General features: G+C 61.6%; 50 protein-coding genes and 1 pseudogene. 24 read left to right on the forward strand and 27 right to left on the reverse strand.

Annotation, left to right across the window (positions count from 1 at the left end):
• Positions 1-82: 82 nt before the first annotated feature.
• The 4 genes from NP534_RS04250 (at position 83) to glmS (ending at position 4,867) form a co-directional block, all read left to right on the forward strand.
• Entirely contained in the window at positions 83-502 is a 420-nt protein-coding gene (locus NP534_RS04250; RefSeq protein WP_033702433.1) for a F0F1 ATP synthase subunit epsilon, read from the forward strand.
• A 121-nt stretch (positions 503-623) separates the two neighbouring features.
• Entirely contained in the window at positions 624-1,991 is a 1,368-nt protein-coding gene (glmU, locus tag NP534_RS04255; protein WP_274097878.1) for a bifunctional UDP-N-acetylglucosamine diphosphorylase/glucosamine-1-phosphate N-acetyltransferase GlmU, read from the forward strand.
• Between the two features lie 261 nt (positions 1,992-2,252).
• A complete protein-coding gene (locus NP534_RS04260) occupies positions 2,253-3,029 on the forward strand; it encodes a DeoR/GlpR family DNA-binding transcription regulator (RefSeq protein ID WP_033702431.1) in 777 nt (258 codons plus the stop codon).
• A gap of 2 nt (positions 3,030-3,031) precedes the next feature.
• The gene (gene glmS / locus NP534_RS04265) at positions 3,032-4,867 is read left to right on the forward strand and encodes a glutamine--fructose-6-phosphate transaminase (isomerizing) (protein WP_033702430.1); all 1,836 of its coding nucleotides are present in this window, start codon (positions 3,032-3,034) and stop codon (positions 4,865-4,867) included.
• Positions 4,868-4,977: 110 nt separating this feature from the next.
• Here the strand turns inward: glmS and NP534_RS04270 are convergent, their stop codons facing one another.
• From NP534_RS04270 to lpdA, 6 genes are all read right to left on the reverse strand, one after another.
• Positions 4,978-6,771, reverse strand: coding sequence for an FAD-dependent oxidoreductase (locus tag NP534_RS04270; RefSeq protein ID WP_274097879.1), 1,794 nt, complete (start codon positions 6,769-6,771; stop codon positions 4,978-4,980).
• An 88-nt stretch (positions 6,772-6,859) separates the two neighbouring features.
• Positions 6,860-8,578, reverse strand: coding sequence for an FAD-dependent oxidoreductase (locus tag NP534_RS04275; RefSeq protein WP_274097880.1), 1,719 nt, complete (start codon positions 8,576-8,578; stop codon positions 6,860-6,862).
• A 43-nt stretch (positions 8,579-8,621) separates the two neighbouring features.
• Entirely contained in the window at positions 8,622-9,431 is an 810-nt protein-coding gene (locus tag NP534_RS04280) for a sugar phosphate isomerase/epimerase family protein (protein ID WP_274097881.1), read from the reverse strand.
• A gap of 37 nt (positions 9,432-9,468) precedes the next feature.
• Positions 9,469-10,812 carry an MFS transporter gene (locus NP534_RS04285; RefSeq protein ID WP_274097882.1) on the reverse strand — a complete coding sequence of 448 codons (1,344 nt, stop codon included), beginning with the start codon at positions 10,810-10,812 and terminating at the stop codon, positions 9,469-9,471.
• A gap of 252 nt (positions 10,813-11,064) precedes the next feature.
• On the reverse strand, positions 11,065-11,874 hold the full coding sequence (locus tag NP534_RS04290) for an IclR family transcriptional regulator (RefSeq protein ID WP_274097883.1): 810 nt from the start codon (positions 11,872-11,874) through the stop codon (positions 11,065-11,067).
• A 192-nt stretch (positions 11,875-12,066) separates the two neighbouring features.
• Positions 12,067-13,467 carry a dihydrolipoyl dehydrogenase gene (gene lpdA, locus NP534_RS04295; protein ID WP_274097884.1) on the reverse strand — a complete coding sequence of 467 codons (1,401 nt, stop codon included), beginning with the start codon at positions 13,465-13,467 and terminating at the stop codon, positions 12,067-12,069.
• Between the two features lie 208 nt (positions 13,468-13,675).
• On the opposite strand from lpdA, the gene cfaB reads away from it, so the two are divergent.
• Positions 13,676-14,860, forward strand: a complete 1,185-nt coding sequence (gene cfaB, locus NP534_RS04300) for a C17 cyclopropane fatty acid synthase CfaB (protein WP_274097885.1) — start codon at positions 13,676-13,678, stop codon at positions 14,858-14,860.
• Positions 14,861-14,927: 67 nt separating this feature from the next.
• On the opposite strand, the gene cls is transcribed toward cfaB, so the two are convergent.
• Positions 14,928-16,367: a cardiolipin synthase gene (gene cls / locus NP534_RS04305; protein WP_033702419.1), complete on the reverse strand. Its 1,440-nt coding sequence runs from the start codon at positions 16,365-16,367 to the stop codon at positions 14,928-14,930.
• A gap of 131 nt (positions 16,368-16,498) precedes the next feature.
• Here cls and NP534_RS04310 point away from each other — a divergent pair, with 131 nt between their 5' ends.
• Complete coding sequence (locus tag NP534_RS04310; RefSeq protein WP_274097886.1) at positions 16,499-17,026, forward strand: DUF3617 domain-containing protein; 528 nt, start codon at positions 16,499-16,501, stop codon at positions 17,024-17,026.
• On the opposite strand, the gene folE2 is transcribed toward NP534_RS04310, so the two are convergent.
• Entirely contained in the window at positions 17,010-17,915 is a 906-nt protein-coding gene (gene folE2, locus NP534_RS04315) for a GTP cyclohydrolase FolE2 (protein WP_274097887.1), read from the reverse strand. The genes NP534_RS04310 and folE2 overlap by 17 nt on opposite strands.
• A gap of 183 nt (positions 17,916-18,098) precedes the next feature.
• Between folE2 and zigA the strand changes: the two genes are divergently transcribed.
• From zigA to NP534_RS04330, 3 genes are read left to right on the forward strand one after another with little or no spacing between them, the layout of a single operon-like run.
• Positions 18,099-19,307: a zinc metallochaperone GTPase ZigA gene (zigA, locus tag NP534_RS04320; protein ID WP_274097888.1), complete on the forward strand. Its 1,209-nt coding sequence runs from the start codon at positions 18,099-18,101 to the stop codon at positions 19,305-19,307.
• Positions 19,304-19,930, forward strand: coding sequence for a DUF1826 domain-containing protein (locus tag NP534_RS04325; RefSeq protein WP_274097889.1), 627 nt, complete (start codon positions 19,304-19,306; stop codon positions 19,928-19,930). The genes zigA and NP534_RS04325 overlap by 4 nt, the downstream gene beginning before the upstream one ends.
• 40 nt (positions 19,931-19,970) lie before the next feature.
• Positions 19,971-20,942, forward strand: a complete 972-nt coding sequence (locus NP534_RS04330) for a CobW family GTP-binding protein (protein ID WP_274097890.1) — start codon at positions 19,971-19,973, stop codon at positions 20,940-20,942.
• Here the strand turns inward: NP534_RS04330 and NP534_RS04335 are convergent, their stop codons facing one another.
• Positions 20,943-21,335, reverse strand: coding sequence for a DUF3301 domain-containing protein (locus NP534_RS04335; RefSeq protein WP_274097891.1), 393 nt, complete (start codon positions 21,333-21,335; stop codon positions 20,943-20,945).
• Positions 21,336-21,455: 120 nt separating this feature from the next.
• Here NP534_RS04335 and pdxY point away from each other — a divergent pair, with 120 nt between their 5' ends.
• Positions 21,456-22,328, forward strand: coding sequence for a pyridoxal kinase PdxY (pdxY, locus tag NP534_RS04340; protein WP_274097892.1), 873 nt, complete (start codon positions 21,456-21,458; stop codon positions 22,326-22,328).
• Here pdxY and NP534_RS04345 read toward each other — a convergent pair.
• The gene (locus NP534_RS04345; protein ID WP_033702410.1) at positions 22,325-22,810 is read right to left on the reverse strand and encodes an acyl-CoA thioesterase; all 486 of its coding nucleotides are present in this window, start codon (positions 22,808-22,810) and stop codon (positions 22,325-22,327) included. The genes pdxY and NP534_RS04345 overlap by 4 nt on opposite strands.
• Before the next feature lie 321 nt (positions 22,811-23,131).
• Here NP534_RS04345 and NP534_RS04350 point away from each other — a divergent pair, with 321 nt between their 5' ends.
• Entirely contained in the window at positions 23,132-24,892 is a 1,761-nt protein-coding gene (locus tag NP534_RS04350) for a cation:proton antiporter (protein ID WP_274097893.1), read from the forward strand.
• A 100-nt stretch (positions 24,893-24,992) separates the two neighbouring features.
• On the opposite strand, the gene NP534_RS04355 is transcribed toward NP534_RS04350, so the two are convergent.
• From NP534_RS04355 to zwf, 5 genes are all read right to left on the reverse strand, one after another.
• Positions 24,993-25,400, reverse strand: coding sequence for an SMI1/KNR4 family protein (locus NP534_RS04355; RefSeq protein ID WP_033702408.1), 408 nt, complete (start codon positions 25,398-25,400; stop codon positions 24,993-24,995).
• Positions 25,401-25,514: 114 nt separating this feature from the next.
• Positions 25,515-26,369, reverse strand: a complete 855-nt coding sequence (locus NP534_RS04360; protein WP_033702407.1) for a Tim44 domain-containing protein — start codon at positions 26,367-26,369, stop codon at positions 25,515-25,517.
• 149 nt (positions 26,370-26,518) lie between these two features.
• Positions 26,519-28,702 carry a DNA helicase II gene (gene uvrD / locus NP534_RS04365; RefSeq protein WP_186655556.1) on the reverse strand — a complete coding sequence of 728 codons (2,184 nt, stop codon included), beginning with the start codon at positions 28,700-28,702 and terminating at the stop codon, positions 26,519-26,521.
• A 107-nt stretch (positions 28,703-28,809) separates the two neighbouring features.
• Complete coding sequence (locus NP534_RS04370) at positions 28,810-29,127, reverse strand: hypothetical protein (protein ID WP_274097894.1); 318 nt, start codon at positions 29,125-29,127, stop codon at positions 28,810-28,812.
• Between the two features lie 88 nt (positions 29,128-29,215).
• Positions 29,216-30,658 (reverse strand): glucose-6-phosphate dehydrogenase, encoded by a 1,443-nt coding sequence (gene zwf, locus NP534_RS04375; RefSeq protein WP_274097895.1) that lies wholly within the window; start codon positions 30,656-30,658, stop codon positions 29,216-29,218.
• A 103-nt stretch (positions 30,659-30,761) separates the two neighbouring features.
• Here zwf and hexR point away from each other — a divergent pair, with 103 nt between their 5' ends.
• A complete protein-coding gene (hexR, locus tag NP534_RS04380; protein WP_027592102.1) occupies positions 30,762-31,628 on the forward strand; it encodes a transcriptional regulator HexR in 867 nt (288 codons plus the stop codon).
• Between the two features lie 132 nt (positions 31,629-31,760).
• Positions 31,761-31,979 carry a PA3496 family putative envelope integrity protein gene (locus NP534_RS04385; protein ID WP_077068708.1) on the forward strand — a complete coding sequence of 73 codons (219 nt, stop codon included), beginning with the start codon at positions 31,761-31,763 and terminating at the stop codon, positions 31,977-31,979.
• Here the strand turns inward: NP534_RS04385 and NP534_RS04390 are convergent.
• Positions 31,921-32,883, reverse strand: a complete 963-nt coding sequence (locus NP534_RS04390) for a LysR family transcriptional regulator (protein WP_033702403.1) — start codon at positions 32,881-32,883, stop codon at positions 31,921-31,923. The genes NP534_RS04385 and NP534_RS04390 overlap by 59 nt on opposite strands.
• A 189-nt stretch (positions 32,884-33,072) precedes the next feature.
• Between NP534_RS04390 and NP534_RS04395 the strand changes: the two genes are divergently transcribed.
• The 3 genes from NP534_RS04395 (at position 33,073) to NP534_RS04405 (ending at position 36,676) form a co-directional block, all read left to right on the forward strand.
• Positions 33,073-34,488 carry an acetyl-CoA carboxylase biotin carboxylase subunit gene (locus NP534_RS04395; RefSeq protein WP_274097896.1) on the forward strand — a complete coding sequence of 472 codons (1,416 nt, stop codon included), beginning with the start codon at positions 33,073-33,075 and terminating at the stop codon, positions 34,486-34,488.
• Between the two features lie 97 nt (positions 34,489-34,585).
• Positions 34,586-36,394: a sodium-extruding oxaloacetate decarboxylase subunit alpha gene (gene oadA, locus NP534_RS04400; RefSeq protein WP_274097897.1), complete on the forward strand. Its 1,809-nt coding sequence runs from the start codon at positions 34,586-34,588 to the stop codon at positions 36,392-36,394.
• A 42-nt stretch (positions 36,395-36,436) separates the two neighbouring features.
• Complete coding sequence (locus NP534_RS04405; protein WP_274097898.1) at positions 36,437-36,676, forward strand: helix-turn-helix transcriptional regulator; 240 nt, start codon at positions 36,437-36,439, stop codon at positions 36,674-36,676.
• Positions 36,677-36,679: 3 nt separating this feature from the next.
• Here NP534_RS04405 and NP534_RS04410 read toward each other — a convergent pair whose 3' ends face one another.
• On the reverse strand, positions 36,680-37,501 hold the full coding sequence (locus NP534_RS04410) for an amino acid ABC transporter permease (RefSeq protein WP_274097899.1): 822 nt from the start codon (positions 37,499-37,501) through the stop codon (positions 36,680-36,682).
• Entirely contained in the window at positions 37,498-38,319 is an 822-nt protein-coding gene (locus tag NP534_RS04415) for an ABC transporter substrate-binding protein (RefSeq protein ID WP_274097900.1), read from the reverse strand. The genes NP534_RS04410 and NP534_RS04415 overlap by 4 nt, the downstream gene beginning before the upstream one ends.
• A gap of 105 nt (positions 38,320-38,424) precedes the next feature.
• On the opposite strand from NP534_RS04415, the gene NP534_RS04420 reads away from it, so the two are divergent.
• Positions 38,425-39,324 carry a homocysteine S-methyltransferase family protein gene (locus NP534_RS04420; RefSeq protein ID WP_274097901.1) on the forward strand — a complete coding sequence of 300 codons (900 nt, stop codon included), beginning with the start codon at positions 38,425-38,427 and terminating at the stop codon, positions 39,322-39,324.
• Here NP534_RS04420 and NP534_RS04425 read toward each other — a convergent pair whose 3' ends face one another.
• Genes NP534_RS04425 through NP534_RS04435 form a run of 3 tightly spaced genes read right to left on the reverse strand, consistent with a single transcriptional unit; the run spans position 39,325 to position 41,091 of the window.
• A complete protein-coding gene (locus NP534_RS04425; RefSeq protein ID WP_274097902.1) occupies positions 39,325-39,996 on the reverse strand; it encodes a GNAT family N-acetyltransferase in 672 nt (223 codons plus the stop codon). It abuts the gene before it with no gap.
• Positions 39,997-40,003: 7 nt separating this feature from the next.
• A complete protein-coding gene (locus tag NP534_RS04430; RefSeq protein WP_047582522.1) occupies positions 40,004-40,450 on the reverse strand; it encodes a GNAT family N-acetyltransferase in 447 nt (148 codons plus the stop codon).
• 11 nt (positions 40,451-40,461) lie between these two features.
• Positions 40,462-41,091, reverse strand: a complete 630-nt coding sequence (locus NP534_RS04435; RefSeq protein ID WP_274097903.1) for an FMN-binding negative transcriptional regulator — start codon at positions 41,089-41,091, stop codon at positions 40,462-40,464.
• An 89-nt stretch (positions 41,092-41,180) separates the two neighbouring features.
• Between NP534_RS04435 and pdxR the strand changes: the two genes are divergently transcribed.
• Complete coding sequence (pdxR, locus tag NP534_RS04440; protein ID WP_274097904.1) at positions 41,181-42,710, forward strand: MocR-like pyridoxine biosynthesis transcription factor PdxR; 1,530 nt, start codon at positions 41,181-41,183, stop codon at positions 42,708-42,710.
• Between the two features lie 29 nt (positions 42,711-42,739).
• Here pdxR and NP534_RS04445 read toward each other — a convergent pair whose 3' ends face one another.
• The 4 genes from NP534_RS04445 to aspA all read right to left on the reverse strand — a co-directional run bounded on the left by NP534_RS04445 (position 42,740) and on the right by aspA (position 47,599).
• Positions 42,740-43,843, reverse strand: a complete 1,104-nt coding sequence (locus tag NP534_RS04445; RefSeq protein ID WP_274097905.1) for a polyamine ABC transporter substrate-binding protein — start codon at positions 43,841-43,843, stop codon at positions 42,740-42,742.
• On the reverse strand, positions 43,843-44,886 hold the full coding sequence (locus tag NP534_RS04450) for a histone deacetylase family protein (protein ID WP_274097906.1): 1,044 nt from the start codon (positions 44,884-44,886) through the stop codon (positions 43,843-43,845). Before NP534_RS04450 ends, NP534_RS04445 begins: the two co-directional genes overlap by 1 nt.
• A 119-nt stretch (positions 44,887-45,005) precedes the next feature.
• Positions 45,006-45,998: an AraC family transcriptional regulator gene (locus NP534_RS04455; RefSeq protein WP_033702385.1), complete on the reverse strand. Its 993-nt coding sequence runs from the start codon at positions 45,996-45,998 to the stop codon at positions 45,006-45,008.
• 176 nt (positions 45,999-46,174) lie between these two features.
• On the reverse strand, positions 46,175-47,599 hold the full coding sequence (aspA, locus tag NP534_RS04460; RefSeq protein ID WP_033702596.1) for an aspartate ammonia-lyase: 1,425 nt from the start codon (positions 47,597-47,599) through the stop codon (positions 46,175-46,177).
• Between the two features lie 182 nt (positions 47,600-47,781).
• Here aspA and NP534_RS04465 point away from each other — a divergent pair, with 182 nt between their 5' ends.
• The 5 genes from NP534_RS04465 (at position 47,782) to NP534_RS04485 (ending at position 51,394) form a co-directional block, all read left to right on the forward strand.
• Positions 47,782-48,714 carry a LysR substrate-binding domain-containing protein gene (locus NP534_RS04465; RefSeq protein WP_274097907.1) on the forward strand — a complete coding sequence of 311 codons (933 nt, stop codon included), beginning with the start codon at positions 47,782-47,784 and terminating at the stop codon, positions 48,712-48,714.
• Between the two features lie 171 nt (positions 48,715-48,885).
• Complete coding sequence (purE, locus tag NP534_RS04470) at positions 48,886-49,377, forward strand: 5-(carboxyamino)imidazole ribonucleotide mutase (protein ID WP_016489856.1); 492 nt, start codon at positions 48,886-48,888, stop codon at positions 49,375-49,377.
• A gap of 10 nt (positions 49,378-49,387) precedes the next feature.
• Positions 49,388-50,470: a 5-(carboxyamino)imidazole ribonucleotide synthase gene (locus tag NP534_RS04475; protein WP_274097908.1), complete on the forward strand. Its 1,083-nt coding sequence runs from the start codon at positions 49,388-49,390 to the stop codon at positions 50,468-50,470.
• A gap of 96 nt (positions 50,471-50,566) precedes the next feature.
• Positions 50,567-50,812, forward strand: coding sequence for a GlsB/YeaQ/YmgE family stress response membrane protein (locus NP534_RS04480; protein ID WP_033702379.1), 246 nt, complete (start codon positions 50,567-50,569; stop codon positions 50,810-50,812).
• 48 nt (positions 50,813-50,860) lie between these two features.
• Positions 50,861-51,394 carry a DUF3299 domain-containing protein gene (locus tag NP534_RS04485; protein WP_162181159.1) on the forward strand — a complete coding sequence of 178 codons (534 nt, stop codon included), beginning with the start codon at positions 50,861-50,863 and terminating at the stop codon, positions 51,392-51,394.
• Positions 51,395-51,459: 65 nt separating this feature from the next.
• On the opposite strand, the gene NP534_RS04490 is transcribed toward NP534_RS04485, so the two are convergent.
• Both NP534_RS04490 and NP534_RS04495 read right to left on the reverse strand, forming a co-directional pair.
• Positions 51,460-52,356: a D-hexose-6-phosphate mutarotase gene (locus NP534_RS04490; protein ID WP_274097909.1), complete on the reverse strand. Its 897-nt coding sequence runs from the start codon at positions 52,354-52,356 to the stop codon at positions 51,460-51,462.
• Between the two features lie 71 nt (positions 52,357-52,427).
• Positions 52,428-52,830: pseudogene (locus NP534_RS04495) on the reverse strand (acyl-CoA thioesterase).
• 357 nt (positions 52,831-53,187) lie between these two features.
• Here NP534_RS04495 and NP534_RS04500 point away from each other — a divergent pair.
• Positions 53,188-54,477 carry an MFS transporter gene (locus NP534_RS04500; RefSeq protein WP_033702373.1) on the forward strand — a complete coding sequence of 430 codons (1,290 nt, stop codon included), beginning with the start codon at positions 53,188-53,190 and terminating at the stop codon, positions 54,475-54,477.
• Positions 54,478-54,566 lie beyond the last annotated feature (89 nt).

The raw sequence follows: 54,566 nt of genomic DNA on the forward strand, positions 1-54,566 counted from the left end.
AGCATCGACGAAGCGATCGAGAAAGCCAAGAAACTGTAATTCCTGCGCCCCGCAAGGGGCGCTATCAGGTTGAGGCAAGCAGATGGCTATGACAGTCCATTGCGATATCGTCAGCGCGGAAGGAGAAATTTTCTCCGGTCTGGTCGAGATGGTGGTTGCGCACGGTAACCTGGGTGATCTTGGTATCGCTCCAGGCCACGCGCCGCTGATCACCAATCTGAAGCCAGGTCCGATCACGCTGACCAAGCAGGGTGGCGCACAAGAGGTGTTCTACATCTCTGGTGGTTTCCTCGAGGTTCAGCCGAACATGGTCAAGGTGCTTGCCGATACCGTGCAACGTGCTGCAGACCTGGATGAAGCGCAGGCTCAGGAAGCCCTCAAGGCTGCCGAGAACGCCCTGAATACGAAAGGCGCGGACTTCGACTACGGCGCCGCCGCCGCACGTCTGGCCGAGGCCGCAGCTCAGCTGCGTACCGTCCAGCAAATGCGCAAAGGCAAGTAATCGGCCACGGCTGATGACTTCTGTTGCGATTGAGTAAAAGGGTAGCCTCGGCTACCCTTTTTCTTTTTTTGATTTCCCCCCCCCGGTCATTTCACTGACCGCCCAGGATTGGTAGCCAGTAATGTCACTCGATATCGTTATTCTCGCCGCCGGCCAAGGTACCCGCATGCGCTCGGCGCTGCCCAAGGTACTGCACCCGGTTGCCGGCAACTCCATGCTCGGCCATGTTATCCACAGCGCGCGCCAGCTTCAGCCGCAAGGTATCCACGTGGTCATTGGCCACGGTGCCGAGCAGGTACGTGAGCGCCTGGCAGCTGACGACCTGAACTTCGTCATGCAGGACAAGCAGCTGGGTACAGGCCATGCCGTGGCTCAGGCGCTGCCGGCGTTGACCGCAGACACCGTGCTGGTGCTGTACGGCGATGTGCCGTTGATCGAAGTGGAAACCTTGCAGCGTCTTTTGGCCAAGGCCAACGACCAGCAACTGGGGCTGCTCACGGTCACCCTCGAAGACCCGACCGGCTATGGCCGTATCGTGCGTGACGAGCAGGGCAAGGTAACGGCGATCGTTGAGCACAAGGATGCCAACGACGCGCAGAAAGCGATCAAGGAAGGCAACACCGGTATTCTGGCCCTGCCTGCCGCGCGCCTGGCGGACTGGATGAGCCGTTTGTCGAACAACAATGCCCAGGGCGAGTACTACCTGACCGATGTCATCGCCATGGCGGTGTCCGACGGCCTGGTGGTAGCGACCGAGCAGCCCCATGACCCGATGGAAGTGCAGGGCGCCAACGATCGTCGCCAGCTGTCCGAGCTGGAGCGCCACTATCAGTTGCGTGCAGGCCGCCGCCTGATGGCCCAGGGTGTCACCCTGCGCGACCCGGCGCGGTTCGATGTGCGCGGTGAAGTGACCGTAGGCCGTGATGTCCTGATCGACATCAACGTGATCCTCGAAGGCCAGGTAGTGATCGAGGACGATGTAGAAATCGGCCCCAACTGCGTGATCAAGAACAGCACCCTGCGCAAGGGTGCGGTGGTCAAGGCCAACAGCCACATCGAAGGTGCGGTGATGGGCGAGGGTAGCGATGCTGGCCCGTTCGCGCGCCTGCGCGCGGGCAGCGTGCTGGATGCCAAGGCCCATGTGGGTAACTTTGTCGAACTGAAAAATGCTCACCTGGGTGAGGGCGCCAAGGCCGGCCACCTGAGCTACCTGGGCGATGCCGAAATCGGTGCGCGCACCAACATCGGCGCTGGCACCATCACCTGCAACTACGATGGCGCCAACAAGTTCAAGACGGTGATGGGCGAAGACGTGTTCATCGGCTCGAACAACTCGTTGGTGGCGCCTGTGGATATCCAGGCTGGTGCTACTACTGCGGCAGGCTCGACCATCACCCAGACGGTCGAAGCAGGGCAGCTTGCTGTGGGCCGTGGGCGCCAGCGCAACATCGACGGCTGGAAGCGGCCGGAGAAGATCAAGAAGAGCTGAGTTATACACAGTTGTTTCGATCGAAAGCCGACCTGTGTGAATGGGTCGGTTTTTTTTTGGGCTGTTGGAAAGCTGGGAGGGCTTTGCCCTCCTTTCGCGACGCGAGGCCGCTCCTACAGGGATACGCGCCACCTGGTGGGTAGCGAAAGGGCCGCGTAAGCGGACGGCAACAGACTTATCCACAGTTCATGGCGCTTGACGAAACGAGCGTCTTAGGTTTTGATTGCAACCATTATCTTTCGAATCGAAACTTAAGCGCTCATGTCGAAACGTAACACCCCCCAACGCCGGCACAACATCCTGGCCATGCTCAGCGAGCAGGGCGAGGTGAGTGTGGACGCGTTGGCCAAGCGCTTCGAAACGTCAGAAGTCACCATTCGCAAGGACCTCGCAGCCCTGGAAACCAATGGCCTGCTATTGCGTCGCTACGGCGGTGCGGTGCCGGTGCCGCAAGAGTTGCTCGGCGAACCTACCCAGCCCGTGTCCGCCTACAAGAAGGCCATTGCCCGCGCTGCTGTAGGGCGTATCCGCGAACATGCGCGGATCATCATCGACAGCGGCAGCACCACTGCTGCGATGATCCCTGAACTGGGCCGCCAGCCGGGCCTGGTGGTGATGACCAACTCATTGAACGTGGCCCGCGCCATCAGCGACCTGGAACATGAACCGGTGCTGCTGATGACCGGGGGCACCTGGGACCCGCACTCCGAGTCGTTCCAGGGGCAGGTGGCCGAGCAGGTGTTGCGTTCCTACGATTTCGACCAGCTGTTCATCGGTGCCGATGGCATCGACCTCAACCGAGGTACCACCACCTTCAACGAGCTGCTTGGCCTGAGCCGAGTCATGGCCGAGGTGGCCCGGGAAGTGATCGTGATGGTCGAGTCCGACAAGGTAGGGCGCAAGATCCCTAACCTCGAGCTGCCCTGGGGCAGCGTGAATACCCTTATTACAGACGAACGCCTGCCCGCAGCGGCACGCGAACACATTCAAGCCCGCGGCATCAACCTGATTTGCGCCGCGATCAGCCAGGAGCAATAACCATGTGTGGAATCGTTGGTGCCGTAGCCGAGCGTAATATCACCGCCATTCTGATCGAAGGCCTCAAGCGCCTCGAATACCGCGGGTACGACAGTGCCGGCCTGGCTGTCTTCAGCCAGCAAGGTGAGCTGGAGCGTCGCCGCCGTATCGGTAAAGTCAGCGAGCTGGAAGCTGCCGTCGCCGCCGACCCCCTCACCGGCCAGTTGGGCATCGCCCACACCCGTTGGGCCACCCATGGCGCGCCAACCGAAGGCAACGCCCACCCCCACTTCTCGGCCAGTGAAGTGGCGGTCGTGCACAACGGCATCATTGAAAACCACGAAGAGCTGCGTGAAGAGCTGAAAGAGCTCGGCTACGTATTCACTTCGCAGACCGATACCGAAGTCATCGTTCACCTGATCCACCACACGCTCAAGACTGTCCCGGACCTGACCGATGCGCTGAAGGCCGCTGTGAAGCGCCTGCACGGTGCCTATGGCCTGGCCGTGATCAGTGCCAAACAGCCAGACCGCCTGGTAGCCGCTCGCAGCGGTAGCCCGCTGGTGATCGGCCTCGGCCTTGGCGAGAACTTCCTGGCTTCGGACCAGTTGGCACTGCGCCAGGTCACCGACCGTTTCATGTACCTGGAAGAAGGCGACATCGCCGAGATCCGCCGTGACCAGGTCAGCATCTGGGACCAGGCAGGCACCAAGGTCCAGCGTGAAACCGTGCAGTACCACGAAGGCGCTGAGGCGGCCGACAAAGGTACCTACCGTCACTTCATGCTCAAGGAAATCCACGAGCAGCCAAGCGTGGTCCAGCGCACGCTGGAAGGCCGCCTGGGCAAGGACAATGTGCTGGTCCAGGCCTTCGGCCCGAATGCCGCCGAACTGTTTGCCAAGGTTCGCAATGTGCAGATCGTCGCTTGCGGTACCAGCTACCACGCCGGCATGGTTGCCCGTTACTGGCTCGAAAGCCTGGCCGGCATCCCTTGCCAGGTCGAAGTAGCCAGCGAGTTCCGCTACCGCAAGGTCGTGGTCCAGCCAGACACCCTGTTCGTCTCGATCTCGCAATCCGGTGAGACCGCCGACACCCTGGCCGCCCTGCGCAATGCCAAGGAGCTGGGCTTCCTCGGCAGCCTGGCCATCTGCAACGTCGGCATCAGCTCGCTGGTGCGCGAATCTGACCTGACCCTGCTGACCCTGGCCGGCCCGGAAATCGGTGTTGCCTCGACCAAGGCATTCACCACCCAGCTGGTTTCGCTGATGCTGCTGACCCTGGCCCTGGGCCAGGTGCGCGGTACCCTCGAAGCCGGTGTAGAAGCCGAGCTGGTTGAAGAATTGCGCCGCTTGCCTACTCGCCTGGGCGAGGCACTGGCCATGGACGCGACCGTCGAGAAGATCGCCGAACTGTTCGCCGACAAGCACCACACCCTGTTCCTGGGCCGTGGCGCCCAGTACCCGGTAGCGATGGAAGGTGCACTCAAGCTCAAGGAGATCTCCTACATCCACGCCGAAGCCTACCCGGCAGGCGAGCTGAAGCACGGCCCGTTGGCGCTTGTGGATAACGACATGCCGGTGGTCACCGTGGCGCCGAATAACGAACTGTTGGAGAAGCTCAAGTCCAACCTGCAGGAAGTACGTGCCCGTGGCGGTGAGCTGGTGGTGTTCGCCGACGAGCACGCTGGCATGACCAACGGTGAAGGCACCCACGTGATCAAGGTGCCGCACATCGCGGACGCCCTGGCGCCGATCCTGTACACCATTCCGCTGCAGCTGCTGTCGTACTACGTCGCCGTGCTCAAGGGCACCGACGTTGACCAGCCGCGTAACCTGGCGAAATCGGTGACGGTCGAGTAAGGCGCAGCGGTTAATGGCGTGGTGGTTTTAGAGAACTGAAACTGTCGCGACACAATTAAAACCGTCGCAGAGAGAGGGAGCCGTCACTGGCTCCCTTTTTTTGTACGGTTTTACTCCTGCTGCACCGTTACACCCCCTGCTTTAGCACTCTCCGCCGAGCATGCCGTCACCTTGACCGCTTCTGCCATGCCCCTCTTGGCACCCTCCAACCCCGCCGCATGCCGGGCCACTCGCCAGCCGAACACAATCGCAGGCCCCAGGGTGGTACCTGGGCCTGGGTAGGTGCCGCGAAAAATCGAGGCCAGGTCATTACCGCAGGCGTAGAGCCCCTCGATCACCTGGCCTTGGGTGTCCAGCACCTGGCCGTCGGCGTTGCCGCTCAAGCCTGCGCTGCAGGCGAGGTCGGCGGGTTGCACGGTGACGGCATAGTAGGGCCCCTCGCCCAGCGGGCGCACGCAGGGGTTGGGCGTTTGCTGCGGGTCGCCATTGTGACGGTTCATGGGGCTGCTGCCACGGTTGAATGCCGGGTCTTCACCGTGTGCGGCGGAGGCGTTGTAGGTGTTGACCGTGTTTGCGAGCCCCTCGGCATCGATCTTGAGCTTGCTGGCAAGCTCGGCCAGCGTGCTGGCTTTGACCAGGTAGCCGGCCTTGACGAAGCTGGCGATGTTGACGGCGGTGCGCAGCGGCATCACCAGGCCCAGGCCATAGCGGCGCAAGAAGGCTTCATCGCAGATCAGGTGGGCGGTGGGGCTGCCATCGGCGAGCATGCCCATGACGAAGTCGTGGTAGGAGTCCGACTCATTGACGAAGCGCAGGCCCCGGCGGTTGACTGCGATCAGCCCTGGCTTGGCACGGTCTAGCAGGATGTGTGGCCAGACGGCCTGGTAGCCGTCCTTGCTTGTGCGGATCGAGCAGGGCATCCATAGACCGGGGCTGTCGTGGCCGTTGTCGAGCTGGGCGTTAGCCTTCAGCGCGCGATCGATGCCGTCGCCGGTATGGGTCAAGGGTGCCAGTGAAAGGGGTTGGGCCGCGGCCGGGAACAGTTGCTTGCGCAACGTCGGGTGGCGGGTCACGCCGCCGGTGGCCATCACCACGCCTCGGCGGGCGCGGATGCGCTGGGGCTGGCCATTGTGCAGCACCACAGCGCCCACCACCTTGCCGTTCTCCTGGATCAAGTCGTGCAAGGGCGTTTCAAAACGAATGGCAACGTTGCGCTGGCGCAGGCTGTAGAACAGTCGGGCAACCAAGGCGTTGCCCATCACCAGGTTGGTGCCACGGGGGTGGCTCAGGCGGTCGATGCAATAGCGGCCGACAACGCTCAGGGTACGGCTCAGGTTTTTCAACGAGGCAAAGGGCGACAGCAGCGCGTCCAGGTCGGCGCGGGGCACCATCATGCCGCCCAGCCCCATGAACTCCGGGCGTGGTGGCCGTACGCGGGCGAAATCTTTCCCCAGTAGCCTGGCGTCGAACGCGAGTGGTGCCAGGGCGCGGCCACCGAACGCTGCTCCTGGGCCGCTGACGTAGTCGGGGTGGGCGGCGGCGGCCACGAATTTGACTTCGCTGATGCGCTCCAACTCGTCAATTGCCTGCGGCCCGCTGGCCAGAAAGGCTTCGCGTAAGGCTTCACCACCGCGCTCACCGACCACCGCCTTAAGGAAGGTTGCAGCATCTGCCACGCTGTCCGGTACCCCGGCGCGCTGGCTCTGGGTGGTGCCGGGTACCCAGGTGGTACCGCCTGAGGTCGCACTGATGCCGCCCACGGCAGCGGTTTTTTCACACAGCAGCACGTCCAGCCCGTGGTGCTTGGCCATCAACGCGGTAGTCATGCCGGCGGTGCCTGCGCCGAACACCAACAGGTCGACTTCCTGGTCCCAGCGTGGGGGAAGGGGGGTGATGGTGCTCATCGTGCGTTCTCCTGAGTGGTAAGGGCGAAGGGCTTGGAAGCAAACGACATGGGCGATCCCTCGAGGCTCAAGGCCTGTAGGCCGGGCATTATTCGTAGGCTGTGGCGCCAGCCAGGTGGCGCCCGGCGATATAGCCGAAGGTTGCAGCTGGCCCCAGGTTGATTCCGCCGGCCGGATAGTGCCCGCCCATGATGCTGGCCATGTCGGACCCCGCTGAATAAAGGCCTCCAATCGGCTGCCCGTCAGTGTTGAGGACTTGCGCATGGGCATTGGTCTTGAGGCCTGCGAAGGTGCCGAAGCAGCCTGCCTCGACCTTCACCGCATAGAATGGGCCCTGCTTGATTGGCGCGACGCAAGGATTTGGCGCGTGCTGCGCATCACCCTGCTTGCGGTTGTAGGGCGTAGTGCCGCGTCCGAACTGTGGGTCTTCACCGTTGCGGGCGTGGCGGTTGTACTCGGTCACAGTCTGGCTCAGGCCCGCGGGGTCGATCCCGCACGCCAAGGCCAACGCCTCGATGGAGTGGCCAGTCTTCAGGTAACCCGAGCGAATGAATGGCTCAACGGGCAGTGGGAAAGGCCGGGAAACGCCCAGCCCATAACGCCGCTGAAACGCGCGGGTGCAGATCAACCAGGACGCGACCTCGGTGCCGGGTGCGGCCGCGACCATGGCTGCTACATAGTCATAGTAGCCATTGGCTTCGTTGACGAACCGTTGGCCGTTGGCGAGGACGCCGATGATGCCGGGCTTGCCGCGTTCGATGATATGCGGAAAGTGGCCGGCGCTGCCGTCCTTGTAAGGCACTCGAGACACGGGCGCCCAAGCGGCGGCACTGGCCAGGTCTTCAGCGACCTGGCCGCCGACGCTCTCGCCCAGGCGCAAACCATCGCCATTGACGCCCAGAGGCGGCAACGCCAGATGTTCATGGCCAGTTGGCGTGCGCGGGAACAGTGCCTTGCGTCGTTCGATGTCATTGGCAAAGCCACCTGCAGCCAGCACCACACCCTTGCGTGCCCGAATGGCGATACGGCCTTTTGCTGTTTCGACCACGGCGCCGGCGACCCGGTCGTGTTCATGGATCAGATCAGTGGCCGGCGCTGACTCCCAGAGCTGTACGCCAAGGTCTTCGGCTGACTTGGCCAGGCGGGCGATCAAGGCGACGCCGTTGACGAGGTGCATGGCGCGCCCCTTGAGCGCAAGGTCGATCAAGTGTTTGCCCAAGCGTTGGGTCACGTGCAGCAGCGAACGCCAGGAGCGTGTCAGGGTGAGGAAGGCAGTCAGGTCACGGCCGGCCATGATCGGCATGCCCATGAACGAGGTTTCGCGCATCGTCTTGCGCAGCCGCTTTAGCAGTTTGCCTACCGCGTAGGCATTGTAAGGGGCTGCGATCACCGACCGACCGCCGGTTCCGGCGCCGGGTGTATCCCCGTGGATGTCAGCAATTGCGTTCCCGTCGGCGAATTGCAAAGCGGTGTGGCGCTCAAAAAAGGAGACCATGTTGGGCCCTGCTTCGAGAAAGGCATCGATCATGGTCGGGTCGAAGTGGTCACCCAATTCATGTTCAAGATAGGTGCGTGGCAGCGAGCGGTCCTCAATGATCCCGGCGCGCTGAGCCAACGGATTGCACGGCACCCACATCCAGCCACCCGACCAGGCGGTGGCGCCGCCGAACACCTCATCCTTCTCGACCACGATCACCCGCTGACCATGCCACGCGGCAGTCACGGCTGCGCTAAGCCCGGCTGCACCGGAGCCGATGATCAGGACATCGCAGTCCACCGTGGTGTGCAGGGAAGTGTCGGTAAGCATCAAGAGGTCTCCTGGTGTAGTGGGCTTGGTCAGCGTCAATGATTTACAGCGGCTCAATGATTGCCTTGGCTGCCGCCAACGCCTCTCGGGCCCAAGCCTCTACCCCCACTTGCGCGACCCTGCGGTCATTCGGGATCTCGACACTGACCGGAACCGCGGCTGCCAGGCTGCGCCATATCCTGGCCAGATCGATGTCACCTTCCCCCGGTAGCAAACGCCCGCAGCGCGCCGCCTGGATCAGTCCCTCATGGGTGTCGGGGCGCATCGCAGGGCCGTCGCATATTTGTGCGTAGTGCAGCCACTGCGCTGGGATTCGCTGCAAATCCTCGAAGCGGCTGTCTGAACGATCAAAATGCAGGGCGTCTACCAGGATGCCGCCGTTGGCTCGATCGGCCTGTTCCACAATATGCAGAGCACTGGCCAGGTCATTGACGGCCGTCCACGGCATGAATTCGAGGTCTGCTGAGAGGCCGAATGGCTGCATTGCGTCGCATAGCCGAGCGTAGTGCTCTACAAGTCGGCCTTGCTCCGGATCGTCGCCGGCTACCAGTACCGCCTTGGCCCCTAGCTGCGCACCAACCTCGAAAAACGGCAGGTAACGTTGCAGATCGAATTGGGCATCGAGGCGTATCAGTTCCAGATCGAAGACCTTCACGCCGGTGTCGTTCATCCGCGCGAGCGTTTCACGCAGCATGCGTGCGTCATCCATCAGTGGATAGGCGACGGCCCCTGGCGCGACGGGTAACAACCGCACGCCAGCCTGGTGATAGCCGGTGCGGGCAGCCAGTTCGATGATTTCGGGCGGGCTGAAATCGAGAGCGGTCAGTTGGGCGATGGAATAGCTAGCTTGCATGGCAGGTCTCCGTAGAGGGGGTTAAGCGCGCTGGAATTCAGTTGGCTGGGGTGGGAATCGCCGACGTTCTGTGCTGACGGCCTTTGACCCATAGCGCCGTGACCCCGAGCAAGGAAGGGATGGCGAGGAACAAGAAGACCTGGCTGAAATCCCATTGGGCAGCCAGCATGAGTGCGCCGATCCCGGCGCCGCTGATAGCGCCCAGGCGACCGATGCCGGTTGCCCAGCACACCCCGGTGGCACGGATCTGGGTTGGGTAGAAAGCGGCTGCCAACGCATAGCCACCGACGTTGACGCCATTGAGGAAGTAGCCCAGCAACAGGATCAGCGGGCAGAGAACCTGCATCGTCGGCTGCTGCAGCGCGATTAGCACCGCGCAGGCGCCACCGCCGAACACCGTAATGCCGACCACCTTATGGTGATCCCAGCGGTCCATCTTCATGCCGACGGTAAAGTTGCCCAGCATGCCGCCGATTTGCAGCAACGAGCCCAGCAGTGCCGCATCGCCCATGCTAAGGCCGGCATCGCGGGTCAGCAGCGGCAGCCAGCTCGACAGCAAGTACATGGTCAGCAAGCCCATGAACAGCGTGATCCAGATCATGCAGGTACCGAGGCTATAACCGGACGCGAACAACGCGCTGACCTTGCCAGCCTGTTTGATCGACGCTTCGCTGATATGAAATCGGGTACGGGCGTTGGCCAAGCCAGGGGCAACTTTGTTGATCTCCTTGATCAGACGTTCCTTCAACGCACTGTTCTGGGCCAAAAAGCGGATGGACTCCGGCAGGCTGAAAAGCAGCAGGAGCGCAAAGGCAATGGGCAGCACACCGCCGACCACCAATACCGATCGCCAGCCAAAATGGGCGATCAGCCACTCACTGCCCAGGCCACCCAGGGCTGCGCCAAAGGCGAAACCGCAGTAGATGAAAGAGACCATATGAGAGCGGTAACGCTTGGGTGCAAATTCGGAAATCAGTGTCGCGGTATTCGGCATTGATGCACCCAGACCGACCCCGGTCAGAAACCGCAGCACTGTCAGGCTGACGACCCCGGTGGCCCAGGCCGAAGCTAGGCTCCACAGGCCGAACAGCAGCACTGAACCGATGATGACCGGCCTGCGGCCAAAACGATCTGCCAACGAACCTGCAGTCAATGAGCCGAAAGCCAGCCCGAGCAGGCCGCTCATCATCACGGGCCCAAGATCATGTCGCTGCAAACCCCAGTCGTCGACCAGTGCGGGTGCTATGAAACCGATCGAGGTCGTATCGAACCCATCAAAGACAAGCACCATGAAGCCCAGAAGCAGCACCAGCCATTGCCTGGCGCTCATTTTTCTAGCGTCCATGAAGGTGCTGACATCAAGGTTGGGGGAACTCGACATAGATGACTCCTGTTTTTGTTTTTATCAGAACGCCTTTTCTGGCAGCGGCATCTTTTGCAGAACACCAGGCTTTCTCAGTGGGCGGTGATGACACTATCATAAATGGAAGACCATTCCAAAAGTAAAAAGCATTCCATTTATGATTTTGGTCGGCAGGAGTCAGCGCGCTTGGCTTAACGCATTCGACAGCAGGGCTTGAGGAGAGGAGGCGGCCACGTCGGGACGACAGGCCGCGTTCGATCGTTGGTCCGATCAGTCGGTCTGCTCGGTGATCCGGGAGGTCATCATCGACAGCTTGGGAAGACTGTCCAGACTGATTGCGGTGATTTCTTCGGCGGCCTCGAACAATGCCGCTTTGAGGGCCTTCATACGCTCTTGGGTCAAGCGAACGCTTGGGCCGGCTATGCTGATCACGCCGATGACGTGTCGCTGCGAATCGAGGATTGCGATAGCCATCGCCGCCGCGCCAATTTCAAAACTCTCGTCAACTGACGCATAGCCTTGATCACGTGCGAGCTGCAGGTGTTTAAGCAGCTGTTCGATCGTGGTCGCCGCGTTGGGCCCATATTCACCGGCTTTGGCCAGGCCTTGAAGGTAAACCAGTTCCAGCGCGCGTTCGTCACTCAGACAGCTCAACCACGCAAGCCCCGACGCTGTGCAGCAGAGTTTGGCTTCGGCACCGGCATCAGGGTCGTAGCGAAGCCCGGAGCGCGTGCCTTGCGCCTTGGAGATCCACACCAGGTTGTCGCCATCGACAATGCTCAAACGCACCAGTTCGCCAGACACACGGGCAAGGCGTTCAAGGATCGGTTTGGCGAGGTCGACGATGTCGCTCTGGGACAGGTGCTTCAGTGCAAGCGATACCACCTTGAGGGCGAGAACATAATTACCGTGTTGAGGGTCTTGGCGCACAAAACCCTGTTCAACCAAGCAATTAAGCATACGGTGAGTCGCGCTCGGCGGAATGTCCAAGGCTTCGGCAACTTGCTGAAGAGGCAGCCCGGTGCGTTTCCCGGCCAACAGCTCAATAGCGTGCAGGCCGCGTTCCAGCGCATTGCTCATAGTTGTTCCTTGATGTGTGAGAGATGAGCTCCCGTGGAAAATGCAATGAAGGCTACAGCGTTACAGCACAAACCTATCACAAGGGTATCGGAATATCATTCCATTTAAGAAACCGATTCCTTATAGGTGAGCTTATGTGGTTAGCGCAGAGGATCAGGCAATGCCGGGGCAGCATTGCCTGAGCGCGTTCTGTCAGATCTGCATTGCCATCCCATCCACATTCATCGCCGCCTGGCGCAAGGCCTCGGAGCGGGTCGGGTGGGGGTGGCAGGTGAGGGCGATGTCTTCTGCCGAAGCCGAGAACTCCATGGCTACGCAGAACTCGCCGATCATTTCGCTGACGCTCGGGCCCACCAGGTGCACGCCCAGTACTTCATCGGTATTGGCATCGGCAATGATCTTGGCGAAGCCTTCGGTCTCGTGGTTGATCTTGGCGCGGCTGTTGGCGCTGAAGGGGAACTTGCCGACCTTGTAGGCGCGGCCTTCGGCCTTGAGCTGTTCTTCGGTCTTGCCGACACTGGCCAGTTCCGGGCGGGTATAGATGACGCCAGGGATGAGGTTGTAGTTGACCTCATGGGCCTTGCCGGCGATGCGCTCGATGCACGATACCGCTTCATCTTCGGCCTTGTGCGCGAGCATTGGGCCAGAGGTGACATCGCCGACCACCCAGATGCCGGGCACCGAACTGCGGTGGTGGTCATTGCCCAGCATGCCGCGCTTGTCGGTCGAAAGGCCCACGCTTTCCAGGTTCAGGCCCTGGGTGTACGGGCGGCGGCCGATGGCCACCAGCACGTAGTCGGCTTGCAGGGTTTGTGCGTCGCCACCGGCGGCGGGTTCCAGGGTCAGGCTGACGCCATCGGCCGACGGCGTGGCTTGTGTCACCTTGCTGCCGAGCTTGAAGCTCATGCCTTGCTTGGCCAAGGCCTTTTGCAGGGTCTTGGCGGTTTCTTCATCGGTGCCCGGGCAGATGCGGTCGAGGTATTCGATGACGGTGACCTGGCTGCCCAGGCGGCGCCAGACCGAACCCAGTTCCAGGCCGATCACGCCGGCACCGATGACGATCAGGTGCTTGGGCACCTGGGGCAGGGACAGTGCACCGGTCGAGTCGATGATGCGTTGGTTGTCGATGGTCACGCCTGGCAGGGGCGTGGGCTCGGAGCCGGTGGCAATGACGATGTCCTTGGCCTGCAGCGTGGTTTCGCTGCCGTCTTCGGCCTTGACCACGACCTTGCCAACGCCATCCAGCCGGCCCCAGCCCTTGACCCAGTCAACCTTGTTCTTACGGAACAGGTACTCGATGCCCTTGGTCAGGCCGGTCACGCTCTCGTCCTTCTGTTTCATCATCTGGGCGAGGTTCAAGGTCGGCTTCACTTCGATGCCGAGGTGGGCGAACTCATCGCCGCTGGCGGCTTCGTACAGCTCGGATGCATGCAGCAGCGCCTTGGATGGCATGCAGCCAACATTGAGGCAGGTGCCGCCCAGGGTCGAGCGGCCTTCTACACAGGCAACGCTCAGGCCCAGCTGGCCTGCACGGATTGCCGCGTTATAGCCGCCAGGGCCACCGCCGATGATCACCACGTCATAGGATTTCATGGGTTCCACTCCAGGATGAAGAAGCGCGAGAGGGGCATAAGGTTAGTCTGTGCGCTTAAAGTTGTATACAATCTGCGTGCTTTTCATGTCTGTTGGTTCTAGACCATCGTCGCGTATAGCCCAAAACCTGCAGCTATGAACTACCCTGATTCCGTGGCGTCCGAATTTATGAGGCGTGGCGCCCCGTTACCTGAAGGGAGGGTCATTGATGCTTGCGCAACTTCCACCTGCGTTGCAGAGCCTGCATTTACCTTTGCGTCTGAAGTTGTGGGACGGCAACGAGTTCGATCTCGGGCCGAGCCCGCAAGTGACGATCCTGATCAAGGAGCCTCAACTGATCAGCCAGTTCACCCACCCGAGCCTGAACGAGCTGGGTGAAGCCTTCGTTGAAGGCAAGCTGGAGCTCGAGGGTGATATCGGCGAGGTCATTCGTGTGTGCGACGTACTCAGCGAGGCCCTGCTGAGTGATGATGACGACACGACGCCGCAGCGTACTGCCCATGACAAGGACACCGACGCCGAAGCCATTTCCTATCACTACGACCTGTCCAACGCGTTCTACCAGTTGTGGCTGGACCCGGACATGGCCTACTCCTGTGGTTACTTCCGTGAGCCGGACAACACACTGGCCCAGGCCCAACAGGACAAGTTCGACCACCTGTGCCGCAAGCTGCGCCTGCAGGCGGGTGACTACCTGCTGGATGTGGGCTGTGGCTGGGGCGGTCTGTCACGCTTTGCCGCACGCGAGTACGGTGCCAAGGTTTTCGGTATTACCTTGAGCAAGGAGCAGCTCAAGCTGGCCCGTGAGCGGGTGAAGGAAGAGGGGCTGGCGGGGCAGGTCGACCTGCAGATTCTCGATTACCGAGACCTGCCCCAGGATGGCCGTTTCGACAAGGTGGTCAGTGTCGGCATGTTCGAACATGTCGGGCACGCCAACCTGCCGTTGTATTGCCAGAAGCTGTTCGGTGCGGTGCGTGAAGGTGGCCTGGTCATGAACCACGGCATCACCGCCAAGCATGTGGATGGGCGACCGGTAGGGCGGGGAGCGGGTGAGTTCATCGACCGTTATGTATTCCCCCACGGCGAGCTGCCGCATCTGTCGATGATCAGCGCCAGTATCTGTGAGGCGGGGCTTGAGGTCGTCGATGTGGAGAGCCTGCGCCTGCATTACGCCAAGACCTTGCACCACTGGAGCGAGAACCTGGAAAACCAGCTGCATCGTGCCGCGGCCATGGTGCCGGAAAAGACCCTGCGCATCTGGCGGCTGTACCTGGCCGGTTGTGCCTACGCCTTCGAGAAGGGCTGGATCAACCTGCACCAGATATTGGCCGTGAAACCTTATGCCGATGGCCGCCATGACCTGCCATGGACCCGTGAGGATTTGTACCGCTAGCCTGAGTGTTTCACGTTCGACCACACATACCAGGGGCCGTTATGCGGCCCCTGGTTTTTAGTGCCTGTTAAAGGATCGGCGAGATCAACCGGGCAATTCGCATCCCAAGTTGTTGCAGGCGGTGGGTATCCAGGCTGTCCTCCGCAGTGATCTCCCGGGCCTGCTCGAAGTCGTTGGCCAACATGGTTTGCACCTGATCGGCAAATGCACGGTCCACCGTCAGCAAGGTAATCTCGAAGTTCAGGCGGAACGAACGGTTGTCCAGGTTGGCACTGCCGATCGCGCTCACATCGTCATCCACCAGCACCACCTTCTGATGCAGAAAGCCTGGCTGGTAGCGGAACATGCGCACACCGGCGCGTACCGCTTCGAAGGCAAACAGGCTGGAGGCGGCATAGACGATCCGATGGTCGGGCCGTGACGGAATCAGGATGCGAACATCAACCCCCCGCAGCACCGCCAAGCGCAAGGCGGCGAACACTGCCTCATCGGGGATGAAGTAGGGGCTGGTGATCCACACCCGACGCGTAGCCGAATGGATCGCTTCAAGGAAGAACAGCGAGCAGGTTTCCTGCGGGTCCGCTGGCCCGCTGGCAAGCGCCTGGCACAATACGCCGTTCTCCGGGTAGGTGTCGGGCAGGATCAACGGTGGCAGTTGGCGGGTTGCCCAGTACCAGTCCTCGGCGAACGACTCCTGCAAGCAGGCCAGCACGGGCCCACCGATTTGCACATGGGTATCTCGCCATGGCGACAGTTGCGGATGCGCACCCAAGTACTCATCACCCACATTGTGCCCGCCAATGAAACCGACCAGGCCATCCACCACCACGATCTTGCGGTGGTTACGGAAGTTCACCTGAAAGCGGTTGAACCAGCCACGGCGCGTGGCGAAGGCATGAATCTCCACACCACCCGCTCGCAGCACCTGGCTATAGCTTGCCGGCAAAGCATGGCTGCCGACCCGGTCGAAGAGGACGAACACTTTCACCCCTTCGGCCGCTTTGCGCAGCAGCAACTGCTGTAGCGCTTTGCCCAGGTTGTCGTCGTGAATGATGAAAAACTGTACCAGCACCACTTCGCGGGCTTGGTTGATTGCGGCGAAGATGGCATCGAACGTCGCTTTGCCATCGATCAACAGCTTCACCTGGTTGTTCGCCAGGCAGGGCATGCGACCGAGCTTTGGCATGGCACGCAGCGCAGCATAGCTTTCGGACTCGCGGGCGGTGAGCGCCTCTTCTACCCAGGGGCGCCAGTTGAGGTTGGCCATGGCCACGTGCATTTCCTGGTTGGCCTGTCGCCGTGCCTTGATGTAGGCATAGAAGGAGCGGGCGCCGAAGATCAGGTAGGGGATCAAGGTCAGGTAGGGGATGAAGACCAGTGGCATGGCCCAGGCAATCGCACCTTGGGCGGTACGCACGGTGAACACTGCATGCAGTGCTGCGATGATGCCCAAGAGGTGAATCAGGCCGAGCACATAACCGAAGAAGTAGGGGCTGTGGTAATCCATATGCATCCTGCTTGCCGAGTACACTGTGGGTAACAGAACACGTTCCCGGTCCGGCTTGCAACCTGCAGGTGGATTTGGCGTCTAAGGCTCAGCCCGGCCCGTTGGCCGGTTTATTCCAGGAGCGTTTGCCCATGAAGATTCGTCTGCCACTGTTGGCGTTGGCCCTTGGCCTGAGCAGCCCGTTGGTGCATGCACAGATGTTGCAGCCCGGCTTGTGGGAGCTGACCACCAGCAACATGCAGGTCGATGGCAAGCCGTTACCCGACATGGCGTTCATGCTCGGCCAATTGAAGAACCTGCCGCCGGAGCAGCGCGCCATGATGGAGGGCGTGTTGGCCAAGCAAGGGGTGACAGTGGGGGGTAATGGGGTGCGCTCGTGCCTCACGCCAGAGCAGGTGGCAACCAATGATATTCCGCTGCAAGACCCTAAGTCGGGCTGCACGCAGAAGATTACCGACCGCACCGGCAACGTATGGAAGTTCCAGTTCAGTTGCCCCAAGGCCCAGGGCACTGGCCAGGCTACCTTCCTGAGTGACAGGGAGTTCACCACCCAGGTCAGCGGTACGTTCAATGCGTCCGGTGTGCAGCAGCAAGGCAGCATGAACACCCGTGCAGTCTGGCTGGGCAATGACTGCGGGGCGGTCAAACCGCGTAGCTGATTTGCCACTGCCATTGGCTGGTGGCGACTGCGTCGTGGGCATGCAGGCTCTCTGCATGTTCCACGCGCAGCTTGAAGGCAGTGGCCCATTTCAATTGTCGTAACGACTGGTGCAACCGTCGTGCGGCGTCTTCGCAGAACATCAAGTTCTGTCCGTTAGCCAACGCAAACGCTTGTTCATCTGCGCGCTTGACCGCAGTTTGCACGGCCGTTCCCAGGCTGGCCTCCACACTGTTGATCAACTCGGTCACCGGCAGCTCCAGCACATTGCTTTTCAAACGCACGTAAATTTGCGCGCTACTGCGCTGACTATGGGGCGTCGCCACGATGCCCTGGCTGCTACCAAGCCACGCCATCACCCTTTCCTTATCCACCTGCTGCTCGGCAAAATCCGCCTGGAATTGTTGTTGAATCAGCTGCCTTGCAAGCGCAGCCGAACAAGGGCATGTGGATGAGTAGGGCACGGAAACAAATAGTTCCACGTGGAACATCTCACTTTCGATGCGTGCATCGACAGTTACTGGATAGCTTTTCCAGCCTGCTAACGGGCTGATCAGGGCCGGTCGTTTAAGCAGGTGGTCGAAGGACAGGCGTAGGTAGGCCGCTGAGGAGAGCCCTTCATGGCTGTTCAGAAAATCAGCCAATAGCTGACGAATAACCAGCGCGGTAAGTGGCTGACCTTCCAGTGATTCCAGTGCCAGGTAAAGGCGCGACATGTGGATGCCGCGTGAGCTGCCGTCCACCAGGCTGACACCTGCGTCGACCTTGGCTGCGGCGATACGGCCCTCGAATTGCACCGGCAAGGCAATGCCACACATGCCCACCCAGTCCAGCGGTAAGGCGTGCTGCTGGGCTTGGCTGGCGATATCGGGAAGCTTGAGCTGGGTCATGGGTAGTTCCAAATAAAAGGGCGTTCAGCGGCAACCGCCAAGCAAGCTGCAATGCAGGATGAAGCGCTGCGTCATCTCCGAGGGGCTTTTATCCGACGAGAACAGCTTGGCGAAATTGTATTGTTACTTTATAACATTATGCAATGCATCGTTTCGAATGCCTTCGCCTGAAGAGGTTTCGCCATGTCCAACCGTCTCCCCGTTACCGTTCTGTCCGGCTTCCTTGGTGCCGGTAAGAGCACCCTGCTGAACCATGTGCTGCGTAACCGCGACAACCTGCGCGTCGCGGTGATCGTCAACGACATGAGTGAAATCAACATCGATGCCAGCGAGGTTCAGCGCAACGTCAGCCTCAACCGTGCTGAAGAAAAGCTGGTGGAGATGAGCAATGGGTGCATCTGCTGCACGCTGCGTGAAGACCTGCTCGAGGAGGTTGCGCGGTTGGCTGAGGAAGGGCGCTTCGATTACCTGTTGATCGAGTCCACGGGGATCTCGGAGCCGTTGCCGGTGGCCGAGACATTTACCTTTCGCGACGAGCAGGGCCGTAGCCTCTCCGACATGGCGCGCCTCGATACGATGGTCACCGTGGTCGATGGCCTGAACTTTCTTCGCGACTATCAGGCAGCAGACAGCCTTGTCAGCCGTGGCGAAACCCTGGGTGAGGACGATGAGCGTTCGATCAGCGACCTGCTGATCGAACAGGTCGAGTTCGCCGATGTGCTGCTGTTGAGCAAGATCGACCTGATCGGCCAGCACGAACGGGAAGAGCTGATCGCCATTCTGCGCAGCCTCAACGCCAGGGCGCAGATCGTGCCCATGGTCATGGGCGAGGTACCGCTGGCGCGTATCCTCGACACCGGCCTGTTCGACTTCGACCAAGCCGCGCAGGCGCCCGGTTGGTTGCAGGAGTTGCGCGGCGAGCACGTTCCGGAAACCGAAGAATACGGCATCGCCGCCAGCACCTGGCAGGCTCGGCGTCCGCTTCATCCACAGCGCTTTTTCGACTTTATCCACACCCCGTGGACCAACGGTAGGCTGCTTCGCTCGAAAGGTTTTTTCTGGTTGGCCAGCAAGTATCAAGAGGCCGGCAGCTGGTCTCAGGCAGGTGGCATGATGCGCCATGGCATGGCCGGCCGCTGGTGGCGATTCGTGCCCCGTGAACAGTGGCCACAGGATGTGGATAACACTGCCGCGATACTGAAGAACTGGGCCGTCGAGAGCGGTGACTGCCGCCAGGAGCTGGTGTTCATCGGACAGAATATTGACTTCGAAATGTTATCCACAGAGCTGCAATCATGCCTGTTGACGGATGAAGAAATGGACCTGGGGCCGATGGGCTGGCTGCGCTTGCCAGATCCGTTCGGTCCTTGGCACGAGGAGGCGGCAGCATGATCGTCGCTCACAAGCCTGTGGATATCTTTCAGGTGTCGGGTGACTCGCCGCAAGTACTGACCGAAGTTCTGCAGGACAATGTGAACCTGGCGGTATGGCGTCGGCGCATGCCGGCTCAACTGGAGGATTTCGCCCAGCTGGTCGTCAGCCTTGGCCAACCCTTGGCTGACCAGCGGGTAATCGATGTGGACGAACAGCTGGCACCGGCGTTACCGGGCTTGTTGTATGAAACCGCAGACTTGCAGGGTTATGAGAGCTTTGTCGCCGACGTGGCCTGGCTGGTGGCCGCCTATACCTGCCTGCTCGGCGCACGACGGCTGGGCTTGCGCTTGCGCGTGCTGGATGCACCGATGTGCCCGCGCTTTCATGTGGACCACGTGCCGCTGCGCTTGCTCACAAGCTACGCGGGGCCGGGCAGTGAATGGCTGCAGGAAGGGGCGATAGACCGGCGTGAACTGCACCAGGCAATGCCTGCTGTGGATAACATTCAACGGCTGCAGGCGGGCGATGTGGCCGTGCTCAAAGGCGAAAAATGGCAAGGCAATGAGGGCGCCGGGCTGGTGCATCGCTCGCCATCCGGGCACCAGCGGCGCTTGCTGCTGAGCCTTGACTGGTTGGCGTGACGGCGCATAGTGAGGCCTACCTCCAGACCGAAGTCATGCCATGTTGCAGAACATTCCTACCCACGTGATTGCCGGCCCACTGGGTGCCGGCAAGACCACATTGATCCGCCATTTGCTGGCGCAGCGCCCGCCTGACGAACGTTGGGCCGTGTTGATCAACGAATTTGGCCTGGTGGGGCTCGACGCTGCGCTACTCAGCCGCGATGAAGACGGCATTGCCATCGGCGAGGTCGCAGGGGGTTGCCTGTGCTGTGTCAACGGCATGCCGTTTCAGGTTGGCTTGGGCCGGTTGCTGCGCAACTCGCGGCCTGATCGGTTGTTCATCGAGCCTTCCGGCCTCGGCCATCCCTTGCAGCTACTCGCCCGACTCAAGCAGGCCCCTTGGGCAGGAGTGCTGACAATCCAGCCGCTTTTGATGGTTGTGGACGCACAGAAAATGGCACGGGGCGAGGCCCTGCATGAGGCTCAACTGCAGGCTTTTGATGCTGCCAAGGATGTGGTTTTCAACAAATCAGAGGCTGTGGATGAATATCATAGGTTGTTGATAAATAAGAAATTTAATGAAAAAGATATCCTTTGGGCCAGCCACGGAAACCTGCCACTTTCGGTGCTTCCCGTTTCATCCACAGGGGCTATTTCCACTGATTATGTGGATAACAGGATTGTCGACAATCTTGGAAATACCCTCGCATCCCTATGGAATAGGCCCGATGAGCCTATCTGCCTGGTGCAACAAGGTGAGGGGGGCTGGAGTATTGGCTGGCGCTGGCATCCGAGTCGACAGTTTTATCCACAGCGCATTCGGGCGTTTTTACACGGCTGGCCATGGCTCCGCGCCAAGGGAGTTATCCACACTGCGCAAGGCTGGCAATCATTCAATGGGCTTGAGGGCGTGCTGCCGGACTGGCAGCCGAGCGACTGGCGCAGGGATACGCGCATCGAGCTGATTTTTGCTCAAGCTCAACCGCAGCCGGCTCTGGAGGCCGGTTTGAGGGAATGCCTTGGCGTCTGATCAGTTGCGCCAGCGGTTATGCTCTTGGCGCCACTGCTGCATCTCGATGACATTGTCGGTGCGTGGCGGCGTCTTGATCTCGAACGGGTAGGGCGCCAGTTCGATCTGCACGCTGTGGGCACCGAACTGGGTCACCGTGCCTGGGTGGCGTTGCTCGCCGGTGACGGTGAACTCGAAGGCGTAGATCCGCGCCAGGCGCTTCTTGCCGTTGGCATCACGAACAAAGCCGATGCGCTTGAGGGCGACGGCATCGTCCAGCAGTTCGAGGTCGAGCTTGGCGCAATGCTGCTTGACCCGCTCCAAGGCTTTTTCGCGTAGCCCATGGTTATGCCACAACCAGGCGCCTGCCGTGGCTATCAGCATCAGGACGAAGACATTCTCCAGGGTCAACATTTGCATATGCTCCAAACAGGTCGAACCAGCTTAACTGCGTCCCTGGCCTGTCGTACAGGTGGCAATCGAGTTCATACTGCGCTGCGCACAATCCTTGAAACAGCTTTGGAAATCTCCCGCATGAAACGTACCCCGCACCTGCTCGCCATCCAGTCCCACGTGGTGTTCGGCCACGCCGGCAACAGCGCCGCGGTGTTTCCCATGCAGCGTATCGGGGTCAATGTCTGGCCGCTCAATACCGTGCAGTTCTCCAATCATACTCAGTATGGCCAGTGGGCTGGCGAAGTGCTTGCTCCCGCGCAAATTCCTGCGTTGGTGGAAGGTATTTCCAACATCGGCGAACTGGGCCACTGCGATGCGGTGCTGTCTGGCTACCTGGGCAGTGCTGAACAAGGTCGGGCGATCCTGGCTGGTGTCGAACGCATCAAGGCGGTGAACCCCAAGGCGTTGTACCTGTGCGACCCGGTCATGGGCCACCCTGAGAAAGGCTGCATGGTGCCGCAGGAGGTCAGCGAGTTTCTGCTGGAGGAGGCGGCCGCCAAGGCGGACATCCTTTGCCCTAACCAGTTGGAACTGGACAGCTTCTGTGGCCGCCGCGCACAGTCGCTGGAAGATTGCGTGCAGATGGCGCGCAGCCTGCTCGCGCGTGGGCCGCAGGTCATCGTGGTCAAGCACCTGGCCTATCCGGGGCGCGCCGAAGAGCAGTTCGAGATGCTGCTGGTGACGGCCGAGCAAAGCTGGCACCTGCGTCGCCCGCTGCTGGCATTTCCGCGTCAACCGGTGGGGGTGGGCGACCTGACTTCGGGCCTGTTTCTGGCCCGTGTGTTGCTGGGGGACAACTGGCTGCAGGCGTTCGAGTACGCTGGCGCTGCGGTACATGAAGTACTGCTCGAAACCCAGGCCAGCGCCAGCTACGAGTTGCAGCTGGTGCGGGCCCAGGATCGCATCGCCCACCCGCGCGTGCGCTTCGAGGCGCAGCGCCTGGCGTTCTAGTTGGCGTCGGTTTTCAGGTCCTGGTAGCGCTTTTCCAGCTCTTGGCGGATTTGCCGGCGCTGCTGGCCCTGCAGGAACCGGCGCTTTTCCTCGCTGCTGTGCGGCTGGCGCGGCGGCACCGCTACCGGGCGGCGGCTGTCGTCGACCGCCACCATGGTGAAGAAGCAGCTGTTGGAGTGACGCACGGAGCGTTCGCGAATGTTCTCGGTCACCACCTTGATGCCCACCTCCATCGAGGTGTTGCCGGTGTAGTTGACCGATGCGAGGAATGTCACCAGTTCGCCGACGTGCACGGGTTCGCGGAAGATCACCTGGTCGACCGACAGGGTCACCACGTAGCTGCCGGCATAACGGCTGGCGCAGGCATAGGCCACTTCATCCAGGTATTTGAGCAGGGTGCCGCCATGCACGTTGCCGGAGAAGTTGGCCATGTCCGGGGTCATCAGGACGGTCATGCTCAGCTGGGCGTTTCCAGGTTCCATAGTGTGCTCACGGTGTGGTTGCGCTGAATCGGGGCGGGTATCTGCTGACACTTCTGTTTCCCCTCTTTGAGTTTGCCTTCCTGGTACGGGACGTTGGCTGACGCTCCGTCGTCACGCTGATCACGCCATCGGCAGCGCTTAACCTGCCGATCTGTTTCTACATATTGCACCGACGTTACGCGGCGGGGTGCGATGTTAACCTGAGTACGCCCATGCAACATGGGCTTTCCTGCATTCAATACAGTATGTACTTGCTGCTCGCTCGGTTTGCCTTGGCAGAGGAGCGGTCTGCCCGGGCATCGAGAAAAGGAGTATCGCGCCATGCATGCCATCAGCTTCATCCAGGACCTGGCAGTGATCATGCTGGTAGCCGGGGTGGTCACGATTCTTTTCCACCGGCTCAAGCAGCCCGTGGTGCTGGGCTACATCGTCGCCGGCTTCATCATCGGCCCGCACACCCCGCCAGTTGGCCTGATCCACGACGAAGACACCATCAAGACCCTGGCCGAGCTGGGGGTGATCTTCCTGATGTTCTGCCTGGGCCTTGAGTTCAGCCTGCGCAAGCTGTTCAAAGTCGGTGCTACAGCGTTCATCGCGGCGTTCCTGGAAATTGTGCTGATGATCTGGATCGGTTTCGAGATCGGTCGCTGGTTCGGCTGGAACACCATGGATTCGCTGTTTCTCGGCGCCATCCTGGCGATCTCCTCGACCACCATCATCGTCAAGGCACTCAACGACCTGAAGATGAAGAACGAGCGCTTCGCCCAGCTGATTTTCGGCGTGCTGATCGTCGAGGACATCCTGGGTATCGGCATCATTGCCTTGCTGTCCGGCATCGCTGTCAGCGGCACGGTCAGCTCTGGCGAAGTGTTTTCCACGGTCGGCAAGCTGTCGCTGTTCATGATCGTCGCGCTGGTCATCGGCATTTTGCTGGTGCCGCGTTTGCTGGCTTATGTAGCGAAATTCGAAAGCAACGAGATGTTGCTGATCACCGTGTTGGGCCTGTGTTTCGGTTTCTGCCTGCTGGTGGTGAAGCTGGAATACAGCATGGTCCTTGGCGCCTTCCTGATTGGCGCAATCATGGCCGAGTCGCGTCAACTGCTGAAGATCGAACAGCTGATAGAACCGGTGCGCGATCTGTTCAGCGCTATCTTCTTTGTCGCCATCGGCTTGATGATCGACCCTCAAGTACTGATCGACTACGCTTGGCCGATCGTGGTCATCACCTTGGCGGTGGTGCTGGGCAAGATGTTGTCCTGTGGCATGGGGGCGTTTATCGCCGGTAATGACGGCCGCACTTCGCTGCGGGTAGGCATGGGGCTTTCCCAGATTGGCGAGTTCTCTTTCATCATCGCTGCGCTGGGCATGACCCTGCAGGTAACCAGCGATTTCCTCTACCCGGTGGCCGTGGCGGTTTCGGCAATCACCACGCTGCTGACGCCTTACCTGATCCGTGCGGCCGACCCGCTGTCGCTGAAACTTGGCAAGGTGGTGCCCAGCCGTCTGGCGCGGGTGCTGTCGCTGTATGGCGAGTGGTTGCGCAACATCCAGCCGCAGGGCGAGGGTGCCATGCTTGCGGCGATGATCCGGCGCATCCTGTTGCAGGTTGGCGTCAACCTGGCGCTGGTGATCGCCATCTTCTTCAGCGGGGGCTACTTTGCCGGGCGTATTGGCAACTGGCTCAGCGAGTGGGTCGCTGATGTCAGCCAGCAGAAGGCGATGATCTGGGGCGCGGCGTTGCTGCTGTCGCTACCCTTCCTGATTGCGGCGTATCGCAAGCTCAAGGCGCTGTCGATGCTGCTGGCGGAAATGGGCGTGAAGCCTGAAATGGCGGGGCGCCATACCCAGCGTGTGCGCCGGGTGATTGCCGAAGTGATCCCGCTGCTGTCGCTGCTGGTGATCTTCCTGCTGCTGTCGGCGCTATCGGCCAGTATCCTGCCCACCAATGAACTGCTGCTGGTGATTGCGGTAGTGGCGGCGGTGGTGGTGGCGTTGCTGTGGCGTTGGTTCATCCGCGTGCATACCCGCATGCAGATTGCCTTGCTGGAGACGCTGGAGAACAGCCGCGAGAATACGCACTGAGGCTGCAAGGCTCACTGCGCAAGATTTCACCCTCGTCCGAGGGATGGAGCGGTAGCGATGTCGCCAGGCGCAGAAAGCCTGGCGATTTGTAGGCGCGCGATCAGCTTTCCAGCCACACGTCCCGCGCCCAGTGCCACACCGATTCCCAGCTGTCTTCACCCACGATCTCGTCTTCGGCATCCCACAGCACTACCGTGCCGTCTTCCTCGACGCAGTAATAATTATCGCCATCCTGGCAAATCGGGATCAGGTCGCGTGGTACGCCAGCATCCCAGGCATTGGATGCAACGTCCGGCAGGTAGGTATGCGATTGCGGGTCGGTGATCGTGACCGGTTCGAGCGAGCCGTAGACCACATCACTGACGGTCAGCAGGAACTCCTTGAACACAAAGGGAATGTTGATGAACAGCTGTTCTTCGACTTCCACCAGCTGATCTTCATCGGGAAGCTCCAAGGGCACCGGTACCGGCTCATTGGCTTCACGGAGTTGTTCGATCACTTCTTCCACGGTTCACTTCCTCTGACCTTGATGACAACGCTGCGCGTTATACCCTAGTAGGCCGCTGTGGCAAAAGCAAAAACCCCGGGACAGAGCCCGGGGTTTTTGTACAACGCGTGTCGGTTAACCGTTTTGACGGATACCGGCGACCAGCCAAGGCTGGTTCTCGCCCTGGGCGCGAACCATGTGCCAGCTTTCGCTGAACACTTCGCCCTGGTCGAAGCGCGAGGTCTTCGACACGCCACGGAAGGTCAGGGTGGCGTCGGTACGGTCGGCGCGATCATCGACACCATCCAGCTGTACTTCGAGGTTGTCGATGTAGGTAGCCTGGAAGCCATCACCCAACTCGGCGCGCTCGCGCTTGAGGAACTCGAGCATCTGCGGCGTGACGAACTCGGCGATCTTGTCCATCTCGTTGGCATCCCAGTGCTGCTGCAGCGACTGGAAGTGGCTTTGCGCGGCGGCCAGGAAGCTCTGCTCGTTGAACCAGGCCGGCGCTTTGATCACCGGAGCGGCTGCGGCAGCAGGTGCGGCCGAACCACCGAAGACCGACGGCTGGGCAGGCTGGCCGTGAGCTTCACGCTGGAATGGCGCATGGCCAGGTGCGGCCATTTGCGGCTGCTGCTGGCGGCGACGCGCGGCAATGAAGCGGAACACCAGGAACGCGATCAGGCCCATGATCAGGAAGTCCATGATCTGCATGCCTTGGAAGCCGTCCCCCATGAACATGGAGGCCAGCAGGCCACCGGCGGCGAGGCCGGCCAGCGGGCCCAGCCAGCGCGAAGCACCGCTGGCGGCGGCCGGCGCACGGCCAGGTGCGGTCGGCGCGGCGGCAGGCGTGGTTGGCGTGGCCTGGCGGGTCTGGTGAATAGGCGCGGAGCCCGAGCTCTTGCCGCCGCCGAAACGCTTGGCGCTGGCGTCCAGGCTCAGCGTCAAGCCGACGCAGAGCGCCAGAGCGATGCTAAGAAAACGTTGCATAAGTGGGATATCCCCTGTTGTGGATTGCACGCGCGTCATGGTGCACAGGTTCCCGGGCACATGACCAGCGACATAATGTTTCGAGCTTTTGCCTGAATGTTACAAGCGTGCCTGTAACCGCCTGTACGCGGGGCTGCCCGCGTACAGCCTCAGATGGCCTCGAGCTTGGCATAACCCAGCATCAGCCACTTGCTGCCTTCGGCAAAGTTCACCTGTACCCGCGCCTGGGCGCCAGAGCCCTCGAAGTTGAGGATCACCCCCTCGCCAAACACCGCATGTTGCACGCGCTGGCCGAGGTTGAAGGCGGTCTGCGGAATATTGGCATTGGCGAACAGGTTGCTGGTGGCGACCTTCGCGCCGCCGAATGGGCGGCTGACACTGTTGGACAGGCGCACTTCCTGAACCAGACCTGGCGGAATCTCGCGTACGAAACGCGACACTTTATTGTAGGTCTCGCTGCCATACAGGCGACGTGTTTCGGCATAGGTCATGACCAGCTGGCGCATGGCGCGGGTAATGCCCACATAGGCCAGGCGGCGTTCCTCTTCCAGGCGGCCAGGCTCTTCCAGGCTCATCTTGTGCGGGAACAGCCCTTCTTCCATGCCCACCAGGAACACATAGGGGAATTCCAGGCCTTTGGCACTGTGCAAGGTCATCAGCTGGATGCTGTCTTCATGTTCATCGGCCTGGGCGTCGCCCGCTTCGAGCGAGGCGTGGCCGAGGAAGGCCGAGAGCGGCGAGAGGTCGGCGTCTTCGTCGCCGGCCTCGAAGTTGCGTGCTGCGCTGACCAGTTCCTCAAGGTTTTCCACACGTGCCTGGCCCTTTTCACCCTTTTCTTCCTGGTGATAGATGATCAGGCCGGACTGTTCGATGGTGGTCTGGGTCATGGTATGCAGCGGCATGTCCACGACCTTGGCGGCCAACCCCTCGATCAGTTCGATGAAGGCACCCAACGCACTGGCAGCACGGCCCTTCAGGGCCTTGGCAGCGAGCAGCTGGCACATGGCTTCCCACATCGACAGCTGGCTGTGGCGGGCGTGATCGCGAATGGCTTCGACGGTTTTTTCGCCGATACCGCGCGGCGGCACGTTGATTACCCGCTCCAGCGCTGCATCGTTGCCACGGCCTTCGAGCAGGCGCAGGTAGGCCATGGCGTTCTTGATTTCGGCACGTTCGAAGAAGCGTTGGCCGCCATAGATGCGGTAGGGGATGCGTTCACGCAACAGGGCTTCTTCCAGCACCCGCGACTGGGCGTTGGAGCGGTACAGAATGGCGATTTCGTTGCGCGCATTGCCTTGCTTGACCAGGCTCTCGATGGTTTCTACCACGTAGCGCGCTTCATCGTGTTCGTTGTAGGCCGCATACAGGGTCAGCGGCTCGCCTTCGCCCATGTCGGTCCACAGTTCTTTGCCCAGGCGCCCGCTGTTGTTGGCGATCAGGGCGTTGGCCGCCTTGAGGATGCCGCCGGTGGAGCGGTAGTTCTGCTCCAGGCGGATCATTTCGGCGTCTGGGAAGTCGGCTGTGTACTGGTGGATGTTCTCGATCTTGGCGCCGCGCCAGCCATAGATCGACTGGTCATCGTCGCCCACCGCCATCAGGCTCTGGCCGCCGCGCGCGAGCAGGCGCAACCAGGCGTACTGCACGGCGTTGGTGTCCTGGAACTCGTCCACCAGCACATGGCTGAAGCGGCGCTGATAGTGCTCCAGCAGCCCGGGGTGATCGCGCCACAGGTCGAGGGCGCGCAGCAGCAGTTCGGAGAAGTCGATGACTCCGGCGCGTTCGCAGGCCTGTTCGTAGGCGGTATAGACATCGCGCATGGTCGAGAGGAACAGGTCACCGCCGGCCTGGATATGCTGAGGGCGCAAGCCTTCGTCTTTCTGGCCGTTGATGAACCATTGAGCCTGGCGTGCCGGCCACTTTTGTTCATCCAGGCCGAGCTCGCGCATCACCCGCTTGACCAGGCGCTGTTGGTCGTCGCTGTCGAGAATCTGGAAGTTCTGCACCAGCCGGGCTTCCTGCCAGTGAGCCCGCAGCAAACGATGGGCCAGGCCGTGGAACGTGCCCACCCACATGCCGGCCGGGTTTATCCCCAGCAACTGCTCGATGCGCTGGCGCATTTCTGCCGCAGCCTTGTTGGTGAAGGTCACCGACAAGATCGAATGCGGCGAGGCCTGCTCGACCTGGATCAGCCAGGCGATGCGGTGCACCAGCACGCGGGTTTTACCGGAACCGGCGCCGGCAAGCACCAGTTGACGCCCGAGCGAGGCGGCTACGGCCTGGCGTTGGGCGTCATTGAGGGAGTTCAGCAGGAGGGAGAGGTCGTCTGTGCGCATCCGGCCATTCTAGGGGCAGGCTGGTTACGGGGCAAACGCCTACTGTATGAATTTCCACCTTTACGTGCTGTCGCTCATCCGGATTGGCCTACAGCACCCTGCCAGACTCAGTTGATTGCTACCCGGTGGCCGATCTCGACCATTTGCGAACCTTCGGCGTGAATGATCTCCAGCCGCTTCCACGAAGTCCCGCCTTCGCGCCTGAAGAATACCGGCTTCTGGGTCAGGACCTGCAGGTTGATGCCCCCCTTGTCCTCCAGTTTCAGCTGAAGCACTTCCCAGCCACCTTTGTGGCGAATCTTGGGCGCCACCAGAACGGGTTCGATGCCTGGGTGAGCAACGGTCACCGTTCCCTGAACTTCGAAGCAGACCGGTTCGCCTGGTACTTCGCTGTTGTACGCATAGAGGTTTTCGATTTTGCTCATGATGGATCCCTTTGCAGTTTGAGGTGTGCGCCAGCAGGCGCAGCGCTACTGTCTCTGCTCCAAAGGGGTAATGGGATCGGGCAGGCTTTCAGCCATGCCAATGGCTGCCGTGCCTGGCCAGCAGGCTGTTGGCCTGCTCCGGCCCGTTACTACCGGCGGCGTAATGGCGCGGGGCCTGAAAGTGCTCTTCCCAGCCTTTGATGATCGGGTCTATCCAGGCCCAGGCCGCTTCGACTTCATCGCGGCGCATGAATAGTGTCGAATCACCTTCCAGCACGTCCAGCAGCAGGCGCTCATAGGCTTCCCAGCGGCGGGTCTGGCCGAATACCTGGGCCAGGTTCAGGTCCAGGTCGACCGGCTCCAGGCGCATGCCCTTGCCTGGGCTCTTGGTCATCATGCGCAGGCTGATGTGCTCTTGCGGCTGTAGCTGAATCAGCAGCTGGTTGACCTGGCCGCCGTTGAACAGCTCATGCGGCACGGGCTTGAACTGAATGACGATCTGCGACGAGCGGCGCGCCATGCGCTTGCCGGTGCGCAGGTAGAACGGCACCCCGGCCCAGCGCCAGTTATCGACGTGAGCGTGCACGGCCACGAAGGTTTCGGTGTCGCTGTCGTTGTCCACGTCCTTCTCGAAATAGTAAGCGGGCACTTCCTGGCCGCCGATGTGCCCGGCACCGTACTGCCCGCGCACGGTCTTGTCCTGCACGTCCTGGCCGCAGATCGGCTTGAGCGCACGCAGAATCTTCACTTTCTCGTCGCGCACGGCCTCGGCCTCGAACTGCGCCGGCGGCTCCATGGCCACCAGGCACAGCAACTGCAGCAGGTGGTTCTGCAGCATGTCGCGGGTCGCGCCGGCGCGGTCGTAGTAGCCGCCGCGGTTCTCAACACCCAGGGTTTCGCAGACGCTGATCTGTACGTGCTCGACCTGGCTGTTGCGCCATACCGGCTCCAGCAGGGCGTTGGCGAAGCGCAGGGCCATCAGGTTCTGCACCGTCTCCTTGCCCAGGTAGTGGTCGATACGGAACACCTGGGCTTCTTCGAACACCGCTCCGATCGCCTCGTTGATGGCTGTGGCGGACGCCAGGGAATGGCCGATCGGCTTTTCCAGCACGATACGGGCTTCGGGGTCGGCCAGGCCAGCGATGCGCAGGTGGTTGGCGATGGGCACGAACAGGTTCGGGGCGGTGGCCAGGTAGAAGATGCGGGTCAGCCCGCCGGGCTCGCCGAGGTAGCGGGCCAGCCGGCCGAAATCGGCACTCTGCGAGGCGTCCATGGGGAAGTAGTCGAGCCGGGCGGAGAACCGTTGCCAGACCTCTTCGTCGAAGTCGTTGCGCGCGATCTGCGCCCGGCAGTGGCGCTCGGCGAGCTTCAGGTAGTCGTTACGTGGCAGGTTGCGCCGCGCCAGGGCGATGATCCGCACCGCGTTGTTCAGACGAGCCTCGCGAAACAGGTGATAGAGCGCCGGGAGCAATTTGTGCAAGGCCAGATCGCCGGTGCCACCGAAGACCAGAATGTCGCAAGGAATAGTCAAACCACCACTCTCCACGTTCGTTTAACTGGGCGGGTTGGCGCCCATGTAGTATAACTACAAGAAAGCTACATCCCGGCCAGCCGATCATAACCGAGTCCAGCCCGTGAATCTGTTGCAACATATCGCCCAATCGCGCCACCTGCTGCGCAAATCGGAACTGAAAGTAGCCGACCACGTGCTGCTAGACCCGGCTGCCGTCATGCACAGCTCGATGGCCGACCTGGCGCACAACGTGGGTATCAGTGAACCGACCATCGTACGTTTCTGCCGGGCGATTGGCTGTTCAGGCTTTCAGGACCTCAAGCTGAAACTCGCGCAAAGCCTGGCCGCCGGGGCCAGCTTTGGGCAGTTCGCGATCCATGAAGACGACTCGGTAGCCGATTACAGCCTGAAGATCTTCGACACTACCTTGCACACGCTGATGGAGGTGCGCGAACACCTCGACCCACAAGCGCTGCAGCAGGCCGTGAGCGCCATGGCCCAGGCGCAGCGGGTAGAGTTTTATGGCTTTGGCGCATCGGGCGCGGTGGCTGCCGATGCCCAGCACAAGTTCTTCCGCCTGCTGCTCAGCGCGGCGGCCTATTCCGACCCGCACATGCAGGCCATGTCGGCGGTCACCTTGAAGCCGGGCGACGTGGCGGTGTGCATCTCCCAGTCGGGCCGTTCCAAAGACCTGCTGATTACCGCCAACCTGGTGCGTGAGAGTGGCGCCAACCTGATTACCCTGTGCCCGAGCGCCACCCCCCTGGCAGAGCTTTCGACCGTCAACCTGGCCATCGATGTGCATGAAGACACCGAAATCTATACGCCGCTGACCTCGCGTATCGCCCACCTGGTGGTGATCGATGTGCTGGCCATGGGTGTTGCCATGGCGCGTGGGCCGAGCCTGGTCAACCACCTCAAGAGCGTGAAGCGCAGCTTGCGCAGCCTGCGCCTATCGCCCAAGTCGATCAAAGCCACCGACGACTGACTTGCGGCGCCTGCGCGGGCCTCATCGCCTGCGCAGGCAAGCAAAATTCACGATTTTGTAACCGCCCTGGCGCAAAACCGTAAACCCCCGAAGCCAGTCTGAAACTCCCGCATCCTAACTGGGAGACAGGCAATGGCTCGTGACTTCGACGGTACGTACCAACCTAACGCCAAGGCTCGCAAGCAGCAGGAAAAGGATCAGCGCCGGATGGAGTATCGCCGCGCTATCGAAAGCTACTGCGACCAGCGTCAATTGCTCCGTGACTTGGTTGACTACCCTGAGCTGCAAGCGCTCACGGTGTGGCAGACTTCGGCAGCATCTTCCCCGAAAAACGCTCAACAATCGCGCTGATCAGCACGCGTTCGCTGCGGATGAACGCCAAGAATGCCAGGGCCACCGGCGACTGCCGCTTGGCCTTGGCCTGTACCACGCACCAACTGCGGTACAGCGGCAGTTCCTCCACCGGCAACTCTTTGAGCACGCCCGCGGCCAGCTCCATGTTCAAGGCATGGCGGGTGAGCAGGGCAATGCCCAAGCCGGCGATCACGCATTCGCGCTGGGCATCTGCCGATGCCACTTCGAGGGTCTGGGTGAAGTGCACGCGCTTGTCCTTGAAGTACTCCTCACAAGCCTTGCGCGTACCCGAACCTTGTTCGCGGACCAGCAGCGTATGAGGCTCAAGGTCTTGCAGGCGCAGGTGGTCGAGCTTGCACAGCGGATGATCCGGCGGGGCCACGGCGACGATCGGGTTGTTCAGAAATGGCAGGAATTCCAGCCCCATGTCCTGCGGCACCATCGACATGATGATCAAGTCGTCACGGTTGTCCGAAAGGCGTCGGATCGCCTGGGCGCGGTTGACCACGGTGAGCGTCAGGTTGACCTCCGGGTGGCGCTGCTTGAAGGCGGCGAACAGGTGTGGCACGAAGTACTTTGCACTGGACTCGATCGCCAGTTTCAACTGCCCTTGCAGTGAGCCCTGCATGTCCGAGAGCTGCATGTCGAGGCTTTCCAGGCGGCCAAAGATATCCCGGCTGGCACGCTGTAGGGCTTCGGCTGCCTCGGTCAGGTAAAGCTTCTTGCCGACGTACTCGAACAGCGGCTGACCGATAAGCTCTTCGAGCTGGCGAATCTGTAGACTTACGGCGGGTTGCGTGAGCGCCATTTCCTCGGCCGCACGGCTGTACGAGCGTAAATCGCACACCTCATTGAAGATCTGCAATTGACGTAAAGTCATACGCATCAAGGACTTACGCATCTTTATCGCGGCTCCGGCAAAACCTTGTTACGGCACTATAAGCTTTTGCTAATACTGCCCCTAACAAATATTGATTTTTGTTTATCGACCTACAGCGCTAGGGTGAATGTGCGACTGGCCAGCAACGTCTGGTCACGCGCCGACCGGTAGAACCGGCTCGACTGTTCCTACGGCTTTGGGAAGACTCCAGTGATAAAAAAAATCCTGATCGCCAACCGAGGTGAAATCGCAGTTCGGATCGTGCGTGCCTGCGCCGAGATGGGCATACGCTCGGTAGCGATCTATTCCGACGCCGACCGTCATGCGCTGCACGTAAAGCGCGCTGACGAGGCCCACAGCATCGGTGCCGAGCCACTGGCCGGTTACCTGAACCCGCGCAAGCTGGTGAACCTCGCTGTCGAAACCGGTTGTGATGCGCTGCACCCAGGTTACGGTTTCTTGTCGGAAAATGCTGAACTGGCAGAGATCTGCGCCGAGCGCGGGATCAAGTTCATCGGCCCGGCTGCCGAAGTCATTCGCCGCATGGGCGACAAGACCGAAGCGCGCCGCACCATGATCAAGGCCGGCGTACCGGTGACACCGGGCACCGAAGGCAACGTTGCCGATATTCATGAAGCCCTGAGCGAAGGTGACCGCATCGGTTATCCGGTGATGCTCAAGGCCACCTCCGGCGGTGGCGGCCGCGGCATTCGCCGCTGCAACAGCCGTGAAGAACTGGAACAGAACTTCCCCCGCGTCATCTCCGAGGCCACCAAGGCTTTTGGCTCTGCGGAAGTGTTTCTGGAAAAGTGCATCGTCAACCCCAAGCACATCGAGGCGCAGATCCTGGGTGACAGCTTCGGCAACGTGGTGCACCTGTTCGAGCGCGATTGCTCGATCCAGCGCCGCAACCAGAAGCTCATCGAGATTGCCCCGAGCCCTCAGCTGACCCCCGAGCAGCGCGCCTACATCGGCGACCTCGCGGTGCGTGCAGCCAAGGCCGTGAATTACGAAAACGCCGGTACCGTGGAGTTCTTGCTCGCCGATGGCGAGGTGTACTTCATGGAGATGAACACCCGGGTGCAGGTGGAGCACACCATCACCGAAGAAATCACCGGCCTGGACATCGTTCGCGAGCAGATCCGCATCGCTTCGGGCCTGCCGCTGTCGGTCAAGCAGGAAGACATCCAGCACCGCGGCTACGCGCTGCAGTTCCGTATCAATGCCGAAGACCCGAAGAACAACTTCCTGCCCAGCTTCGGCAAGATCACCCGCTATTACGCACCCGGCGGCCCAGGCGTGCGTACCGACACGGCGATCTACACCGGCTATACCATTCCGCCCTTCTACGACTCCATGTGCCTGAAGCTGGTGGTCTGGGCGTTGACCTGGGAAGAAGCCATGGACCGCGGCCTGCGGGCCCTGGACGACATGCGCGTGCAGGGGGTGAAGACCACCGCTGCGTATTACCAGGAAATACTGCGCAACCCGGAATTCCGTAGCGGCCAGTTCAACACCAGCTTCGTCGAAAGCCACCCTGAACTGACCAACTACTCGATCAAGCGCAAACCCGAAGAGCTGGCCCTGGCCATCGCCGCCGCCATCGCCGCCCACGCAGGCCTATGAATTCAGCTGCAAGCTGTAAGCGGCAAGCTACAAGTAAAAGCAGACCAGCTTTTCTTGGCGCTTGTAGCTTGAAGCTTGCCGCTATGAGGAGATAACAATGTCCAAGAAAATTCACGTAACCGACACGATCCTGCGCGACGCCCACCAGTCCCTGCTGGCCACCCGCATGCGTACCGAAGACATGCTGCCGATCTGCGACAAGCTCGACAAGGTCGGCTACTGGTCGCTGGAAGTCTGGGGTGGCGCGACCTTCGATGCCTGCGTGCGCTTCCTCAAGGAAGACCCGTGGGAGCGCCTGCGCAAACTGCGCGCCGCATTGCCCAACACCCGCCTGCAAATGCTGTTGCGCGGCCAGAACCTGCTGGGCTACCGCCACTACAGCGATGACGTGGTCAAGGCCTTTGTCGCCAAGGCTGCGGTCAACGGCATCGACGTTTTCCGTGTTTTCGACGCGATGAACGATGTGCGTAACCTGCGTGTGGCCATCGAAGCGGTCAAGGCCGCCGGCAAGCACGCCCAGGGCACCATCGCCTACACCACCAGCCCGGTGCACACCATCGAAGCCTTCGTTAGCCAGGCCAAGCAGATGGAAGCCATGGGTTGCGACTCGGTGGCGATCAAGGACATGGCCGGCCTGCTGACCCCGTATGCCACGGGCGAGCTGGTCAAGGCGCTGAAAGCCGAGCAGTCGCTGCCGGTGTTCATCCACTCCCACGACACCGCTGGCCTGGCTGCCATGTGCCAGCTCAAGGCCGTGGAAAACGGCGCCGATCATATCGATACGGCAATCTCCAGCTTCGCCTGGGGCACCAGCCACCCGGGCACCGAGTCGATGGTCGCCGCGCTCAAGGGCAGCGAGTTCGACACCGGCCTGGACCTGGAACTGCTGCAGGAAATCGGCCTGTACTTCTACGCCGTGCGCAAGAAGTACCACCAGTTCGAAAGCGAATTCACCGCGGTGGATACCCGAGTACAGGTCAACCAGGTACCGGGCGGCATGATTTCCAACCTGGCCAACCAGCTCAAGGAGCAGGGCGCCCTCAACCGCATGAACGAAGTGCTGGCGGAAATCCCGCGCGTGCGTGAAGACCTCGGCTTCCCACCGCTGGTGACCCCGACTTCGCAGATCGTCGGCACCCAGGCGTTCTTCAACGTGTTGGCCGGCGAGCGCTACAAAACCATCACCAACGAGGTCAAGCTGTACCTGCAAGGCGGTTACGGCAAGGCCCCGGGCGTGGTCAACGAACAACTGCGCCGCCAGGCGATCGGCAGCGAAGAAGTAATCGACGTGCGCCCGGCCGACCTGCTCAAGCCGGAAATGACCAAGCTGCGTGGCGACATCGGCGCCTTGGCCCGCTGCGAAGAAGACGTGCTGACCTTCGCCATGTTCCCGGACATCGGGCGCAAGTTCCTTGAGGAACGCGAAGCCGGCACCCTGACCCCGGAAGCCCTCTTGCCGATCCCTGAAGCCGGGGCCATCGCCGCACCCGGCGGCGAAGGCGTACCGACCGAGTTCGTCATCGACGTGCACGGCGAAACCTATCGCGTCGACATCACCGGTGTGGGCGTCAAGGCAGAGGGCAAGCGTCACTTCTACCTGTCGATCGACGGCATGCCGGAAGAAGTGGTGTTCGAGCCGCTCAACGAGTTCGTCGGCGGTGGCGGCAGCAAGCGCAAGCAAGCCACCGACCCAGGCCACGTCAGCACCACCATGCCAGGCAACATCGTCGATGTCCTGGTCAAGGAAGGCGACATGGTCAAGGCCGGCCAGGCCGTGCTGATCACCGAAGCCATGAAGATGGAGACCGAAGTGCAGGCGGCCATCGCCGGCAAGGTCGTGGCCATACACGTGGCCAAGGGCGACCGCGTGACGCCGGGTGAGATTCTGATCGAGATCGAAGGTTGATGGAAACCTTCGTTTAACAAGCGGTTTACCTCTGGGGAGCGGATGCTCCCCTTTTTTTATGCATTACGCGCAGCCGGAGCTCTGAGTGCAGTACGCCATTTGCGCGTAACGGTGGCGAACCTGCAGCAGTCTCAGTTTGCTCGCATGTGCAAGGTGTCATTGCGTACGCTGATTCAAATCGAACGGGGCGAGGGGAACCCAACCCTCAAATCAATGAATGCGGTACTTCGCCCGTTCGGCTTGCAGATAGGTGTGGTCAGGCGCCAGCGTCAGATCACCTGACCCTCAGTGTTGATAGCCCTTGCCAAAGTGCCTTTCCAGCTTGGCCTGCACCAGCTCCAGCAGAATCGACAGCACCCAGTAGATCACCGCTGCGGTCGTCAGCATCTCCAGGTAGCGGTAGCTGGAGCGGCCGTAGGACTGGGCCAGGAACATCACTTCCCACACGCCCATCACCGAAATCAGCGATGAGTCCTTGAGCATCGAAATGAACTGGTTCGCGCTCGGCGGGATGATGGTGCGCATGGCCTGGGGCAGGGTGACGTGCCAGAAGATCTGCGCTGGGCCAAGGCCCAGGGCCATTGCCGCCTGACGTTGCCCAGGCGCCACACCGAGGATGCCGGCGCGGAAAATTTCGCTGAGGTAGGCGCCATAGTTCAGCGACAGGGCGATGATGCCGGCGCTGATGGCCCCAGGGACCACGCCCAGCTGCGGCAGGCCCAGGTAGATCAGCAGGATCTGGATCAGCAGTGGCGTGCCACGGAAGAACGACGTGTAGAAGCTGGCGATGCCCAACAGTACCGCGCTGCTCGACAGCCGTGCCAGCGCGGCGGCGAAGCCCAGTGCCACGGAAACCACTATCGAGCACAGGCACAGGAACAGGGTCAGTGCCGCGCCTTGCAAAAAGCCATTCGGCCCCAGCTTGAACCCCGCCAGATACGGGAATTTTTCGACAATGATCGAAAACTTCAAGTCAAAGCTGAGGAAGAACGCCGCAAACAGCACAAACAGCCCGACCCAGGTCAGGTACAGGCGTGTGCGAAAGCCGAACAGTTGTGTGCCCGACGCTTTGACGGCGGGGCGCGGGGCAGGTTGTTGAGCACTCATTTACTGATATCGGCGCCGATCCATTTCTGTGACAGCTTGGCCAAGGTGCCATCGGCCTTCAGCTCGGCGAATACCTGACGCAGCTTGCCATCCCACTCGGGGTCGCCTTTTTCAATCGCCACCGAATTGGGTTCTTCGTACAGCGGCGCACCGGCCAATTTGAAGCGCTTGTCCTGATCCAGGCGCGGCTGGGCGGTGACCAGGTTGGTCAGGATGGCATTCAGGCGCACACCTGCGCCCAGGCCCAGGTCCTGGAAGGCGACGTTGTCAGTGTCATAAGGGGCGATCTGCACCCTCTCGAAGGGATAGTCGATCTTCTTGTCCTCATCACCCTCGATGACCAGGTTCTTGTTCAAGTAGCTCTCGTAGCTCGAGGCGCTGGTCAGGCCGACCTTCAGGCCGTCCAGGTCTTTGGCCGAATGGATGCGTTCGTCCTTGGCGTTGACCACGATTACCGCAGGCGAGGCGTAGTACTCCACCGGGAAATCAAACACCTCGGCGCGCGCCTTGCTTGGGGTCATGGAGCACACACAAAGGTCATAACGGCCGCTCCAGCGCCCTGCAGCAATCACATCCCAGGAGGGTGTTTCCAGGCGCAGCTTGACGCCCAGCTTGTCGGCGACGGCCTTGGCTACATCCACGTCGAAACCATCCAGCTGGTTCTGATCGTTCAGAAACGAGAACGGCGGATAGCTTTCCATCAGCACGTTGACCATTTCCTTGCGCGCTTGCACTCGGTCCAGCGTGGCACCTGCGAAGGCCTGAGTGGTGGCACACAGGGCGATGAGGCCGGTGCCGAGCAAGGGAAGCAAGCGCATGGAGGTACCTGAAAAAGTTGTTGGACAATCCGTGTCGGGTATTTAATAGTTATAACAAGTCACACACTAATGAATTTTATTTATAAACATATAAGTGATAGGCATATGGGCGAACGATCGCTGGTAATTCTGGATGGCGGTATGGGGCGAGAGCTGCAGCGTCGTGGTGCGCCGTTCCGGCAACCCGAATGGTCAGCGTTGGCCTTGAGCGAAGCACCTGAAGCGGTGGTAGCCGTGCATGCGGCGTATATCGAGGCTGGGGCGCAGGTCATCACCAGCAACAGCTATGCGGTTGTGCCGTTCCATATTGGTGAAGCGCGCTTCGCCCAGGAAGGGCGCGCATTGGCCGCAACGGCAGGGCAACTGGCCCGTGCCGCAGCTGATGCAGCTGCCGTACCTGTTCGTGTTGCCGGGTCGGTGCCGCCGCTGTTCGGCTCTTACCGCCCGGACCTGTATCAGCCGGAGCGGGTCAGCGAAGTACTGACACCGCTGCTGGCAGGGCTGGCACCTTATGTGGACCTGTGGTTGGCCGAAACCCAGAGCTCGATTGAAGAAGTGCGGGCCATCAGCTCGCACCTGCCGCAGGACGGCAGGCCGTTCTGGGTGTCGTTCACCCTTGAGGATGAAGGCGTCGTGGACGTGCCGCGTCTGCGCTCCGGGCAGACCGTTGCTGCGGCAGCCGAAGCGATTGCCGAGCTGGGCGTCGGCGCGTTGTTGTTCAACTGCAGCCAGCCCGAAGTGATCGGTGCTGCGCTGGATGTTGCGCGCGAGGCCTTCGAGCGCCTGGGTGTGGACATCGCCATTGGTGCTTACGCCAATGCCTTCCCCCCGCAACCCAAGGACGCCACCGCCAACGATGGCCTGGATGAGCTGCGCGAAGACCTCGACCCGCCGGGTTATCTGAGCTGGGCCAGCAGCTGGCGCCAACGCGGTGCCAGCCTGCTCGGCGGTTGCTGTGGTATCGGCCCGGAGCACATTGCAGAACTCAGGGCCAAGCTGGCCTGATCACGCGTTGCGGCAGGCTTCCAGCGTTTTGGCTTGCCCTTCAGGGCGTTGGTTGTCGGCACTCAACCAGCGCTCGAACCCCGCCGCTACCGTTGGCCACTCGTCATCGGTGATCGAGTACCACGCGGTATCCCGGTTGTGGTCCTTGACCACCAGGTGCTTGCGGAACACGCCCTCATAGACAAAGCCGAACCGCTGCGCCGCGCGCTTGGAGCGGGCATTGGCGTTGTTGCACTTCCACTCGAGCCTGCGGTTGCCGAGCTCGAAACCCAGCTTGCCCAGCAGGTACACCGCTTCGGTCCCCTTTGGCGTGCGCTGCATGGCGGCGCCGAAGGCGATGTGGCCGATCTCGATGCGGCCATGGTCGGGCACGATCGACATCAGGCTGAGAATGCCCTGGGCCTGGCCGGTAGGGCGGTCGATAACGGTGTAGAACAACGGATCAAGGCTGGCGGCATGGCCTTGCAGCCAACGGTCGAAGGCGCCGCGTTCGGGGAATGGGCCATAGGGCAGGTAATCCCACAGGGCCGGGTCGGCTTGCGGGCCTTGCAAGACGTCCCACAGGTCGTCGCCGTGACGTACCGGGTCGAGTTTTTCCAAGCGGATGAAGCGGCCCTCGATGGTGTCTGCCGTGGGTGCCTTGGCGGGTTTCCAGTTCAGTGCGTCGGTCATGTCGTGCCTACAACCCTTTGCGGAATTGAATGAAGCCCGGCCGCTCGGCAACCTGCTGGTACAGGCTGATGGCGGTGGCGTTGGTTTCGTGGGTCAGCCAGTGCACCTTGGCACAGCCGGCAGCCTTGGCGGTGGCGTAGACATGCTCGATCAGCTGGCGACCGATGCCCAGGCCGCGTTGCGTGCCATCCACATAGAGGTCCTGCAGATAGCACGAGTTCTCGATGCTCCAGTTGGAACGATGGTAGATCCAGTTGACCATCCCCACTGCCTTGCCATCGACCCAGGCCAGGGCAGAGTGGGTCGGCTCGTGGCTGTCCAGCAGGCGCTGCCAGGTGCTGGTGCTGACCGCTTCGGGCAATTCGGTCTCATAGAAGCGCAAGTAAGCCTGCCACAGGGCAAGCCAGGCGGGATGGTCGTTGGCGCTGACAGGGCGCAGAGTGACGCTGGGCATGGGCTTTTCCTTCAGAGTTGGCGCATGTGCGCTGCAAGTTGGTTGTCCTGGTAGTCGGCACTGTCGCCGAGGCTTTGACGCACCCCGGCAATGTCCTCGGCCGAACGGTTCTGGCTGAGCTTGCGGGCCCCTTGCAGGCGCGTGATCGGCAAGCGAATGCCGACAATGGCGCGGAGCATGCCTTCAAGGTAGTCGCTGGGGGCGTCGGACACTTTCCAGGGTGCGCTGCGGCCGTGCTCATGGCGCTCGGTCAGGCGGCTGACGATTTGCAGCAGTGGCTCGGCCTCGTGGATGACTTCCGCTTGGCCATAGGCATGAACCGCCAGGTAGTTCCAGGTGGGGACCACCTTGGGGTTGTCGGCCTTGCTGGGGTAGTAGCTCGGGCTGACGTACGCGTCGGCCCCCGGAAACACCAGCAGCGCTTCAGCGCCTTGCTGCAGGTCTTGCCACTGGGCGTTGGCCCGGGCCAGGTGCGCGTAGACCGTGCCAAACTCGCCTTGCTGGGTGTCGACCAGGACGGGCAGGTGGGTCGCCAGCAAGCCGTGTTCACCATGGCTGATGAGGACGGCGAGGCGCGTATCGGCCATGTGCCGGTGCAGGCGTGCTAGGTCATGTTCCTGGTGGGGCTTGCTGTTGTACATGGCGGGTTCCTTGTCGAATGGCTCCATCCTAGGCAGGCTATTGGTTCTGTGTAAGATCCATTTATGACTGATTTGATAGGTCCAATACGGTGAACAAGCGCCCCCTCATATTGCCTTTCGACCCAGCTGGCATCGTGCTCGACCGCCGCCGCGGGCTAAGCCAGCAGCTCTACCAGGCTTTGCGTGCGCGGGTGCTGGATGGGCGCTTGAGCAGCGGCACGCGATTGCCGGCCAGCCGTGACCTGGCGGCGATACTGGCGCTGTCGCGCAACAGCGTGGTGCGTGCCTATGACCAGTTGTATGCCGAGGGGTATATCGAAAGCCGGGTGGGCGACGGCACCTATGTGACTCAGCTCGAAAAACTATCCACACAACTGTCCACAGGGTTATCCCTAGGGTTATCAACAGGTTTATCCACATTTTCTTCAGAAAAGGCTGAGGATTTATCCAGCTGTGTGCGCTCCAGCGAGCCGCTTGAGCGTCTGAAAAGTAACCACTTGCCCGTTCCTAGAAGTGGCGCCCCACGTGCGTTCAGGGTCGGCATCCCTGCCTTCGATCTGTTCCCGTTTGACGTGTGGGCCAAGCTGCAAGCGGCCTTCTGGCGTAACCCGGACCCTGCGCAGCTGGGTTACGGTGACCCGGCGGGTGAGCTGCAGCTTCGCGAGCTGATCGCGGCCTATCTGCGGCGTTCACGGGGCCTTTCGTGCACGGCTGAACAAATTGTGATCACCAGTGGTGCACAGCAGGCTATCAGCCTTTGTGCACAGTTGCTGTTGCAGCCTGGCGAGGGGGTGGCTGTGGAAAACCCTGGCTATCGGGCCGCCGGGCATACCTTTGCCGTGGCTGGGGGCAAGGTAGTGGGCGTACCGGTGGATGAAGAGGGGATGGACTGTGAGCGCCTCGTGCAACTGGCGAACTGCCGCCTGGCGTACGTCACGCCGGCGCATCAGTACCCCACCGGGGTGACCATGAGCCTGGCGCGACGGCTGGCATTGCTGGCCTGGGCCGAGCGCAACGATGGCTGGATCATCGAAGACGATTACGACGGCGAGTACCGCTTCAGCGGCGCGCCATTGGCACCGCTGGCGGCGCTGGACCGGCAGGGACGGGTGCTGTACGTCGGCACGTTCGGCAAAATTGCCTTTCCCGCGTTGCGTCTGGGCTACCTGGTGTTGCCTGCGCGCCTGGTACAGGCGTTCAGCCAGGGGCGGGCGCTGGCCATGCGGCATTCGGAGGTGGGCAGCCAGTGCGTGATGGCCGAGTTCATGGCCCATGGGCATTTCCAGCGCCACATCCGGCGTATGCGCCGGGCGGCGTTGAGTCGGCGCAATGTACTCAAGGCAGGCTGGCCGCTGGATGTGCCTGGGTTGGGCGGTATGCCGGAAGTCGCGGCGGGGCTGCATGTGAAGGTGGATGTGGATAACTTTGCGCGCGAGCAAGAGCTGGTCGCCACGGCAGAAGCGGTAGGGGTTGAGGTGAATCCGCTGAGTAGCTATTGGCTGGAGGACAGCCAGGTGCCTGTGGATAACCGCGCAGGGTTGGTACTGGGGTTTGCCGCAGTGCCAGAGGCCGACATTGCCAATGCGCTGATGCGCTTGCGTCGGGCCTGGAAAAAGTGAGCGGGGCCGCCTAGCGACCCCGCCACGGCTCAGGTGCCGGACTTGATGCGGGTCCAGGCTCTGGTGCGTGCCCGTTCGGCATCACGTGGCAGTGGCTTGAGGGTATACAGCTTGGCCATCGCCTCTGCCGTCGGGTACAGGTTGGGGTTATTGCGAATCGCTGGGCTGACCTTGTCGGTCGCGTCCTTGTTTGGGTTCGGATACCCGACAAAGTCGCTGATCGGCGCTATCACCTCGGGGCGCAGCAGGTAGTTGATGAACGTGTGAGCCTCTTGCGGGTTGGCGGCGTTTTTCGGAATCGCCAGCATGTCGAACCAGATCGGCGCACCTTCCTTGGGCAGGCGCATGTCGACCACCACGCCGTTCTTCGCATCGTGAGCCCGATTGGCGGCTTGCGAGAAGCTGCCGCTGTAGCCCACCGCCACGCAGATATCGCCATTGGCGATGTCGGCCATGTATTTGGAAGAGTGGAAGTAGGTGATGTGCGGGCGAATCTTAAGCAACAGCGCCTCGGCCTTCTTGTAGTCGTCGGGCTTGGCGCTGTTGGGGTCCAGCCCCAGGTACTTCAGGGCCAGCGGCAGAATCTCGGAAGGCGAATCGAGCAGGGCAACGCCACACTGCTTGAGCTTGGCGATGTTCTCTTCCTTGAAGATCAGGTCCCAGCTGTCCACGGGTGCGTTTTCACCGAGCGCCGCCTTGACCTTCGCCGGGTTGAAGCCGATCAGCACGGTGCCGTACATGTAGGGCACAGCAAACTTGTTGCCGGGGTCGTTGGCTTCGATCAGCTTCATCAGGGCCGGGTCCAGGTGTTGCCAGTTCGGCAGCTTGCTGCGGTCCAGCGGTTGGAACACACCGGCTTCGATCTGCTTGGCCAAGAACACGTTGGACGGCACCACCACGTCATAGCCGGAGTTACCGGTAAGCAGTTTGGCTTCCAGCGCCTCGTTGGTGTCGAAAATGTCGTAGATCAGCTTCACCCCGCTGTCTTTCTGGAAGTCGACCAAGGTCTGCGGGGTGATGTAGTCGAACCAGTTGTAGACGCGCAAGGTACGCTGCTCGGCCTGGGCCTGCAGGGCACCGGTGCACAGGGTGGCAGCGATTAACGGGGCGAGCAGACGCTTGAGTCGGGCCATTACCGGGCTCCTGGCTGGGCGTACTGGAAGCCTTCCAGCACATTGACCGCGTTGATACCGATTTCTTCCACAGCGTAGCCACCTTCCATCACGAACAGGGTCGGCTTGCCGAGCTGGGCGATGCGCTTGCCCATCGCCAGGTAGTCCGGGCTGTCCAGCTTGAACTGCGAGATAGGGTCGTCCTTGAAGGTGTCCACGCCCAGCGATATCACCAGCACATCGGCGTCGTAGTCGGCGATGCGCTGGCAGGCGTCCTCCAGTGCGGCGCTCCAGGCTGCCCAGTCACTGCCGGCCGGCAAAGGGTAGTTGATGTTGCAGCCTTCGCCGGCCCCTTCGCCGGTTTCGTCGGCGTAACCGAGGAAGAACGGGAACTCGGCTTGCGGGTCGCCATGAATCGAGGCAAACAACACATCGTTGCGGGCGTAGAAGATGTCCTGGGTGCCGTTGCCGTGGTGGTAGTCGACGTCGAGGATGGCGACTTTGCGGCGGCCCTGGTCAAGGAAGGCCTGGGCGGCGATGGCGGCATTGTTGAGGTAGCAGTAGCCGCCCATGACTTCGGCGGCGGCATGATGCCCTGGTGGGCGGCACAGAGCGAACGCCGAATAGGCGCCTTGCTGGATCGCCGCCTGGGCGGTGAGTGCGACCTGGGCGGCGCTGTAGGCAGCCTGCCAGGTACCGGCGGTGATCGGTGCGCCTGCGTCGAAGCTGTAGTAGCCGAGTTCACCATGCAGGCCGGTGGGTTTCACCTGGCGCAGGGTGCGGGCTGGCCAGGTGAAGGGCAGCAGGTCGCCGTCGTGGCCCAGTGCGGCCCAGCGCGCCCAGGCGCCCTCGAAGAAGTCCAGGTAGTCGGCGCTGTGGATTCGCAGCAGCGGTGCGCGGCCGAAGTCAGTCGGGCCCTGAATGTCGCCGAGCTGGCGTTTGTTCACTTGATCGAGCACATGGTCGGCGCGCGAAGGCATTTCGAAGCAGGGCATCAGCTTGCCGTCGATCAGCTCGCAGCGGCCGTGGTGCAGGCGGTGGTCATCGGAATAGATCGTCAGCATTGTTGTTCTCCGGTTGAACTGGCGTGGGCCCATTTTCAGTGCAGGCCCTGCCAGGGAGAACGACGCAAACGGCCAAAAGGGGATCGATGTGGCCAAGCTCGCTGGCCACTTTCGCGGGCTTACCCGCGAAAATGGCTAGGCGCCACACCGCTCCAGCGTTGGAAGGCATGGCGGAAGCTGGCGGTTTCGCTGAACCCCAAGGTTTCGGCAATGCGGTAGATCGGCATGTGCTCATCGGCCAGCAACTGCTTGGCCCGCTCGAAGCGCAGTTCATCGAGCAGCTGTTGATAACTGCTGCCAAGTGCCTGCAGGTGCCGGCGCAAGGTCCGCGATGAGCAGTTCATCTGCCGCGCCAGGCCCTCAAGCCCGGGGGCGGCGTCCAGTTGTTGAGCCAGCAGCTGGCGGATCCGCCCGAGCCAGGCCTGGCGCCCTGTGAACTCCAGGTTCAGGCGCCGGCAGCGCTCGCCCATGGCCTTGTGGGTAATGGGGTCGGCCAGCGGTAGCGGCATGTCCAGCCAACGCCGTTCGAAGGCAAAGGCGTTGTCCTCGGCAGCGAAGCCGATCGGGCATTGGAAGGCACGAGTATAAAGGCTGTGGTAGCCCGGCCGGGCATGTTCGAAACGGGTGCCGAGCAGCGGCAGTGGGCGGCCAAGCAGGTCGTCGCAGATCACTTTCAGCGAGACCAGGCAGAACTCGGCGTTGAAGGCGGTCAGCGCGGGGCTGTCACGGTAGTCGCTGGCGCTGAGCCAGACGCGCTGGCCATCGTCGATCAGGCGTAGCTCGAAGACTGTTCCCAGCAGTGCCGGAAAGCGAAGTGCCAGGCGCAGGGCGTCACCCAAAGTGGCACTGGAGAGCAGGGCGTAACCGAGCATGCCATAGCAGGACACATGCATGCGCTGGCCCAGCTCCAGGCCGATGTCTTCACGCCGAGCAACGGCATTGGCACACACCTGCAGCTCCTGCTGGGTGGTGATGCGCGCGTCGGCATGCCCCAGGTCCGCCGGGCCGATGCCACTGCCGGCCAGCAAGGCCGCCGCCTCGCAACCCTCTGCCTGGAAGACGTTGAGGATCAGCGAAACCGCGTTGAGGGTGGTCAGGTGGCTGTGCAGCATGCTCGGTATCCCGTTGGGTGGGATGCATTATGGAGCAAGTTGTGTGCCGGGATGCGCGGGTTGCACGGCGGCTCGAAACGCGCAGGCAAAAAAAAGGCCCGAAGCATGCGCTCGGGCCTTTGAAAGGTTGAGAGGTGTCTAGTCCCTCGACCTGGTGAGACAGGTGAAGCGGTCGGTTACGCCTTCAGCGGAACCAGACGCGGTGCGATCATGTTTTCCGGACGCAGGATGTCGTTGAGCATCTCTTCGTCCAGCAGCTTCTCTTCGCGCACCAGTTCAAGCACACCGCGGCCTGTTTCCAGGGCAACGCGGGCGATACGGGTGGCGTTTTCGTAGCCGATGTAAGGGTTCAGGGCGGTGACCAGGCCGATCGAGTGCTCGACCAGTTCACGGCAGCGCTGTTCGTTGGCAGTGATGCCGACGATGCAGTGCTCGCGCAGCATGTCCATGGCGCGCTGGAGCAGGCGGATCGAGTCGAAGATTTTGTAGGCGATCAGCGGCTCCATCACGTTCAGCTGCAGCTGGCCACCTTCGGCGGCGACGGTCAGGGCCAGGTCGTTGCCCATGATGGCGAAGGCCACCTGGTTGACGGCTTCCGGGATAACCGGGTTGACCTTGCCTGGCATGATCGAGCTGCCTGGCTGACGCGCTGGCAGGTTGATCTCGTTGATGCCGGTACGCGGGCCGCTGGACAGCAGGCGCAGGTCGTTGCAGATCTTCGACAGCTTGACCGCGGTACGCTTGAGCATGCCGGAGAACAGCACGAAGGCGCCCATGTCGGAGGTGGCTTCGATCAGGTCGGCAGCGGGTACCAGCGGCTGGCCGCTGATGGTCGCCAGGCGCTGAACGGCCAGCATCTGGTAACCAGGGTCGGCGTTGATGCCGGTACCGATGGCAGTACCACCCAGGTTGATTTCGGTCAGCAGCTCTGGCGCCAGCGAACGCAGACGGTTGAGGTCTTCGGTCATGGTGGTGGCGAAGGCGCGGAATTCCTGGCCCAGGGTCATCGGCACGGCGTCCTGCAGCTGGGTACGGCCCATCTTCAGTACGTGGTCGAATTCCTTGCCCTTGGCAGCGAAGGCCTGGATCAGGCTGTCGAGGCTGGCGAGCAGGGCGTCATGACCCAACAGCAGACCCAGACGGATAGCGGTCGGGTAGGCGTCGTTGGTCGACTGCGCCATGTTCACGTCGTTGTTCGGGTGCAGGTACTGGTACTCACCCTTCTGGTGGCCCATGGCCTCCAGCGCGATGTTGGCGATGACTTCGTTGGCGTTCATGTTGGTAGAGGTACCAGCACCGCCTTGAATCATGTCCACCACGAACTGCTCGTGGTAGTCGCCCTTGATCAGTCGTCCGCAAGCGGCGCTGATGGCGGCGTGCTTGGCATCGCTCAGGTGCCCCAGCTCTCGGTTGGCGTCAGCAGCAGCCTGCTTGACCATCGCCAGGCCCACTACCAGTTTCGGGTAGTGCGACAGCGGAACACCGGAGAGGTGGAAGTTGTTGGCAGCGCGCAGGGTCTGGATGCCGTAGTAGGCATCAGCAGGAACTTCAAGGGTACCCAGCAGATCTTTTTCGACGCGGAACGATGCAGCGGAAGACATGATGTATATCATCTCGAATTTGACCCGGCACATGCCGGAATGGCGCTAATCCTAGGCCTGAAGAGGATTTTGCGGCCAATGCTGTTGCACGCTAACCTATGCACAAACGGCATAGTGTTTCATGTGACGCCAATTGACATTCGAGCGTGTTCCATTTTGGTGCATGCCGGGAGATGTGCTTCGTGAACCTGGAAAGCAAATGGCTGGAAGACTTCAGCGCCCTGGCCGCCACCCGCAGTTTTTCGCAGGCGGCAGAACGGCGTTTCGTCACTCAACCGGCCTTCAGTCGGCGTATTCGCAGCCTGGAAGCAGCCTTGGGCCTGCAGCTGGTGAACCGTTCCCGCACGCCGATTGAACTGACCGAGGCCGGGCAGCTTTTTTTGGTCACGGCGCGTACCGTTGTCGACCAGTTGGGCGAAATTCTGCGCCATTTGCATCACCTTGAAGGTGGCCAGGGCGAGGTGGTCCAGGTGGCAGCAGCACACTCACTGGCCTCGGGGTTTTTCCCGCGGTGGGTTGCCCAGTTGCGCAACGATGGCTTGAACATCGCCACCCGCCTGGTTGCGACTAACGTAGGGGATGCGGTGCATGCCCTGCGTGAAGGTGGTTGCGACCTGATGCTGGCCTTCTATGACCCCGACGCCGCGCTGCAGATGGACGCCGAAATCTTCCCCTCGCTGCACATGGGCAACACCGAAATGTTGCCGGTGTGTGCCGTCGATGCCGACGGGCAGCCATTGTTCGACCTGGAAGGCGAGGGCAGTGTGCCGCTGCTGGCCTATACCGCCGGCGCCTTCCTCGGCCGTTCGGTCAACCTGCTGCTGCGCCAGCGCAACCTGCGCTACACCACCGTTTATGAAACCGCCATGGCCGACAGCCTCAAGAGCATGGCGCTGGAAGGCATGGGCATCGCCTGGGTGCCACGCCTGTCGATGCGCGGCGAACTTGAACGCGGCGAGCTGGCGATCTGTGGCGGCAGCCAATGGCATGTCCCCCTGGAAATCCGCTTGTACCGCTGCGCCCTGGTGCGCAAGGCCAACGTGCGCTTGCTGTGGCGCAAGCTCGAAGGTGCAGCGGCGGTTGACCCAAAAGTCAGCCAAAGCCCCGAAAAATAGGGCCGACAGTTGGTCGCCGGGGGTGCCAGCATCGCCCTGGGTTACGGTATACTGCGCGGCCTTTCGACCGGATAGCTCCGGTCCTGATCAGCAAACAAGCCACGCCGGTCGTCCCGCGTGGCTTGTTGTTTTTTGACGCGCCCAAGGGCGCACAAGCGAAGAGGCTCGACGATGAGTGCACTGGTTGGCGTGATCATGGGCTCCAAGTCCGATTGGTCCACCCTTAGCCACACCGCCGATATGCTGGAAAAACTCGGCATTCCCTACGAAGTTAAGGTGGTTTCTGCTCACCGTACTCCGGATCTGCTGTTCCAGTATGCCGAAGAGGCCGAAGGCCGTGGCATCGAGGTGATCATCGCCGGTGCCGGTGGCGCAGCCCACCTGCCAGGCATGTGCGCCGCCAAGACCCACCTGCCGGTGCTGGGCGTGCCGGTACAGTCGTCGATGCTGTCGGGCGTCGATTCGCTGCTGTCGATCGTGCAGATGCCTGCCGGCGTACCGGTCGCGACCCTGGCCATCGGCCGGGCTGGCGCGATCAACGCGGCACTGCTGTCGGCGAGCATCCTGGGCGCCAAGTACCCCCAGTACCACGCGGCGCTCAAGCAGTTCCGCACGGAACAGACCGACACCGTGCTGGACAATCCAGACCCGCGCCAGGCTTGAGGCTGACCCCATGAAGATCGGTGTAATCGGTGGTGGCCAGCTCGGCCGCATGCTGGCTCTGGCGGGTACTCCGCTGGGCATGAACTTCGCTTTCCTCGACCCGGCACCCGATGCTTGCGCCGCGCCGCTGGGCGAGCACCTGCGCGCCGACTACGGTGACCAGGACCATCTGCGCCAGCTGGCCGACGAAGTCGACCTGGTGACCTTCGAGTTCGAAAGCGTTCCGGCCGAAACCGTAGCGTTTCTCTCGCAGTTCGTCCCGGTCTACCCCAGTGCCGAGGCACTGCGCATTGCCCGTGACCGGCTGTTCGAGAAGAGCATGTTCCGTGACCTGGGCATCCCCACCCCGGCCTTCGCCGACATTCTCTCCCAGGCCGACCTGGACGCGGCAGTCGCCAGCATCGGCCTGCCGGCCGTGCTCAAGACCCGCACCCTGGGCTACGACGGCAAGGGCCAGAAGGTCTTGCGCAGCGCTGAAGACGTGGTCGATACCTTCGCCGAGCTGGGCAGCGTGCCTTGCCTGCTGGAAGGCTTCGTGCCGTTCACCGGCGAAGTCTCGCTGGTGGCCGTGCGTGGCCGCGACGGTGAAACCCGCTTCTATCCGTTGGTGCACAACACCCACGACAGCGGCATCCTGCGCCTGTCGGTGGCCAGCGCAGCGCACCCGCTGCAGGCCCTGGCCGAAGACTACGTCGGCCGCGTGCTGCAGCAGCTGGACTACGTGGGCGTGATGGCCTTCGAGTTCTTCGAAGTCGACGGTGGCCTGAAGGCCAACGAAATCGCCCCGCGTGTGCACAACTCCGGGCACTGGACCATCGAAGGCGCCGAGTGCAGCCAGTTCGAGAACCACCTGCGTGCCGTGGCCGGCCTGCCGTTGGGTTCAACCGCCAAGGTCGGTGAGAGCGCCATGCTCAACTTCATCGGCGAAGTGCCGGCGGTGGACAAGGTGGTTGCCATCGGCGACTGCCACCTGCACCACTACGGCAAGGCCTTCAAGGTCGGGCGCAAGGTTGGCCATGCCACCCTGCGCTGCCATGACATGGCCACCCTCGAGCGCAAGATCGCCGAGGTAGAGGCTTTGATCGCCGGCTGATCGAACTTCTGCGTGCTACCTGCCCTCTGAAATGGCAACAAGTCAAAGCGCTGTCTAGGCTTTGGCTTGTTCCATTTTCACTGCAGAGGGATTGCCATGGGCATCATCGGGACCATCTTCATAGGCCTTATCGTCGGGCTGCTGGCGCGTTTCATCAAGCCAGGGGACGACAGCATGGGCTGGATCATGACCATCCTGCTGGGTATCGCAGGCTCCTTGCTCGCCACCTACGGCGGCCAGGCGCTGGGCATTTATCAGGCCGGGCAGGCGGCAGGTTTCTTGGGGGCACTGGTCGGTGCCGTCGTCCTTCTGGTGATCTACGGATTGATCAGAAAGCGCTGAATACCGTTTAGAATGCCCGGCAATTCATCCGAGTTGCCGAGCATTGCCATGCGTGCCTTTTTTCTTATCCCCTTGCTTCTGGCCAGCACCCTGGCCCGTGCCGAGCTGCCTGAAACCGACTGGCTGGAGCTGATGCCCAAGTCGGACCAGAAGGCTCTCGAACAGATGCCCGAAATCGATCACGACTCGCCGGAGGCCCTGGGCACCTTCACCGACAAAGGCGGCCTAAAGCAGAGCAAGGGCTTGCCGGCGGTGATGTACTCGACCAAGACCGTGGCGGCCATGAACGGCAAGGACATCCGCCTGGGCGGCTACCCGGTGCCGCTGGAAAGCGATGCCAAGGGCAACAGCACCTTGTTCTTCCTGGTGCCATACCCTGGCGCGTGCATCCATGTGCCGCCACCGCCACCGAACCAGCTGGTGCTGGTGCGTTATCCGAAGGGGCTGAAGATCGATGACATCTACACGCCGCTGTGGGTCAGCGGGGCATTGAAGGTGGAGAAGGTCAGCAACGACCTGGCCGATGCAGCCTATGCCCTGGATGCGCAGAAGGTGAGGGTGGTGGAAGAAGCTGATCTCTGAGGTTGCCTGTACCGGCCTCTTCGCGGGCTTGCCCCGCGAAGAGGCCGGCAAAGTCACCGCAAGGCTCAGATGGCTTCACTGCCGATACTGACACTCAGCGAGCAAGTCGCCCCAGGCTTCAGCTCCACCACGTCATCCCACACATTGGCCGTCTCGATGCACAGCATTCGCTGCCATCCGTCATCGGCCATGTCCGCCAGCTCCTGGGCCCGCTCGGTCCACGGGTTCCAGATCACCGCCGAGCGTGAGCCGCTGCTGGTCAAGGTAATCCGCCGCTGCCAATGCGGGTCGACAATGCTCAGGGTTTGCGGGGTGGCGAGGTAAATCCGGTCGGTCTCCCCGGCAAACCCCAGCGGCCCTTGCTGCTGGCGCTGTTCCCAGTCAGCCAAGGTCTCGACATAGCCCAGCCCCTCGACCCCTTCGACCCGCGCCTGGCACACATCGCTCACCGCAAAGTAGCTGTGCAGGGCCTGGCTGAGGGTGACAGGGGTATTGCCCATGTTGCGGCTGGTCAGGCTCAGCGCCAGGCACTCGCCGAGTTCCACCACCAGTTTCAGCTGCACATCATGGGGCCAGCCGGGCAGGTCGCCCTGGGCTTCGGGCAGTTCGAACTCGATGCGCAGGCCATCGCCCACTTCCTCGATACCCAGCAACTGCCAATCACGCGCGCGTGCCAGGCCGTGGGCGGGCGCCTGCTCGCCGCGGTACATGGTCTGCACGGCCTGGGGGTTGCGTTGCAGGTTGCCGAACCAGGGCCAGCACACCGGTACACCGGCGCGTACCGACTTGCCCTGGCGGAAAATGGCCTGATCGCTCAGCCACAGCAGCGGCGGCTCGCCCACACGCTGGTAGCTGAGGATCTGCGCACCCTGCTGGGCGATCAGTAGTTCGGCACGCTCGCTGGTGATGCGCCAGCAGTTGAGTTCGCCGTGTTGCTCGGTGTCGACCTTGAAGGTAGCCATTGCGTTCGTCTCATTGATTGCCAGTGGGCCTTGGACCCGGGCATATGCAATGAGTTTAACGCTGGCTGGGCTTAGCGACGAGGCACGGAGCGAGTGCGGCCACTGCCATCAATGGCGACGAACACGAAGACCGCTTCGGTCACCTTGCGCCATTCGCTGGACAGCGGGTCGTCACTCCAGACTTCGACCATCATCTGGATCGAGCTGCGGCCGATCTCCAGGGTCTGGGTATAGAACGACAGCTGCGCGCCCACGGCTACCGGGACCAGGAAGGCCATGCGGTCGGTCGATGGCCACCGTGGCCACACGGCCGCCAGCGACGCGGCTGGCCATGGCGGTGCCGGCCAGGTCCATCTGGGCAACCAGCCAGCCGCCAAAGATGTCGCCGAAGCCGTTGGTCTCACGAGGGAGTGCGGTGATCTGCAAGGCCAGGTCGCCTTGCGGGATTGGATCTTCTTGTTCGAGCTCAATCATGCGATGGGGCCTCTGACCCGTGACGCTTTTCGTTGGTGTGGCGCAAAGGCCGGGTAAACGATTCAGCTGGAAACATACTACGCCGATTTCGTTTCACTGGGCGGCCGTAGGGAAACTCTGCGAAACCGCCTGACATAAAGACCGGCGTTTTCGCACAACATCCCACGCTTGGAGCAACCTTTTCCTACGAATGGCCAGTATATAGAGCATAACGGCCAGCGACGACCGCGCATTCATGAATATCTGTATGGATTTTGTATCGCTTTCGGCGCGGCTCGGCAATTTGCTATCTTCGCCCGTCTACCAATCCAGAAGTCGCGCACCCAGCGGCCTGCATGACCTACAAGAGAAAGACCGATGACCTCCGTGCCGAGCAGTATCGAGCAGCCTTCGCGGCCGCTGACCCGCAGCGACTACAAGACCCTTTCACTGTCCGCACTGGGCGGTGCCCTGGAGTTCTACGACTTCATCATCTTCGTGTTCTTCGCTACGGTGGTCGGCAAGCTGTTCTTCCCGGCCGACATGCCTGAATGGCTACGCCTGATGCAGACCTTCGGCATTTTCGCTGCCGGCTACCTGGCGCGGCCGCTGGGTGGCATCGTCATGGCGCACTTCGGCGACCTGCTGGGGCGCAAGAAGATGTTCACCCTGAGCATCTTCATGATGGCCCTGCCGACCCTGATCATGGGCCTGCTGCCCACTTATGCACAGATCGGCCTGTGGGCGCCGATCTTGCTGCTGTTGATGCGCGTGATCCAGGGCGCGGCGATTGGCGGTGAGGTGCCGGGGGCCTGGGTGTTCGTCTCCGAGCACGTCCCTGCACGCAATACCGGTTACGCCTGCGGCACGCTGACGGCCGGCCTGACTTCGGGCATCTTGCTCGGCTCGCTGGTCGCCACGCTGATCAACAGTGTCTATACCCCTGGCGAAGTGGCCGATTACGCTTGGCGTATCCCGTTCCTGCTGGGGGGGGTGTTCGGCCTGTTCTCGGTGTACCTGCGCCGCTGGTTGCACGAAACCCCGGTGTTCGCCGAGATGCAGCAGCGCAAGGCCCTGGCCGAAGAGTTGCCGCTGCGTGCGGTGCTGCGTGACCACCGTGGCGCGATCGTCCTGTCGATGCTGCTGACCTGGCTGCTGTCGGCCGGCATCGTGGTGGTGATCCTGATGACCCCGGCGCTGCTGCAGAGCTTCTATCAGGTCAGCCCGACCGACTCGCTCAAGGCCAACAGCCTGGCCATCGTCCTGCTCAGCCTCGGCTGCATCGCTGCCGGCCGCCTGGCCGACCGCTTCGGCGCCGGGCGCGTGTTCATCGTTGGCAGCCTGCTGCTGCTGGCCAGCTCCTGGACCTTCTACCACAGCCTGCCAACCCGCCCCGACCTGCTGTTCCCGCTGTATGCGCTGACCGGTTTGTGCGTCGGTATCGTCGGCGCCGTGCCCTACGTGATGGTCAAGGCCTTCCCGCCGGTGGTGCGTTTCAGCGGCTTGTCGTTCTCCTACAACATGGCCTACGCCATCTTCGGTGGGTTGACGCCGATGGTGGTAACCGCGCTGTTGAAGGTCAGCCCAATGGCGCCGGCTTATTATGTGGCGGGGCTGTGTGCCGTCGGGCTGGTGGTAGGGCTATATCTGTTCGCCAACAAGCGTTAATGAGTGAAATTTCTGCGGGTGCAATTATATCGAACAAGAAATTGCCCCATGGAGCAACTTCCACGTCATTGATTGAGTAATGGACTCTG

The sequence above is a fragment of the Pseudomonas sp. 39004 genome (assembly GCF_028682155.1).
Lineage (GTDB): Bacteria > Pseudomonadota > Gammaproteobacteria > Pseudomonadales > Pseudomonadaceae > Aquipseudomonas > Aquipseudomonas capeferrum.

Excerpts from the sequence above, each read along its gene's own strand:
- NP534_RS04435 (WP_274097903.1), bottom strand. The coding sequence starts at position 41,091 with ATGTACAACAGCAAGCCCCACCAGGAACATGACCTAGCACGCCTGCAC.
- NP534_RS04335 (WP_274097891.1), bottom strand. The coding sequence starts at position 21,335 with ATGTTGACCCTGGAGAATGTCTTCGTCCTGATGCTGATAGCCACGGCA.
- NP534_RS04285 (WP_274097882.1), bottom strand. The coding sequence starts at position 10,812 with ATGTCGAGTTCCCCCAACCTTGATGTCAGCACCTTCATGGACGCTAGA.
- NP534_RS04260 (WP_033702431.1), top strand. The coding sequence starts at position 2,253 with ATGTCGAAACGTAACACCCCCCAACGCCGGCACAACATCCTGGCCATG.
- uvrD (WP_186655556.1), bottom strand. The coding sequence starts at position 28,702 with ATGCGCACAGACGACCTCTCCCTCCTGCTGAACTCCCTCAATGACGCC.
- NP534_RS04415 (WP_274097900.1), bottom strand. The coding sequence starts at position 38,319 with ATGCGCTTGCTTCCCTTGCTCGGCACCGGCCTCATCGCCCTGTGTGCC.
- NP534_RS04325 (WP_274097889.1), top strand. The coding sequence starts at position 19,304 with ATGATCGTCGCTCACAAGCCTGTGGATATCTTTCAGGTGTCGGGTGAC.
- NP534_RS04480 (WP_033702379.1), top strand. The coding sequence starts at position 50,567 with ATGGGCATCATCGGGACCATCTTCATAGGCCTTATCGTCGGGCTGCTG.
- NP534_RS04490 (WP_274097909.1), bottom strand. The coding sequence starts at position 52,356 with ATGGCTACCTTCAAGGTCGACACCGAGCAACACGGCGAACTCAACTGC.
- NP534_RS04360 (WP_033702407.1), bottom strand. The coding sequence starts at position 26,369 with ATGCAACGTTTTCTTAGCATCGCTCTGGCGCTCTGCGTCGGCTTGACG.
- folE2 (WP_274097887.1), bottom strand. The coding sequence starts at position 17,915 with ATGACCCAGCTCAAGCTTCCCGATATCGCCAGCCAAGCCCAGCAGCAC.
- cls (WP_033702419.1), bottom strand. The coding sequence starts at position 16,367 with ATGGATTACCACAGCCCCTACTTCTTCGGTTATGTGCTCGGCCTGATT.
- NP534_RS04250 (WP_033702433.1), top strand. The coding sequence starts at position 83 with ATGGCTATGACAGTCCATTGCGATATCGTCAGCGCGGAAGGAGAAATT.
- NP534_RS04370 (WP_274097894.1), bottom strand. The coding sequence starts at position 29,127 with ATGAGCAAAATCGAAAACCTCTATGCGTACAACAGCGAAGTACCAGGC.
- NP534_RS04280 (WP_274097881.1), bottom strand. The coding sequence starts at position 9,431 with ATGCAAGCTAGCTATTCCATCGCCCAACTGACCGCTCTCGATTTCAGC.
- purE (WP_016489856.1), top strand. The coding sequence starts at position 48,886 with ATGAGTGCACTGGTTGGCGTGATCATGGGCTCCAAGTCCGATTGGTCC.
- NP534_RS04455 (WP_033702385.1), bottom strand. The coding sequence starts at position 45,998 with ATGCTGCACAGCCACCTGACCACCCTCAACGCGGTTTCGCTGATCCTC.
- NP534_RS04450 (WP_274097906.1), bottom strand. The coding sequence starts at position 44,886 with ATGCTGACGATCTATTCCGATGACCACCGCCTGCACCACGGCCGCTGC.
- NP534_RS04420 (WP_274097901.1), top strand. The coding sequence starts at position 38,425 with ATGGGCGAACGATCGCTGGTAATTCTGGATGGCGGTATGGGGCGAGAG.
- aspA (WP_033702596.1), bottom strand. The coding sequence starts at position 47,599 with ATGTCTTCCGCTGCATCGTTCCGCGTCGAAAAAGATCTGCTGGGTACC.
- NP534_RS04345 (WP_033702410.1), bottom strand. The coding sequence starts at position 22,810 with ATGGAACCTGGAAACGCCCAGCTGAGCATGACCGTCCTGATGACCCCG.
- oadA (WP_274097897.1), top strand. The coding sequence starts at position 34,586 with ATGTCCAAGAAAATTCACGTAACCGACACGATCCTGCGCGACGCCCAC.
- glmU (WP_274097878.1), top strand. The coding sequence starts at position 624 with ATGTCACTCGATATCGTTATTCTCGCCGCCGGCCAAGGTACCCGCATG.
- pdxY (WP_274097892.1), top strand. The coding sequence starts at position 21,456 with ATGAAACGTACCCCGCACCTGCTCGCCATCCAGTCCCACGTGGTGTTC.
- NP534_RS04405 (WP_274097898.1), top strand. The coding sequence starts at position 36,437 with ATGCTCCCCTTTTTTTATGCATTACGCGCAGCCGGAGCTCTGAGTGCA.
- NP534_RS04430 (WP_047582522.1), bottom strand. The coding sequence starts at position 40,450 with ATGCCCAGCGTCACTCTGCGCCCTGTCAGCGCCAACGACCATCCCGCC.
- zigA (WP_274097888.1), top strand. The coding sequence starts at position 18,099 with ATGTCCAACCGTCTCCCCGTTACCGTTCTGTCCGGCTTCCTTGGTGCC.
- NP534_RS04425 (WP_274097902.1), bottom strand. The coding sequence starts at position 39,996 with ATGACCGACGCACTGAACTGGAAACCCGCCAAGGCACCCACGGCAGAC.
- glmS (WP_033702430.1), top strand. The coding sequence starts at position 3,032 with ATGTGTGGAATCGTTGGTGCCGTAGCCGAGCGTAATATCACCGCCATT.
- NP534_RS04290 (WP_274097883.1), bottom strand. The coding sequence starts at position 11,874 with ATGAGCAATGCGCTGGAACGCGGCCTGCACGCTATTGAGCTGTTGGCC.
- NP534_RS04500 (WP_033702373.1), top strand. The coding sequence starts at position 53,188 with ATGACCTCCGTGCCGAGCAGTATCGAGCAGCCTTCGCGGCCGCTGACC.
- NP534_RS04390 (WP_033702403.1), bottom strand. The coding sequence starts at position 32,883 with ATGCGTAAGTCCTTGATGCGTATGACTTTACGTCAATTGCAGATCTTC.
- lpdA (WP_274097884.1), bottom strand. The coding sequence starts at position 13,467 with ATGAAATCCTATGACGTGGTGATCATCGGCGGTGGCCCTGGCGGCTAT.
- NP534_RS04485 (WP_162181159.1), top strand. The coding sequence starts at position 50,861 with ATGCGTGCCTTTTTTCTTATCCCCTTGCTTCTGGCCAGCACCCTGGCC.
- NP534_RS04475 (WP_274097908.1), top strand. The coding sequence starts at position 49,388 with ATGAAGATCGGTGTAATCGGTGGTGGCCAGCTCGGCCGCATGCTGGCT.
- NP534_RS04445 (WP_274097905.1), bottom strand. The coding sequence starts at position 43,843 with ATGGCCCGACTCAAGCGTCTGCTCGCCCCGTTAATCGCTGCCACCCTG.
- NP534_RS04350 (WP_274097893.1), top strand. The coding sequence starts at position 23,132 with ATGCATGCCATCAGCTTCATCCAGGACCTGGCAGTGATCATGCTGGTA.
- NP534_RS04270 (WP_274097879.1), bottom strand. The coding sequence starts at position 6,771 with ATGAGCACCATCACCCCCCTTCCCCCACGCTGGGACCAGGAAGTCGAC.
- NP534_RS04330 (WP_274097890.1), top strand. The coding sequence starts at position 19,971 with ATGTTGCAGAACATTCCTACCCACGTGATTGCCGGCCCACTGGGTGCC.
- NP534_RS04310 (WP_274097886.1), top strand. The coding sequence starts at position 16,499 with ATGAAGATTCGTCTGCCACTGTTGGCGTTGGCCCTTGGCCTGAGCAGC.
- cfaB (WP_274097885.1), top strand. The coding sequence starts at position 13,676 with ATGCTTGCGCAACTTCCACCTGCGTTGCAGAGCCTGCATTTACCTTTG.
- NP534_RS04275 (WP_274097880.1), bottom strand. The coding sequence starts at position 8,578 with ATGCTTACCGACACTTCCCTGCACACCACGGTGGACTGCGATGTCCTG.
- NP534_RS04410 (WP_274097899.1), bottom strand. The coding sequence starts at position 37,501 with ATGAGTGCTCAACAACCTGCCCCGCGCCCCGCCGTCAAAGCGTCGGGC.
- NP534_RS04385 (WP_077068708.1), top strand. The coding sequence starts at position 31,761 with ATGGCTCGTGACTTCGACGGTACGTACCAACCTAACGCCAAGGCTCGC.